51 protein-coding genes, 3 tRNA genes and 1 other RNA gene (2 of these 55 running past the window's edge) are annotated in these 57,671 nt (G+C 64.5%); 37 read left to right on the plus strand and 18 right to left on the minus strand.

Features of this window, described 5'->3' with window-relative positions; translation table 11 throughout:
* The 8 genes from B9Y86_RS10935 to B9Y86_RS10970 form a co-directional block, all read left to right on the plus strand.
* A protein-coding gene (locus B9Y86_RS10935; RefSeq protein ID WP_085485905.1) for an ABC transporter substrate-binding protein crosses the window boundary here: on the plus strand, window positions 1-441 show its final stretch. 1,200 nt of this gene lie to the left of the window's left edge; only the last 441 of its 1,641 coding nucleotides appear in the window; its start codon lies off the left edge, out of view; its stop codon occupies window positions 439-441.
* Between the two features lie 111 nt (window positions 442-552).
* Window positions 553-1,650 (plus strand): ABC transporter permease, encoded by a 1,098-nt coding sequence (locus B9Y86_RS10940; RefSeq protein ID WP_244894725.1) that lies wholly within the window; start codon window positions 553-555, stop codon window positions 1,648-1,650.
* Window positions 1,651-1,652: 2 nt separating this feature from the next.
* Window positions 1,653-2,696, plus strand: a complete 1,044-nt coding sequence (locus B9Y86_RS10945) for an ABC transporter permease (protein WP_244894726.1) — start codon at window positions 1,653-1,655, stop codon at window positions 2,694-2,696.
* A complete protein-coding gene (locus tag B9Y86_RS10950; protein ID WP_244894727.1) occupies window positions 2,693-4,426 on the plus strand; it encodes a dipeptide ABC transporter ATP-binding protein in 1,734 nt (577 codons plus the stop codon). Before B9Y86_RS10945 ends, B9Y86_RS10950 begins: the two co-directional genes overlap by 4 nt.
* An 11-nt stretch (window positions 4,427-4,437) precedes the next feature.
* Window positions 4,438-5,250, plus strand: coding sequence for an ATP-binding cassette domain-containing protein (locus tag B9Y86_RS10955; RefSeq protein WP_085485909.1), 813 nt, complete (start codon window positions 4,438-4,440; stop codon window positions 5,248-5,250).
* Entirely contained in the window at window positions 5,247-6,242 is a 996-nt protein-coding gene (locus tag B9Y86_RS10960; RefSeq protein WP_085485911.1) for a D-isomer specific 2-hydroxyacid dehydrogenase family protein, read from the plus strand. The genes B9Y86_RS10955 and B9Y86_RS10960 overlap by 4 nt, the downstream gene beginning before the upstream one ends.
* Before the next feature lie 68 nt (window positions 6,243-6,310).
* Window positions 6,311-6,383: transfer RNA gene (locus B9Y86_RS10965), tRNA-Asn, on the plus strand.
* A gap of 69 nt (window positions 6,384-6,452) precedes the next feature.
* Window positions 6,453-6,764 (plus strand): hypothetical protein, encoded by a 312-nt coding sequence (locus tag B9Y86_RS10970; RefSeq protein ID WP_085485913.1) that lies wholly within the window; start codon window positions 6,453-6,455, stop codon window positions 6,762-6,764.
* 18 nt (window positions 6,765-6,782) lie between these two features.
* Here B9Y86_RS10970 and def read toward each other — a convergent pair whose 3' ends face one another.
* Complete coding sequence (gene def, locus B9Y86_RS10975; protein ID WP_085485915.1) at window positions 6,783-7,349, minus strand: peptide deformylase; 567 nt, start codon at window positions 7,347-7,349, stop codon at window positions 6,783-6,785.
* 42 nt (window positions 7,350-7,391) lie between these two features.
* On the opposite strand from def, the gene B9Y86_RS10980 reads away from it, so the two are divergent.
* From B9Y86_RS10980 to B9Y86_RS11010, 7 genes are all read left to right on the plus strand, one after another.
* Window positions 7,392-8,309: a DMT family transporter gene (locus B9Y86_RS10980; RefSeq protein ID WP_085485917.1), complete on the plus strand. Its 918-nt coding sequence runs from the start codon at window positions 7,392-7,394 to the stop codon at window positions 8,307-8,309.
* Window positions 8,310-8,378: 69 nt separating this feature from the next.
* On the plus strand, window positions 8,379-9,638 hold the full coding sequence (locus B9Y86_RS10985; protein ID WP_425319472.1) for a glycosyltransferase: 1,260 nt from the start codon (window positions 8,379-8,381) through the stop codon (window positions 9,636-9,638).
* 55 nt (window positions 9,639-9,693) lie between these two features.
* Window positions 9,694-9,767 (plus strand) — tRNA-Ile (locus B9Y86_RS10990).
* A gap of 89 nt (window positions 9,768-9,856) precedes the next feature.
* Window positions 9,857-10,381: a hypothetical protein gene (locus tag B9Y86_RS10995; RefSeq protein WP_085485919.1), complete on the plus strand. Its 525-nt coding sequence runs from the start codon at window positions 9,857-9,859 to the stop codon at window positions 10,379-10,381.
* Between the two features lie 167 nt (window positions 10,382-10,548).
* Entirely contained in the window at window positions 10,549-11,481 is a 933-nt protein-coding gene (locus B9Y86_RS11000; RefSeq protein ID WP_085486357.1) for an AAA family ATPase, read from the plus strand.
* A 42-nt stretch (window positions 11,482-11,523) separates the two neighbouring features.
* The gene (locus tag B9Y86_RS11005; RefSeq protein WP_176223339.1) at window positions 11,524-12,813 is read left to right on the plus strand and encodes a DUF58 domain-containing protein; all 1,290 of its coding nucleotides are present in this window, start codon (window positions 11,524-11,526) and stop codon (window positions 12,811-12,813) included.
* Window positions 12,810-15,098, plus strand: a complete 2,289-nt coding sequence (locus B9Y86_RS11010) for a transglutaminase TgpA family protein (RefSeq protein ID WP_176223340.1) — start codon at window positions 12,810-12,812, stop codon at window positions 15,096-15,098. Before B9Y86_RS11005 ends, B9Y86_RS11010 begins: the two co-directional genes overlap by 4 nt.
* On the opposite strand, the gene B9Y86_RS11015 is transcribed toward B9Y86_RS11010, so the two are convergent.
* On the minus strand, window positions 15,095-15,646 hold the full coding sequence (locus tag B9Y86_RS11015) for a PadR family transcriptional regulator (protein ID WP_085485925.1): 552 nt from the start codon (window positions 15,644-15,646) through the stop codon (window positions 15,095-15,097). The genes B9Y86_RS11010 and B9Y86_RS11015 overlap by 4 nt on opposite strands.
* A gap of 206 nt (window positions 15,647-15,852) precedes the next feature.
* Between B9Y86_RS11015 and B9Y86_RS11020 the strand changes: the two genes are divergently transcribed.
* The gene (locus B9Y86_RS11020) at window positions 15,853-16,356 is read left to right on the plus strand and encodes a DUF3145 domain-containing protein (protein ID WP_085485927.1); all 504 of its coding nucleotides are present in this window, start codon (window positions 15,853-15,855) and stop codon (window positions 16,354-16,356) included.
* A gap of 72 nt (window positions 16,357-16,428) precedes the next feature.
* On the opposite strand, the gene B9Y86_RS11025 is transcribed toward B9Y86_RS11020, so the two are convergent.
* From B9Y86_RS11025 to aceE, 6 genes are all read right to left on the minus strand, one after another.
* Window positions 16,429-17,667 carry a beta-ketoacyl-[acyl-carrier-protein] synthase family protein gene (locus B9Y86_RS11025; RefSeq protein WP_085485929.1) on the minus strand — a complete coding sequence of 413 codons (1,239 nt, stop codon included), beginning with the start codon at window positions 17,665-17,667 and terminating at the stop codon, window positions 16,429-16,431.
* A gap of 105 nt (window positions 17,668-17,772) precedes the next feature.
* The gene (locus tag B9Y86_RS11030; RefSeq protein WP_044438497.1) at window positions 17,773-18,021 is read right to left on the minus strand and encodes an acyl carrier protein; all 249 of its coding nucleotides are present in this window, start codon (window positions 18,019-18,021) and stop codon (window positions 17,773-17,775) included.
* Between the two features lie 65 nt (window positions 18,022-18,086).
* A complete protein-coding gene (locus tag B9Y86_RS11035; protein ID WP_085485931.1) occupies window positions 18,087-19,094 on the minus strand; it encodes a beta-ketoacyl-ACP synthase III in 1,008 nt (335 codons plus the stop codon).
* 35 nt (window positions 19,095-19,129) lie between these two features.
* Window positions 19,130-20,050: an ACP S-malonyltransferase gene (locus B9Y86_RS11040; protein WP_085485934.1), complete on the minus strand. Its 921-nt coding sequence runs from the start codon at window positions 20,048-20,050 to the stop codon at window positions 19,130-19,132.
* 90 nt (window positions 20,051-20,140) lie between these two features.
* Complete coding sequence (locus B9Y86_RS11045) at window positions 20,141-21,370, minus strand: PucR family transcriptional regulator (protein ID WP_085485936.1); 1,230 nt, start codon at window positions 21,368-21,370, stop codon at window positions 20,141-20,143.
* 66 nt (window positions 21,371-21,436) lie between these two features.
* Window positions 21,437-24,163, minus strand: coding sequence for a pyruvate dehydrogenase (acetyl-transferring), homodimeric type (gene aceE / locus B9Y86_RS11050; protein ID WP_085485938.1), 2,727 nt, complete (start codon window positions 24,161-24,163; stop codon window positions 21,437-21,439).
* 241 nt (window positions 24,164-24,404) lie between these two features.
* On the opposite strand from aceE, the gene B9Y86_RS11055 reads away from it, so the two are divergent.
* The 3 genes from B9Y86_RS11055 (at window position 24,405) to B9Y86_RS11065 (ending at window position 26,288) form a co-directional block, all read left to right on the plus strand.
* The gene (locus B9Y86_RS11055) at window positions 24,405-24,878 is read left to right on the plus strand and encodes a peroxiredoxin (protein ID WP_085485940.1); all 474 of its coding nucleotides are present in this window, start codon (window positions 24,405-24,407) and stop codon (window positions 24,876-24,878) included.
* Window positions 24,879-24,886: 8 nt separating this feature from the next.
* Window positions 24,887-26,140, plus strand: coding sequence for an alpha-amylase family glycosyl hydrolase (locus B9Y86_RS11060; RefSeq protein ID WP_085485942.1), 1,254 nt, complete (start codon window positions 24,887-24,889; stop codon window positions 26,138-26,140).
* Between the two features lie 75 nt (window positions 26,141-26,215).
* A tRNA-Val gene (locus tag B9Y86_RS11065) sits at window positions 26,216-26,288 on the plus strand.
* Between the two features lie 60 nt (window positions 26,289-26,348).
* Here B9Y86_RS11065 and B9Y86_RS11070 read toward each other — a convergent pair.
* From B9Y86_RS11070 to B9Y86_RS11080, 3 genes are all read right to left on the minus strand, one after another.
* Window positions 26,349-26,918 (minus strand): GNAT family N-acetyltransferase, encoded by a 570-nt coding sequence (locus B9Y86_RS11070; RefSeq protein ID WP_085485944.1) that lies wholly within the window; start codon window positions 26,916-26,918, stop codon window positions 26,349-26,351.
* Between the two features lie 7 nt (window positions 26,919-26,925).
* Complete coding sequence (locus B9Y86_RS11075; protein WP_085485946.1) at window positions 26,926-27,456, minus strand: hypothetical protein; 531 nt, start codon at window positions 27,454-27,456, stop codon at window positions 26,926-26,928.
* Between the two features lie 75 nt (window positions 27,457-27,531).
* Window positions 27,532-28,173, minus strand: coding sequence for an SAM-dependent methyltransferase (locus B9Y86_RS11080; protein WP_085485948.1), 642 nt, complete (start codon window positions 28,171-28,173; stop codon window positions 27,532-27,534).
* Between the two features lie 126 nt (window positions 28,174-28,299).
* Between B9Y86_RS11080 and B9Y86_RS11085 the strand changes: the two genes are divergently transcribed.
* From B9Y86_RS11085 to rnpB, 3 genes are all read left to right on the plus strand, one after another.
* Window positions 28,300-29,118 carry a Nif3-like dinuclear metal center hexameric protein gene (locus B9Y86_RS11085; RefSeq protein ID WP_425319473.1) on the plus strand — a complete coding sequence of 273 codons (819 nt, stop codon included), beginning with the start codon at window positions 28,300-28,302 and terminating at the stop codon, window positions 29,116-29,118.
* A gap of 56 nt (window positions 29,119-29,174) precedes the next feature.
* Window positions 29,175-29,909: a zinc ribbon domain-containing protein gene (locus B9Y86_RS11090; protein WP_085485952.1), complete on the plus strand. Its 735-nt coding sequence runs from the start codon at window positions 29,175-29,177 to the stop codon at window positions 29,907-29,909.
* 36 nt (window positions 29,910-29,945) lie between these two features.
* Window positions 29,946-30,330, plus strand: an RNA gene (rnpB, locus tag B9Y86_RS11095) — RNase P RNA component class A.
* A gap of 37 nt (window positions 30,331-30,367) precedes the next feature.
* On the opposite strand, the gene ppgK is transcribed toward rnpB, so the two are convergent.
* Window positions 30,368-31,186 carry a polyphosphate--glucose phosphotransferase gene (ppgK, locus tag B9Y86_RS11100; protein WP_085485954.1) on the minus strand — a complete coding sequence of 273 codons (819 nt, stop codon included), beginning with the start codon at window positions 31,184-31,186 and terminating at the stop codon, window positions 30,368-30,370.
* A gap of 167 nt (window positions 31,187-31,353) precedes the next feature.
* Between ppgK and B9Y86_RS11105 the strand changes: the two genes are divergently transcribed.
* Complete coding sequence (locus tag B9Y86_RS11105) at window positions 31,354-31,542, plus strand: hypothetical protein (RefSeq protein WP_055781124.1); 189 nt, start codon at window positions 31,354-31,356, stop codon at window positions 31,540-31,542.
* Window positions 31,543-31,566: 24 nt separating this feature from the next.
* On the opposite strand, the gene panB is transcribed toward B9Y86_RS11105, so the two are convergent.
* Window positions 31,567-32,400: a 3-methyl-2-oxobutanoate hydroxymethyltransferase gene (panB, locus tag B9Y86_RS11110; protein WP_085485956.1), complete on the minus strand. Its 834-nt coding sequence runs from the start codon at window positions 32,398-32,400 to the stop codon at window positions 31,567-31,569.
* Window positions 32,401-32,529: 129 nt separating this feature from the next.
* On the opposite strand from panB, the gene B9Y86_RS11115 reads away from it, so the two are divergent.
* The 5 genes from B9Y86_RS11115 to B9Y86_RS11135 all read left to right on the plus strand — a co-directional run bounded on the left by B9Y86_RS11115 (window position 32,530) and on the right by B9Y86_RS11135 (window position 40,883).
* Window positions 32,530-34,443, plus strand: a complete 1,914-nt coding sequence (locus B9Y86_RS11115) for an alpha/beta hydrolase (protein ID WP_085485958.1) — start codon at window positions 32,530-32,532, stop codon at window positions 34,441-34,443.
* A 71-nt stretch (window positions 34,444-34,514) separates the two neighbouring features.
* Window positions 34,515-35,852 (plus strand): glutamine synthetase family protein, encoded by a 1,338-nt coding sequence (locus B9Y86_RS11120; protein ID WP_044438472.1) that lies wholly within the window; start codon window positions 34,515-34,517, stop codon window positions 35,850-35,852.
* A gap of 54 nt (window positions 35,853-35,906) precedes the next feature.
* Window positions 35,907-38,894 carry a bifunctional [glutamine synthetase] adenylyltransferase/[glutamine synthetase]-adenylyl-L-tyrosine phosphorylase gene (locus B9Y86_RS11125; protein ID WP_085485960.1) on the plus strand — a complete coding sequence of 996 codons (2,988 nt, stop codon included), beginning with the start codon at window positions 35,907-35,909 and terminating at the stop codon, window positions 38,892-38,894.
* Window positions 38,895-38,957: 63 nt separating this feature from the next.
* Entirely contained in the window at window positions 38,958-40,406 is a 1,449-nt protein-coding gene (locus B9Y86_RS11130) for a threonine/serine exporter family protein (protein ID WP_244894729.1), read from the plus strand.
* Window positions 40,407-40,424: 18 nt separating this feature from the next.
* Window positions 40,425-40,883 carry a luciferase domain-containing protein gene (locus tag B9Y86_RS11135; RefSeq protein ID WP_228515463.1) on the plus strand — a complete coding sequence of 153 codons (459 nt, stop codon included), beginning with the start codon at window positions 40,425-40,427 and terminating at the stop codon, window positions 40,881-40,883.
* Between the two features lie 139 nt (window positions 40,884-41,022).
* On the opposite strand, the gene glnA is transcribed toward B9Y86_RS11135, so the two are convergent.
* Entirely contained in the window at window positions 41,023-42,447 is a 1,425-nt protein-coding gene (gene glnA / locus B9Y86_RS11140; protein WP_055929015.1) for a type I glutamate--ammonia ligase, read from the minus strand.
* A gap of 155 nt (window positions 42,448-42,602) precedes the next feature.
* On the opposite strand from glnA, the gene B9Y86_RS11145 reads away from it, so the two are divergent.
* Window positions 42,603-43,031 (plus strand): RDD family protein, encoded by a 429-nt coding sequence (locus B9Y86_RS11145; RefSeq protein ID WP_244894730.1) that lies wholly within the window; start codon window positions 42,603-42,605, stop codon window positions 43,029-43,031.
* A 6-nt stretch (window positions 43,032-43,037) separates the two neighbouring features.
* On the opposite strand, the gene B9Y86_RS11150 is transcribed toward B9Y86_RS11145, so the two are convergent.
* Window positions 43,038-43,757: a DUF4191 domain-containing protein gene (locus tag B9Y86_RS11150; protein WP_085485964.1), complete on the minus strand. Its 720-nt coding sequence runs from the start codon at window positions 43,755-43,757 to the stop codon at window positions 43,038-43,040.
* A 149-nt stretch (window positions 43,758-43,906) separates the two neighbouring features.
* On the opposite strand from B9Y86_RS11150, the gene B9Y86_RS11155 reads away from it, so the two are divergent.
* The gene (locus B9Y86_RS11155; RefSeq protein ID WP_176223341.1) at window positions 43,907-45,535 is read left to right on the plus strand and encodes a protein kinase domain-containing protein; all 1,629 of its coding nucleotides are present in this window, start codon (window positions 43,907-43,909) and stop codon (window positions 45,533-45,535) included.
* Here the strand turns inward: B9Y86_RS11155 and sucB are convergent.
* The 3 genes from sucB to B9Y86_RS11170 form a co-directional block, all read right to left on the minus strand.
* Window positions 45,532-47,001 carry a 2-oxoglutarate dehydrogenase, E2 component, dihydrolipoamide succinyltransferase gene (gene sucB / locus B9Y86_RS11160; protein ID WP_085485968.1) on the minus strand — a complete coding sequence of 490 codons (1,470 nt, stop codon included), beginning with the start codon at window positions 46,999-47,001 and terminating at the stop codon, window positions 45,532-45,534. The two genes, B9Y86_RS11155 and sucB, sit on opposite strands and share 4 nt — an antisense overlap.
* Before the next feature lie 73 nt (window positions 47,002-47,074).
* Window positions 47,075-48,448 (minus strand): dihydrolipoyl dehydrogenase, encoded by a 1,374-nt coding sequence (gene lpdA / locus B9Y86_RS11165; RefSeq protein WP_085485970.1) that lies wholly within the window; start codon window positions 48,446-48,448, stop codon window positions 47,075-47,077.
* A 108-nt stretch (window positions 48,449-48,556) separates the two neighbouring features.
* Complete coding sequence (locus B9Y86_RS11170; RefSeq protein WP_085485972.1) at window positions 48,557-50,074, minus strand: leucyl aminopeptidase; 1,518 nt, start codon at window positions 50,072-50,074, stop codon at window positions 48,557-48,559.
* 84 nt (window positions 50,075-50,158) lie between these two features.
* Here B9Y86_RS11170 and B9Y86_RS11175 point away from each other — a divergent pair, with 84 nt between their 5' ends.
* From B9Y86_RS11175 to alr, 7 genes are all read left to right on the plus strand, one after another.
* Window positions 50,159-51,094, plus strand: a complete 936-nt coding sequence (locus B9Y86_RS11175) for a proteasome assembly chaperone family protein (RefSeq protein WP_085485974.1) — start codon at window positions 50,159-50,161, stop codon at window positions 51,092-51,094.
* A gap of 65 nt (window positions 51,095-51,159) precedes the next feature.
* Window positions 51,160-52,476, plus strand: a complete 1,317-nt coding sequence (locus B9Y86_RS11180) for an MFS transporter (protein ID WP_139824866.1) — start codon at window positions 51,160-51,162, stop codon at window positions 52,474-52,476.
* Between the two features lie 198 nt (window positions 52,477-52,674).
* The gene (locus B9Y86_RS11185; RefSeq protein ID WP_085485976.1) at window positions 52,675-54,015 is read left to right on the plus strand and encodes an RNA polymerase sigma factor; all 1,341 of its coding nucleotides are present in this window, start codon (window positions 52,675-52,677) and stop codon (window positions 54,013-54,015) included.
* Between the two features lie 7 nt (window positions 54,016-54,022).
* Entirely contained in the window at window positions 54,023-55,303 is a 1,281-nt protein-coding gene (locus B9Y86_RS11190; RefSeq protein ID WP_085485978.1) for a MurT ligase domain-containing protein, read from the plus strand.
* Window positions 55,300-56,049, plus strand: a complete 750-nt coding sequence (locus B9Y86_RS11195) for a hypothetical protein (protein ID WP_176223342.1) — start codon at window positions 55,300-55,302, stop codon at window positions 56,047-56,049. The genes B9Y86_RS11190 and B9Y86_RS11195 overlap by 4 nt, the downstream gene beginning before the upstream one ends.
* Before the next feature lie 2 nt (window positions 56,050-56,051).
* On the plus strand, window positions 56,052-56,798 hold the full coding sequence (locus B9Y86_RS11200) for an alanine racemase C-terminal domain-containing protein (RefSeq protein ID WP_085485982.1): 747 nt from the start codon (window positions 56,052-56,054) through the stop codon (window positions 56,796-56,798).
* Window positions 56,795-57,671 carry the 5' portion of an alanine racemase gene (gene alr / locus B9Y86_RS11205; RefSeq protein WP_085485984.1) on the plus strand. Its footprint extends 197 nt past the window's final position, so only the first 877 of its 1,074 coding nucleotides appear in the window; it begins with the start codon at window positions 56,795-56,797; its stop codon lies beyond the right edge, outside the window. The genes B9Y86_RS11200 and alr overlap by 4 nt, the downstream gene beginning before the upstream one ends.

Genomic DNA, 57,671 nt, shown 5'->3' on the forward strand with positions numbered 1-57,671 from the left:
TACGCGCTGATCAAAGACCAGCTCGACTCGAGCGGACTCTTCACGGTCGACCTCCAGTCGACGGAGTACGTGCAGTACTCGAAGGACCGCGTCGCCGACGCCTACCCGGCCTACCAGCTGGGATGGTTCCCCGACTACTCCGACGCAGACAACTACCTGACGCCGTTCTTCCTGAACCCGACGGGCAAGGAGAGCTTCCTGCAGAGCCACTACCAGAACCCGGCCGTCGACAGCCTCGTGCTGGAGCAGAGTGTGACAAGCGACCCGGCCGCGCGTACCGCGCTCATCGAGAAGATCCAGGACACCGTCGCTGGTGACCTGCCGACGATCCCGCTGCTTCAGGGCGCCCAGGTGGCCGTCACCGGCACCACGGTGACGGGCACCAGCGACACGCTGGATGCCTCGTTCAAGTTCCGCTACGGAGCACTGGCCAAAGGCTAGATCCATCGCAGGCTAGAGTTCCTCTAGCGCGATCTCAGGGGCGAGGCGTTACGCGCCTCGCCCCTGATGTGTTCGTCGGCCACCCACTCGTCTAACCAAGGACTTCTTCTTGTGACTGCAGAATTGGCAACTCCGGATCCCGCGTCCGCGGCACCGCCCGTGGCGGCTCGCCGCTCGGCATCCAGCGGCGGGGGATTGCTGCGCTACCTCATCGTGCGCTTTCTCCTGATCATCCCCACCATCTTCATCCTGGTGACCCTCGTGTTCGTGCTCATGCGTTCCACGGGTGATCCGATCACCGCGGCCCAGGGTGGCAAGCTGACCGCCGTCGAACTCGCCAAGCGCATTCACGACGCAGGATACGATCGCCCGATTCTCGTGCAGTACTTCGAGTACATCGGACAGGTCTTCACCGGAAATTTCGGCAACACGATCACCGACAACCGTCCTGTGACCGAGGTGCTCTTGACCTATGGCGGCGCCACGCTGGAGTTGGCGTTCTACGCCCTCATCGTCGCCTTCGTCGTCGGAATCCCGCTCGGTATGGTGGCCGCGTACTTCCGTGACAAGGCTCCGGATGCGTTCCTGCGCATCTTCGCCATCCTCTGTTATGCGACACCCGTGTTCTTCGCCGGGCTGCTGCTGAAACTGGTCTTCTCTGTCTGGCTGCACGTGCTGCCGGTCGCCGGCCGAGCCTCGACCGGAGCCGAACTACAGATGCAGGTGCTGCCGGGTAAGACAGGCATCTATCTGATCGACGCTTTTCAGACGGGCAATCCCGATGTGATCGGGGATGTCCTGTCGCACGCGGTGCTGCCCGGCATTGCCCTCGGCCTCCTCACTGCCGGAGTCTTTCTGAGGCTGGTACGCACGAACCTCATCGGCACGCTCGGAACCGACTATGTCGATGCCGCCCGCTCTCGCGGGGTGAGCGAGTTCCGCCTGGTGCGCAAGCACGCGTACCGTCCGGCGCTCATTCCCATCATCACGGTGATCGGTCTTCAGATCGCGCTGCTCCTCGGTGGCGCGGTGCTGACCGAGACCACCTTCGAGTGGAAGGGCCTCGGCTTCCAGCTCGCGCAGTATCTCGCTTCACGCGACTTCGTGGCCGTGCAGGGCATCGTGGCTCTGCTCGCCGTGATCGTCGCGGTGACCAACTTCATCGTCGATGTGATAGCCGCCCTCATCGACCCCCGAGTGAGGTACTGATCGTGACCCGTCTCTCAACGCCCTCCCGACCGCGCCGAAGCCTGGCCTCGCGCATCCCGCTCTTCGACCAGGTGCGTTCGAGCATCGGTTTGCAGCGAGGGATGCTCGTGGCCGGCGTGGTCATCACCCTCGCTTTCGTTCTGGTCGCGATCCTGGCCCCCGTGCTTGCCCCGTTCGGCTTCTCACAACTGCGCTCGAGCGGTGAGACGTTCGGAGCCCAGCAGCCGCCTTCGTCTTCGCACCTGCTCGGCACCACCGTCGGTGGCTATGACGTGCTTTCCCGTGTTCTCTGGGGGGCTCAGACCGCCTTGCTGACGATCATCGTGTCGGTGCTGCTGTCGATCTTCGTCGGCATCGCGCTCGGCTTGATCTCCGGATACCTCGGTGGTTGGCTCGACAGAGTGCTCGTGGTCGTCTGTGACGCCGTCTACGCGTTCCCGTCGCTGCTGCTCGCCATCGTGATGTCGATCGTCATCTCGGGAGGAAAATCGGATCTTGCTGGAGGAATTCTGGCGGCCTCGATCTCGATCACGGTCGTCTTCATTCCGCAGTACTTCCGGGTGATCCGGGCCGAGACGGTGCGCATCAAGAGTGAGGCGTACGTCGAGTCGGCCAAGGTCATCGGCACCCGAGCACCCCGCATCATCGTGCGGCACGTGTTGCGCAATGCGACGCGCTCGCTGCCGCTTCTGCTCACCCTCAACTCCTCCGAGGCGCTGCTGACTCTCGCCGGCCTGGGGTTCCTCGGCTTCGGCATCGAGCCGTCGGCCGCGGCAGAATGGGGCTACGACCTCAACAAGGCGCTGTCGGACGTGACCAGCGGCATTTGGTGGACCGCCCTGTTCCCGGGCCTGGCGATCGTGCTCGCCGTGCTGGGCATCACGCTGGTGGGCGAGAGTCTCAACGACCTGGCAGATCCGCGACTGCGCGGGCGTCGCGCGGCTGTCGACTCGGGCGCGCCGAGCGCCGACGATGACGCCGTTCCGCATGGAGCCGGCGCCTCGGGTGACCCCCTGATCGATTCGAACGAGGAGGCTCGACCGTGAGCATCGCAGACGGCACTGTCACCACAGGCGGCACGGGCGTCGACGACATCGTCGCCATCAAAGACCTGCGGGTGACGTTCGCCACCGATGGCGGCGCTGTTCGCGCGGTAGATGGCGTATCTATCGCCGTGCGGCCGCGCGAGATCGTCGCGATCGTTGGCGAGAGCGGCAGCGGCAAGAGCGTCACGGCCAAGTCGATTCTCGGCCTGGTCCCGGCGACGGCCACCTCGTCGGGCTCGATTCTGCTGCGAAGCCGTGACCGAACCCGTACGACCGATGTCGTAGCGGCCTCGGCCAACACGCTTCGAGAATTGCGCGGCGACGACGTCGCCATGGTCTTCCAGGAACCGTCGACCGCGTTGAACCCCGTCTACACCGTCGGATGGCAGATCGCCGAGGGCATCCGGGCGCATGGATCCGTGTCGCGCGCCGATGCGAAGAAGCAGGCCATCGACATCCTGCGCCGCGTCGGGATTCCCGATCCGGAGACGCGGGTCGACTACTACCCGCACCAGTTCTCGGGTGGCCAGAAGCAGCGTGTGGTGATCGCCATGGCGCTCGTACTCAACCCCGGCCTGATTGTCGCCGACGAACCGACGACCGCGCTCGACGTCACCGTGCAGGCAGAGATCCTCGACCTGCTCAGGCGCCTGCGCGACGAGTTCGACACCGCGATCGTGCTGATCACGCACAACATGGGGGTGGTCGCCGATCTCGCCGACCGCGTGGTTGTGATGTATCAGGGCAAGGTCGTCGAAGAGGCGGATAGCCGTACGCTGTTCGCGTCTCCTCAGGCCGACTATACGAAGCAGCTTCTTGCCGCGGTTCCCCATATCGGCCAGGGCGAAGCGCGGGCGGCCGTTCGCACGCAGGAGCGTCTCGAGCGCGCCTCTTCCAGCACGCCAGTGGTGGCTGCTCGCGATCTCGTGATCGAATATCCCGGGCGTCTCGGCCGCGGTGGGTTCCGCGCTGTCAACGGCGTCTCCTTCGAGATCAAAGAAGGAGAGGTTCTGGGACTGGTGGGGGAGTCGGGCTCGGGCAAGACCACCATCGGTCGTGCGATCGCCGGGCTCTCCAAGGTCACCGGCGGCTCGCTCAACGTGCTCGGACGCGAGATGCTCGGCATCAAGGAGCGGTCTTTCCGCAGTGCCCGAGTCGACATCGGGTTCGTGTTCCAAGATCCGGCGTCGAGTTTCAATCCTCTGCTCACCATCGCGGAATGCGTGGCGGAGCCGTTGGTCGTACACGGTCGGGCGACTGATGCCCGCGACGCTCGCACCCAGGTCGACGACCTGCTCGAGGCCGTTCAGCTGCCCAAGGCATTCGGTGATCGCTACCCGCACGAACTCAGCGGTGGCCAGAGGCAGCGCGCGAGCCTGGCCCGGTCGCTCGCCCTTCGTCCGAAGCTGCTCATCGCCGATGAGCCCACCAGTGCGCTCGACGTGTCTGTTCAGGCGCGCGTGCTCGAGCTCTTCACCGAGCTGCAGAGGGAATTCGGATTCGCGTCGCTGTTCATCAGTCATGATCTGGCCGTCGTCGACATGCTCGCCGACCGCATCGCGGTTCTCTACAAGGGCGAGCTCGTCGAAGAGGGAACGGGCGCGGAGGTTCTGGGCGCGCCGCGCCATCCCTACACGCAGAGACTTCTCGCATCGCTTCCCGTACCCGATCCGATCGAACAAGAGACGAGGCGCGAGGCGCTGCACCGACTTCAGGCGGTCGACAGCTAGGGTCGGTATCCATGAGCGAACGGATAATGACGGCGTCTGACGTCACGATCGAATATCCGGCACACAGCGTCAGTTCCGCGCATACCGCGGTCAAGGGATTCACGCTGAATGTCGAACCAGGCGAAATCATCGGTCTGGTGGGGTCGAGCGGGTCGGGCAAGTCGACGATCGCGTCGGTGATCTCCGGTGCCGCTGCCATGGCGCCGTCCCGTGACGGTGCACCGCGAATCGTCGGTGGGGCGCTCTCGGTGCTCGGCTACGATCTCAAACGCACTCGAGGCCGTAAACTCTCGAGGTTCACGTTCGGTATCGGCCATCTCGCACAAGATGCCGGATCGACATTGACCTCGAATATGACGGTCGCCGAGATCATCGCCGAGCCGCTCTTTCTGCGCGACAAGCACTACGACGCCAACGACGCCGGACTGCGAGCGGCGACCCTCCTCGACAGTCTCCTGCTGCCGGTCGGCATGCTCAATATGCTGCCGCACGAGCTTTCCAGCGGTCAGCGTCAGCGGGTAGCGGTTGCTCGAGCTCTGGTCATGGATCCCGTCTTCCTCGTCGCCGACGAGCCGACCGCCGGCATCGATGTCTCCGTTCGCGGTCAGGTGGTCGATGTCATCGCCTCTCTGCAGCGTGATAGAGGAGCCAGCGCCATCATCATCAGCCACGACCTCGACGTGCTTCGTCGGTCCGTCGACAGGATCGCGGTGCTGCACGAAGGCATGGTCGTGGGGCTGGGAACGATCGACGAGGTGCTGGACGACCCCCACCACCCCTATGTGCAGGGCCTCGCTCGCACCGTGTCGGGCGATCCTCGGTGAGTTCCGAGCAACACCGCGAGATCCTCGCAACGGCGGCATACGTCCCCGCTGACGACGCTCGTCCCGTTCCTGGACCCATCGCGGTTCTACCTGAGCCGGTGCAGCTGTTCGTCGATGCGGTCGAATCGGCGGGAGGCCAGGTCGCTGCGCTGTCGGCGCGGACCCGCGGGCTGATCTGGCTCGATCCGAAAGGATCAGAGCGATTCGGGGAGGTGCTCTCCGAGAATCCGCAACTCAGCTGGGTGCAGTTGCCCTACGCGGGAGTCGATGCTTTTGCCGAGACCCTGAAGAGCTCTGCGCGGCCGACGTTGACCGTCACCAGCGCCAAGGGAGCCTTCGCCCAACCTGTGGCAGAGCACGCTCTCATGCTCGTTCTGGCACTGCTGCGCCGTCTTCCTCTGCGTCTATCCGCGAGATCATGGGGCGACGGCACTGTGGGCACGTCGCTCTACGGTCTGCACGTCGTGATCGTGGGAGCCGGCGGAATCGCAATCGAGCTCATCCGCCTTCTCAGTGCGTTCGATGTCACCATCACTGTCGTTCGGCGAGGCAGCGAGCCGGTCGACGGCGCATCAGCAACCGTGTCGACGAACGATCTCGATGCCGTGCTGCCGACAGCCGACGTCGTCGTACTCGCTGCCGCTCTCACCGACGACACGCGCGGGCTCATCGGTGGCAGGCAGTTCGAGCAGATGAAGAATTCGGCCGTCGTGGTCAATATCGGCCGTGGCGGTCTCATCGTCACAGACGCCCTCGTCGACGCGCTTCAGACCGACAGCATCGCCGGCGCCGGCGTCGACGTGACCGACCCTGAACCGCTTCCTGATGGGCATCCGCTGTGGATCGCCCGGAACATCATCATCACGCCGCACAGTGCTGACACGCCCGCCATGACACGCCCTCTTCTCGCGCGGAGGGTGTCGAACAACACGCGCGCGTTCCTCGGTCACGGGGGTTTTGACGGAGTGGTCGATCCAGTTGTGGGATACTGATGGAGGTCGATGAGCGTGACAAAGGCATCGCCGAATAGGTGATAGTGTAACTACGCTGTTTCCAGCAATCCTCGATAGCTCAATTGGCAGAGCAGCCGGCTGTTAACCGGCAGGTTCTTGGTTCGAGTCCAAGTCGGGGAGCGAAAAGGCCACCACGGGCTCCACCCCTGGTGGCCTTTTTTCGTTCCCGATCGGTCATAAAATGGAACGATGAGTGATCCCTCCGCGCCGACCGTGTTCGAGAATCCGATCATGCTGCGGCGGCGAGCGCGAGGCTTCATGGCCGCCGCCATCATCGCCTGGGTCGTCGTCCTCCTCGTGCTTCTCGGATCGCTCGCCGGTTCGATGATCGCAACACGCTTCAGCGGCCAGGTCAATGGAGCCGAGATCCTCGGCCGGATCATCGCCCTCGTACTGATGCTCACGGTGCCGACCGTGCTCGGTGTTCTTTTCACCGTTCGAAGCTCGAGACTCTACAAGCGGGCGGCCGTCGTCGAGCTCCGCGAAGCATCGTCGTACTGAACCGACTCGTCGGCTCGGTTACGCGTCGAGGTCGTCGACCCCGGGCATCCAGCTGCTGCCGGGCTCGGTCCAGCCTCGCTTTCGGGCGATCTTGGCCGCGCGCCGACCATAGATGAACTCGAGACGGTCGACGTAGAGGATGCCGTTGAGGTGGTCGAATTCGTGTTGGAAGATGCGGGCGAGCCAACCCGAGGCCGCTATTTCGAATGGCTTCTGGTCGAGGTCGACGGCACGCAACAGCGCATCTGCCGACCGCACGAGAGGAAAGCGCTCACCGGGGAACGAGAGACAGCCCTCGGCGTCCGAGTCCTCGTCGCTCTCGACGACGGGCGGCGGGCTGATGAGCAGAACCGGGTTGATCGCGACACCTCGGTGTTCCACGTCGTAGTCATCGGTCCACCCGTAGGTGAAGAGCCGGAGTGGCACACCGACTTGCGGCCCTGCCAGACCGACGCCGGGCGCGGCATCCATCGTCTCGAACATATCGGCGACCAGTTGACGCAGGGTGTCATCGAAGACGGTGACATCAGATGCGGGGGAGTGGAGAACGGGATCTCCGGAGATACGAATCGGGAGAACAGCCATTCGCTAAGCCTATCGGCGCGATCGTCAGGGTAATCTCGGGGGGTGCCTCCCGAACTCACCGACATTCAGGACCAGTTCGCTCTCGATCCGGCTCAGTTCATCGGAATTCCTATTGCGATCGTCGGCGCGGTCTTCTTGAGCCTGGGCGCACAGTTCCAATCTCGCGGTGTCGCCAAGGTCGAGGCGAACACCAATCTCTCCGGTTCGAGCGGCCTGAATCTCGCGCAACTCTGGTCTCTACTCTCGCGTCCCTCGTGGGTCTTCGGCACTCTGATGCTCGGGCTCGCCGTCGTATTCCAGCTCACGAGCCTCGGCTTCTCACCGATCATCGTCGTGCAGCCTCTCGGAGTCGTCGCCCTCGTGATGACGGCTTTCCTCAACGCCAGACTCAGCAAGGTCAATCTCGACCGCAAGTCGATTCTGTCGATCGTGCTCTGCGTGGGAGGCGTCTTCCTCTTCGTCGTGCTTGCGGCGTTCACCGCTCGGGATCGCCCGATCACGGAGGTGCAACTCACCGTGATCCTCGTGATCCTGGCCGTCGTTCTGTTGGTCTTCGGCGCGGGTTTCATCGTGTTCCGTCGCAAGGTGCGCGCGATCGGTTACATCATCGGTGCGGGTGTGCTCTACGGCTTCGTCGCCACGCTCGCCAAAGTCGTGATCAAGCGCTTCCAGCAGGGCGACTTCGAATGGCTCACGCTGATCTGCGTGGCCGGGCTGGTCGCCGCGTTCGCACTCGGCGGGTATTTCGTGCAGACGGCCTATTCGTCTGGGCCACCCGACCTCGTGGTCGCCGGCCTCACCGTCGTCGATCCACTCATCGCCGTGGGAATCGGCATCATCGTGCTCGGTGAGGCCGCCCAGGCGCCGTGGTGGGCGATGATCGGTTACGTCATCACCGGCCTCATCGCCATCGTCGGAGTCTTCGGCCTGGCCCGATACCACCCGCAAATCGAACGCTAAGGTAGTTTGTCCTCTTAGCGCCTTTCGGTCGCCCGCTTTTTCCCTATCTCCCAACAGAAGGTTCATTTCGTGTCAGATTCCTCCGACCCACGTCCCGCCTCGGCGGAGGTGCCGTCGACGGCTTCCTCCGAGCATCGCCTGCGTATCGTGATCGGTGCCGACACTTTCTCTCCCGATGTGAACGGATCGGCCCGATTCTCCGAACGTCTGGCTTCGGGTATGGCCTCGCGAGGTCACGACGTGCACGTCGTCGCACCGGCAGCGTCGAAAAAGCATGGCACCTGGACCGAGACCTACGACGGTCACGACATCACGGTGCATCGACTGCGCAGCTGGCGTTGGTACCCGCATGACTGGCTGCGGTTCGCGCTGCCCTGGGTGATCAACCAGAACAGCGCGAAGATCCTCGACGCTGTCAAACCAGACGTGGTCCACTTCCAGTCGCACATCGTCGTAGGACGTGGGCTGTCGATCGAAGCCGAGAAACGCAACATCCGCATCGTCGGCACCAACCACTTCATGCCCGAGAACCTGCTGGAGTTCACGCTGCTGCCCAAGTCATGGCAGGACTGGGCCGTCGGGCTCGCATGGAAGGCGGCGAAGCGCACCTTCGGACGGGCCAGCGCGATCACGACCCCCACAAGACGAGCTGCGGAATTCCTGGAGAAGTCCACAGGGCTCAGCAACGTCTACGCGATCTCGTGTGGAATCAACGCCGACAACTACACGCCCGATTTCACCGTTCGCCCGAAGAACCGCATCCTGTTCGTCGGGCGCGTCACGGGCGAGAAGCAGATCGATGTCCTCCTGAAGGCGATGACCCTGCTTCCTTCCGACCTCGACGCACAGCTCGAGATCGTCGGTGGCGGCGATCTGAAGAAGACCCTCGAAGCGATGGCCGTCACGCTCGGCATCGCCGACAGGGTCACTTTCACCGGATACGTCACCGAGCAGGAACTGCGGGATGCCTACACGCGCGCCACCGTGTTCGCCATGCCCTCGATCGCCGAGTTGCAGAGCATCGCGACGATGGAAGCGATGGCGTCTGGCCTGCCGGTTGTCGCGGCCGACGCGATGGCCTTGCCGCATCTTGTTCACGACGGCGAGAACGGACACCTGTTCGCTCCCGGTGACGCCCAGCAGATGGCCGACCGCCTCGCCGATATCCTCACGCTGCCGCAAGACGAGCTCGACGCGTTCAAGAATGCTTCGCTTCGGCTCATCGCAGTCCACGACATCCAGCGCACACTCACCACATTCGAGAAGCTCTACCGAGGTGAGGTCGTCACAGACCCGCTCATCGTCTCGCCGAGTGCTTCGCACGAATAGCGGTAATGTGGTGAGTCGGCATCCGGCCTGAGATCATCAGAATCAGATGCCGCGAGGGGCGTTAGCTCAGCCGGTTAGAGCAGCGGACTCATAATCCGTCGGTCGTGGGTTCAAGTCCCACACGCCCTACCCCTTAAGTCACGGCGCGCCGCTCAGGTTTTCGCAAGTGCAGTGCAAGCGTTAGAGTCAAATTCAGCCACGCGCCGGGGAGGAGCCTCGTGTTCAGTTCGTTCGAGATTCGCATCCCCGCACCGATTCCCCGTGCTCTGCAATCACCGATGCCGGCATCCGTGACCTACATCAGCACCTACAGACTTCTCGACCCCGAGACGCCGAGTCTCACCATCGGCATCGGCATCGCCAATGCGAACTACTGGGTCATCGATGGCGAGCTGAAGTACCGCTACTTCTCAGACAGCGACAAGACCCTCCGCAATTGCCCGTGGGATGCCAAGACCGACTTCGATCTCGTGGCGTGGGCACAGGGTGTCTTCCGAGATGGAGAAGACTACGGCCCGTCGTTCGCGGTGCATCTGCAGGCAGCCCAGGCCGCCTACAGGCGAGGTGCGTCGAGTTACTTTCCGGTCGAAGAGGGACTTGTGACGACCGCGCTTATCGACCATCCCGATCTCGGTGAAGTGCAGATTCGAGACGACATGGTGATGTTGTTCACCGAATGGCTCACAGACCCGGACGAGGGCGCTAAGTACCTGAGCATCGGGCATCCGGCTCACCGCTCGTAACACGAGCGCTGATTCGCGGCAGTCAGGACGGATCACTCGATTTCGGCGGTTAGAATCGAGCGAAACGAGGGAGTTTCCTGTTGCCCGATTCGATCACCCAGTCCCGCTCACGTGCCGCCGCCCCCGATATCGATCTCGACGAGTTCGATCGGCTTTCTCGTGCGATCATGGGCAACCTCGAAGCGGTCATCAATGGTAAGACCGACGTCGCCACGTTGTCGCTGATCGTTCTTCTGGCTGAAGGGCACCTGCTCGTCGAAGATGTTCCCGGTGTCGGCAAGACCACCCTGGCGAAGGCTCTAGCCCGCTCGGTCAGCGCATCGGTCAGTCGTATCCAGTTCACTCCCGACCTGCTGCCCTCAGATGTGACGGGCGTCTCCATCTTCAATCAGCAGGCCAATCGGTTCGAGTTCAAGCCGGGCGCCGTATTCGCCAACATCGTCATCGCCGACGAGATCAACAGGGCTTCGCCGAAAACGCAGTCGGCCCTCCTCGAATGCATGGAGGAGAGACAGGTTTCTGTCGACGGCGTGACCCATCTTCTCGAGACGCCCTTCAGCGTCGTCGCGACACAGAACCCCATCGAGATGGAGGGGACCTTCGCTTTGCCCGAGGCCCAACGCGACCGATTCATGGCTCGGATCTCGATGGGCTACCCCGATGCCGAAGCTGAACTCGCCATGCTGCACAACCGTGAGCTGCAGAGCCCGCTCGACGACATCGAAGCCGTTGTCGACCGTGAGGAGCTTCAGGCGATGACTCGCTGCGCCCGCGAAGTGTTCGTCTCTCGGGCAGTCGAACAGTATGTCGTGAACATCGCGCAGGCGACTCGGCGTGATCCAGAAGTTCGCCTGGGAGTCAGCCCTCGTGCCACGCTGCATCTCGTTCGCGCGGCGAAGGTCGCCGCTGCGCTCGAAGGGCGCGATTTCGTTCTTCCCGACGATATCGACGCACTGGTGATCCCCGTGCTGGGGCACCGCATCGTTCCCACCCGCAAATCGGTGAGCGACCACCGCAGTGGGGTCGATGCGATCGAGGAGATCCTCACGAGGATCGTGCAGGCGACGCCGGTACCGCTCGTCGCGGCGCGGTCTCTCTGACCGATGTCAGCTCGCACGCACCTTCTTCACCGAGGCACGCGGTTGCCGACTCTCACTCTGCGGGGCTGGGGATTCCTGGCAGCGTCTGTCGTTCTCTTCGTTCTCGCGCCGATTCTGGGCCAACGAGAAATTGCATTCGCTGCCTCCGCCTCATTGACACTGCCCCTGCTGTCGTTCGCGCTCGTCGCCGCGCGCCGGCCTAAGCTCACCGTCGTGCGGCGGTTCTCGCCGGAGACAGCCAGCGCGGGCACCGATTGCGAGGTCATTCTCTCCATTCAGAACTGGGGCTTCGCACCGACCCCGGCGGCGCTCTGGTACGACGACGCGGTCGCACCTCTGAAGCGCAGCTCTGTCGCCACCCTCCCCGCGTTGCCCTCGTTCCGCGCACTCGAGACAGACAGACCACGAGTGACGACCGTGCGATACCTGATCGAGTCCCCGCGACGGGGTGTGCACTCTGTGGGTCCGTTCTGGGTCAGGTTCGGCGACCCTTTCGGTCTTGCCACGCGACGATTCTCGGTGGGCGCAACCGATAGCATCACGGTCACGCCCGAAGTAGAGACTCTCTCTCGGGGGTCGTTCCGGCTCCCGAGCGGCGACGGACAGGCGATGCAATCTCGACGCCCCTCCGCGAGCGGCGAACAAGACGTGATCGCGCGCAAGTATCAGACCGGTGACAGTATCCGACGAGTGCACTGGCCAGCGACGGCGCGGCACTCGGAACTCATGGTGAGACAGGACGACCAGCACAGCGATCACGAGGCGGTCGTCGTGCTCGACAATCGTCTCGACAGTTTCGTGCATATCCGGCGTGGGCGATCCGACAAGGCACAGTCGGACACGTTCGAGTGGGCGGTGTCAATGGCGGTCTCGATAGGCCTACATCTCCTTCATGAGGGCTACCGCACGGTGTTCGTCGAATCACACGATCCTGCACCACCGCATTCGAATGAGCGTGCATCCGACGGACCGGACGAGCTGCTTCTCCGGGGCGCTCACGCTCGACTCGGCCCCGAGCATCCGCCGCTTGCCGTTAGCGACATCGTCGCGGATGCCGGACGGGTGTCGGGTGAGCTTCCTCCTCTTTTCGCGGTGCTGGGAGATATCGATGATCAATCGCTCGACGCGCTGACACGGGCAGCATCGGCGAGTTCGTCGGCACTGGCATTCGTCGTTCACGATGCGCCGAAGGTCTCTGCCGAATCCGCACCTGAGTGGGCACAGCAACTGTGTGAACGTCTCACACAGTCCGGATGGACGACTCGACTTGTCTCGCCCATGGACACACCGTCATCAGTCTGGGAACCAGACACCGCGAGGATCGCCCGATGACCACCCGCACACGAACCGACCGTCGCCAACGGCAACGCGGCTCGTGGATGGTCTCGCTTGCCACCCTGATGACGATCGGGATACCGCTCGCGGGCTTGGCGCCGATCATCCAGGGCGCCGACTGGTGGTTTGCAGCGATGGCCATGTCCACCGCGTGCATCGCCGCATCCTGGGTCGTTCGGGCCAGCGGCTTGCGACCGGCGCTGGGAGTGGTTGCGGCCTTCATGGTGTGGGTCCTCGCCAGCCAATGGTTTTTCGCACCCGGCACGGCGATCGCCGGCATCATTCCCACACCGGCGACCATCGACACACTCGTGGCGGGCTTCATCGATGCTGGGGGCCAGATTCAAGTACAGACGATCCCGGCAGACCCTGTCGCGTCGCTCATCCAATTGATCTGCATGGCCTGCGGGCTTGTTGCCGTCGTTGCAGACGCGGCCATCATCGCTCGGTTTCCTGCCTTCGTCGGGCTTCTTGCGCTGGTGCTCTTCGCGATGCCCTCGGCTGTTCAGGCGCGTGATGTCGACGTCGTTCGGTTCATCGCGACGACGGCTTCGTTCCTCCTGTTGCTGTGGATTGCCGCGAGAGTCGACGGGAGTACGAGGTCGCAGCACCGTAGCGCGAGCCGCGCCGGACGTGCCCCTGCTACAGCGTTGGCCCTGGGAGCCGCGGCCGTCGCGTGTGCACTCATCATTCCGTCTGCTACACCTGGGCTGACCGCTCAAGCCTTCGCCGATTCACGAAATACCGGAAGCCTGCCGTCTGTCTATGGCGCTGGCATCGACCCCGTGATCCAGCTCGGACGCGATCTCCGACGAACGACTCCCATCGTTTCGCTCCGCTATTCGACAACGGCCGACAAGCCGCTTTATCTCAAGATGGTCGACCTGACAGACTTCTCGACCGGATCGTGGCAGCCGAGTGAGAACTCCGATGGGTTGTTCGAGCAGCTGTCCCGTCCTAGCGGCTTGGCCGACGATGTAGAGCGCTCGACGGTGAACACCGAGGTGTCGATCGAGGGGTTGAGGAGCGAATGGTTGCCCCTTCCGTACCCGGCGACCACGCTCAGCAACGCCGGTCAAGGCTGGACTGCTGACCCTGAGACGGGCGTTGTCACTCTTCCCGACAGCCGCAACGACAGCAGGGGAGATGACTACTCGGTAGAGAGTCTTGCACTCACTCCCTCGGCGGAGCAGTTGGCGTCGGCGGGAACGACAGTGCCGACCGAACTGAGCCCTCTGCTGCAGCTCCCTCCCGATCTGCCGGCGATCGTGTCCGACGTCGCCAACAACGTCACCGCCGGTGCCACGACGAACTACGACCGTGCGGTCGCTCTGCAGTCCTACTTCACGTCGGGCAAGTTCACCTACTCGGTCGATACGCCCGTGGAAGAATCATTCGACGGCAGCAATGCCGAAGCGCTGGCGGCCTTCCTCGAAGTGAAGAGCGGCTATTGCGTACATTTCGCCGCGTCGATGGCCACGATGGCGCGCGTACTCGGAATACCGTCGCGCATCGCAATTGGCTACTTTCCGAGTTCGGCCGCGTCTAGCTATGTCGACGGCGAACCGCAATACGAGGTACTGACGGATCAGCTGCACTCCTGGCCTGAGTTGTATTTCGAGGGCATCGGTTGGCTGCCGTTCGAGCCGACACCGGGCCTGGGTATCTCGGTTCCTGCTTATTCGCTGCCGGCGTTTGCCGAGAAGTCGGCGCAATCCGAGGCACCCACGCCCCAGACCTCAGAAGTGACTCCCACGACGCAAGCTAAAGAGAAAGCAGACCCTACAACGCAGTCGAACGCGGGGGAGACCCGATCTCTCGCTCAGGCGCGAGGGTGGTTGACCGCCTTGGCCGTTGCGGCGGGGGTGTGCCTCGCGGGTCTGATCCCGGCTTTCGTCAGAATGTGGCGACGGCGACGCTTGATGACATCGATCGAACGTTCGGGGAATCCTGCGACTCGGGCATGGTGGGAGCTTCAGGACTTCGCCCGCGATTTCGGAATCGAGGTGAGTGGGGGAGACACTCCCGCCATGTTCGCTCAACGACTGCTGTCGCTTCGGCGAATACCACATGCCGACGTGGAGTCGCTGCGCAGGGCTGTCGAGCAGGAACAGTTCGCCGAGAGTCGCGGGGCGCCTGCCGGAGCACTCGAGCGGGCAGCGATCAGAGCCGCGCTGGTCTCGATCGAGAAAGCCATAAGCGACGAGGCGGAACAGTCCGTGCGCCGACGGGCCCGGTTGCTTCCCGCCTCGCTCTTCGTGCGCTCCGAGAGGACTTCCTAGATATCTTCTCGTCGCGGCCGACGGCCTCGTCGGGGACGAAAGCTGCCAAGCGGACGCGCGCAGTCGACTCGCGCCAGCACATCCTGCACCTCATCGAGCCACGCGATGGCAGCGGTCGACAGGATCTCGCCGCTTCTGAGCCCCAGTTCATCGAGAGGTCCGTCAATGCTGTCGGCCGGAGGAGTGCGGCTCTCATGCAGCTGTCGATACGCGTCGATGAGCGCGCCGATGGGGGCGTCGGGAAGAGACGCGACGAGAAGCACATGGCCCACGAAATCAGTCCACCCTGCCCGGGTGTCGGGCTCGGTCAGCCAGGTGGCGACCTCAGCGCGACCCCGCTTGGTGAGCGTGTAGAGGGGCAACCCGTCACCGGTCATGCCGTCGTTGACCACAGACCCTTGCGACTGGAGTCTGTCGAGGGTCGAGTAGATCTGCCCGACGTTGATGGCACCGACCCTGTGCATTCGCGTTTCGACCTCGCCGTGCACCTGAGAGCCATAGGCCGGGCCAAGGCTCAACACCGCGAGGATTCCCGACCTCACCGACATAACGCACTCCAACGCAATAATTGTCTACTCAGTATGTCGGAGGCACGTAGGCACCGAGAGTCGGCTCGCCGCGCGCGAGTGCGGCAATTCATCTGGTACTACGCAGCGAGGTCGTGCATAATGCAAGAACAACTTCATAACAGTGCCGCCGCAGTTCCATTTCACAGGTCGTTGGGGAAGACGTACCTCACGAAATGGAGAAAACAATGGTGGCACCCGTCGCACACGGAATGATCTTCGTTCATTCCGCCCCTCGCGCGCTCTGCCCCCACGTCGAGTGGGCCGCAGGTCGCGCTATTGGTCGTGCCGTCAATTTCACCTGGCGTGAGCAGCCTGTTCTCCGCGGTTCCCAACGCACAGAGTTCTACTGGGAGGGACCAGCAGGAACGGGTGCGGCCATCGCCTCCGCACTTCGAGGCTGGGAGCACCTTCGTTTCGAGGTGACCGAGGATCCCGCCGCCGGCTCTGATGGCGGGCGTTGGATCCACACCCCCGACCTCGGCATCTTCTACGCGCAGACCGACAGCGCGGGCAACACCGTCATACCGGAGGACCGCATTCGTGCGGCCATGGAGAATGCCGGCACCGACGCGCTCGAGCTGCACCGTGAACTCCGCCTGGCCTTAGGACAGGCATGGGACGACGAGCTGGAACCCTTCCGCCACGAGAGCGACTTCTCGCCCGTGGTGTGGCTCCACTCCGTCGGTTAAATAGTTCGGTCCCCTTGCCTCGACCGACACAGTCGGATGAGGCAAAGGGACCGAACGACAACCGTTCGCGCGTCAGACCGTTTTGAAGGCCACGACCGCGTTGTGGCCACCGAAGCCGAATGAGTTGCTGATAGCCACGAGGTCGCCGTCCGGCAATGTGCGCGGGGCAGTGACCACGTCCATATCGATCTCAGGGTCTTGTTCGGTGAGGTTGATCGTGGGCGGTGCCGTGCGCTCGTGCAGCGCCAGAATTGTGAAGATCGCCTCGATTCCGCCGGCGCCACCGAGAAGGTGGCCGGTGGATGCCTTGGTCGCCGAGACAGGGATGCCCGCAAGCGAGTCACCGAACACGTGACGGAGCGCCTTGAATTCGGCGATATCGCCGACGGGGGTCGACGTCGCGTGGGCATTGATGTGCGCGACGTCGGACAGCGAGTACCCGAATCCCTCGACCGCTGCGATCATCGCGCGGGCCGCGGCCGATCCTTCGGGATCAGGAGCGGTGATGTGATACGCGTCGCTGGTGACGGCGCCGCCGACGACCTCGGCGTAGATGCGTGCGCCGCGGGCCAGAGCGTGTTCTTCGGTCTCGAGAACGATGGCCGCTCCGCCTTCACCCAGCACGAAGCCGTCTCGGGTGACGTCGTAGGGACGTGAGGCCGTGGCCGGGTCATCGTTGCGCTTGGAGAGGGCCTGCATCGCCGCAAACGATGCGATGGGAAGAGGGTGGATCGCCGCCTCCGAACCGCCCGCGATGATGATGTCTGCATAACCGGCTTGCAGGTGGTCGTAAGCGTTCGCGATCGACTCGGTGCTGGATGCGCAGGCAGAGACGACCGTGCGGGCGCCGGCACGCGCGCCCAGACTCATCTCGATGGCAGCTGCGGGCCCGTTGGGCATCAGCATAGGAACAGTCATGGGCAGGACTCGGCGGGGACCACGCTCGCGCAGAGTGTCCCAGGCGTCGAGCAGCGTCCAGACGCCGCCGATTCCCGTCGCCCAGTCGACGCCGAAACGCTCGGGCACGACCTCGGGCGAGCCCGCGTCAGCCCAGGCCTCCCGTGCCGCGGTGAGCGCGAACTGGCTCGACGGGTCGAGGCGCTTGGTCTCGATACGCTCGAGCACCTCGCTCGAGGGGACTTTCGCCTGCGCGGCGAACGTGATGGGGATCTCCCACTTGGCGACCCACTCCTGCTCGAGGGTGGTGGCACCTGATGCTCCTGAGAGCAGCGCTGCCCACGTGTCGCGGGCGTTGCCGCCGAGGGGGGAGGTCGCACCGATTCCGGTGACGACGATTCGTTTGGAACTCATGGAAAAACTCTCTAGCACGTGGTCAATCGTGGGCAGTATTCGGTGCGTGGACGACGGGCCCGGGCGTGATGCCCGGGCCTGTCGTCTGCGCTGCGGCGGGGAGTGTTAGTCCTGTGCCGCGACGATGAACGTGACGGCGTCTCCGACGGTCTTGAGGTTCTTGACCTCTTCGTCGGGGATCTTCACGTCGAACTTCTCTTCAGCGTTGACGACGATCGTCATCATGGAGATCGAATCGATGTCCAGGTCGTCGGTGAACGACTTGTCCATCTCGACCGTGTCGGTGGCGATACCGGTCTCGTCGTTGATGAGTTCGGCCAGGCCGGCCAGCACTTCTTCGGTGGACAATGCCATTGTGTTTCTCCTTGAGGGTTGAATTGACCGTCACTTAGTTTAGGTCAGGCGGTACGACTTGATGACTAAGGCAGCACGACGACTTGCGCGCCGAACACCAGACCGGCGCCGAAACCGATCTGCAGTGCGAGTCCGCCGGAGAGCTCGGGGTTCTCCTCCAGCAGTCGGTGGGTTGCGAGAGGGATGGACGCTGCCGAGGTGTTTCCCGTGGTCGCGATGTCGCGAGCGATGGCCACCGACTCCGGGAGCTTCAGCTGCTTCGCGAACTCGTCGACGATCCGCATGTTCGCCTGATGGGGGATGAAGGCTGCAAGATCCGCGCTCGTGATGCCCGCGGCATCCAATGCACGCTGAGCGACCTTCGCCATTTCCCAGACGGCCCAGCGGAACACGGTGGCGCCTTCTTGGCGCATGGTCGGCCACACGTCTATCTCGCCGTCGCGGTACTGCGCGTGGGTTCCGGTCATGTAGATCGTGTCCCACTTCGAGCCGTCGGAACCCCAGATGCTGGGGGAGATGCCGGCGAAGTCGCTGGGGCCCACGATGGCGGCACCCGCGCCGTCACCGAGAAGGAAGGAGATGGACCGGTCTGCCGGGTCGATGAACTCGGAGAGCTTCTCAGCGCCGACGACGAGCACGTACTCGGCGAGGCCGGAACGGATCAGCGAGTCGGCCTGGGCGATGCCGTAGGTGTACCCGGCGCACGCGGCCTCGATGTCGTACGCGGCGGCGGGGTTCGCTCCGACGCGCTCGGCCAGCAGCGACGAGATCGACGGCGTGACGACGGGGTTGCTGATAGTCGCGACGATCACTGCGCCGATCTGCTGCGGATCGATGCCCGCCCGCTGGATGGCCTCGAGGGAGGCCGTCGTCGCGAGGTCGACAGCGAGCACGTCCTTGCCGGCGCGTCGACGCTCGATGATGCCCGTGCGCTGCCTGATCCATTCGTCGGAGGAGTCGATCGGGCCGACGAGGTCGTCGTTCGGAACGACGTTCTCGCCGCGCGCGGCGCCGACACTGTGGATGCGCGTGAACTCGCTTCCGCGATTCTGCTTGAGCGGGGCATGCTTCATAGGAGTCTCCGGATGGGTCGAATCGGGTGTCGGGTTCACGCGTCGCCGTCGAACAGCGCGAAGGCCGCCTCGAGGTCGTCGGGGGTCTTGACCGCGACTGCGGGCACACCGCGCAGGCCGCGCTTGGCGAGGCCGGTCAAGGCGCCGGCGGGCGCGACCTCGATGATTCCGGTCACCCCGGCGTTCGCGAAGGCCTCCATGTCGAGATCCCACCGAACGGGTGACGAGACCTGACCGACAAGCAGATCGACGAACTCGCGGCCGCTGGTCACGACGCTGCCGTCCCTATTCGTCCAGAGAGTGGTCGTGGGGTCGTGCGCGTCGAGTCGCGAGGCGACCTCGGTGAGAGTCGCTACGGCGGGCGTCATGTAGCGCGTGTGGAACGCGCCGGCTACCTGCAGAGGAATGACCCGAGCCTTCGCCGGGGGTTCCGCGGCGAGGGCAGCGAGAGCATCCGGCGCACCGGCCACGACGATCTGGCCACCGCCGTTGAAGTTGGCTGGCTGCAGTCCGAGCGAATCGAGTCGGGCGAGGAGCTCCTGCTCGTCGGCGCCCACGACCGCGCTCATGCCGGTCGACGTCTCTGCGGCGGCCGCGGCCATCGCGAGCCCGCGCTGACGAACGAAAGCCATCGCATCCGTCTCTGTAAGCACACCGGCGCCTGCCGCAGCCGTTATCTCGCCGACCGAGTGCCCAGCGATACCGCCGATGCGATCGACGCGGCCGTCGGCCAGCAAGGCGCGAAGGGTCAGGATGCCGGCAGCGACGATCAGAGGCTGCGCGACGGCGGTGTCGCGAATCGTGTCGGCGTCGCTCGTCGTGCCGTGAGCAACGAGGTCGAGGCCTGCGGCAGCTCCCAACTCGTCGAGGTGCTCGCGATAGCCCGGCACATCGAGCCAGGGAGACAGGAAGCCGGGGGTTTGAGAACCCTGGCCGGGACAGACTATGACGATCACTAGATCATCCTCCCAAGAGTTGAGATCAAAGGTGTGTACATTTCCCACCAACAATGGCGAGAACTGCTGTCGAAAGGGTACAGGGGGTCATCAGCGTCGTGTGCCGGCGCCGTCGTGGTCGTTCATCGTGCCGAGGATGAGCGCCGACTGCAGGATGAGAGCCTCTCGTGCACCCGTGGCGTCCCATCCGATGACCTGAGACACGCGCTTGAGGCGATATCGCACCGTGTTGGGGTGCACATAGAGCTCTCGAGCCGTCGCCTCGAGCGAGCGGCCGTTGTCGAGGTAGCACCACAGCGTGGCCATGAGCTCCGGTGACTGATCCTGCAGTGGACGGTACACGCGGTTGACGAGAGTCGAGCGCGCCAACGGGTCGCCGGCGAGCGCACGCTCGGGCAGCAGATCGTCGGCGAGTGTGGGCCGGGGGGCGTTGCGCCAGGCGCGAGCCACAGCGAATCCAGCCAGTGCCGCCTTCGCGCTCCTGGATGCGTCGACCAGGCTCGGCACCTCGTGTCCGAGAACGAGATGGCCGGGGCCGAATCCCGGCTCCAGCGCTCGGGCGATATCCATGAAGCTCAGAGTGGGCTCGGCGTTCGCCTCGTCGGTCTCCGCAGCCGATGCCGCCTCGCTTGCCGGAGTAGCGCTGCCGGGGGCGGGAATCGACCGACCGATCACCAGCACGAGTCGATTGCCCTGCACCCCGATCAGAACGTCTGCCTGAAGGTGTCGGGCAGTGCGGCGCAGCTGGTCGACGTCGAGAACCCGAGGGGTCGTTCCGACGAGGACACTCACCTCGCCATGGCCGTGCCAGCCCAAGGCGGCGATGCGGGAGGGAAGCTCGTCGTCGTATTCTCCGCTCAGAATCGAATCGACCACGAGAGCCTCGAGGCGCGCGTCCCAGAGGCCTCGGGCCTCGGCAGCACGGGCGTAGACATCGGCCGATGCGAAGGCGATCTCTCGTGAGTACAGCAGGATGGCCTCGCGTAGCGAGGCATCCGCGCCCTTGACCCGATCCTCGACGACTTCGACGACCACGCGGATCAGTTGCAGCGTCTGCTGCAGGGTCACCGAGCGAAGGAGTTCGCGCGGCGCGGATCCGAACACATCCGACGCGATCCACGTGGTTGTCGAGGGGTCCTCGTACCACTGGATGAACGACTTGATGCCGGCCTGCGCCACGAGGCCGACGGCGCTACGCCGCCCTGGTGGCATGTCGCCATACCAGGGCAGCGTCGCGTCGAGGCGCTTGATCGTAGCGGTCGCGAGCTCACCCGAGATGGTTCGGAGCCACGCGAGCGTCTCCGCCTTACTCTTTGCCATGCTCGGTCGTCTCGTCGATCGGCGCGCGTGATCTGCTCATCGAACGCTTCGGCCGTCGCGCGGTCGTCAGCTCTCTCCGCCGGCGGAACCCGAGGTTCCGGCCGTCACGTCGTACAGACGGTACTTCTCGATTGCCCATGCCGGCGCCGAGGCATCGACCTCGCCCTTGGCGGCGAGCTGCTCGAGCGTGCGTACGACCACAGACGGGCCGTCGATCTTGAAGAATCGACGAGCCGCGGGCCGAGTGTCCGAGAATCCGAAGTCGTCGGCACCGAGGGTCGCGTAGTCACCGGGCACGAACTGCCTGATCTGGTCGGGCACGGCGTGCATGTAGTCGCTCACCGCGACGAACGGGCCAGCTGCGTCTGCCAGCTTCGAGGTGACGTACGCCGTCTGCTTGGGGGCATTCGGGTTGAGGAAGTTGTGCTCCTCGGCCTTCAGCCCATCGCGACGAAGTTCGGTCCACGAGGTGACGCTCCACACATCTGCGGATACGCCCCAGTCGTCAGCCAGAAGCTGCTGTGCCTCGAGGGCCCAGGGCACCGCGACGCCGGAGGCGAGGATATTCGCCTTCGGGCCCTCGACGGAGCCGTTCTTCAACTTGTAGATGCCGCGAAGGACGCCGTCGACGTCGAGACCCTCGGGCTCGGCCGGCTGCACGTGCGGCTCGTTGTAGACCGTCAGGTAGTACATGACGTTCGGGTCGCTGTGTGTGCCGCCGTACATGCGCTCGAGACCGTCACGCACGATGTGGTTGATCTCGTAACCGTAGGCGGCGTCATACGAGACGACCGCCGGGTTCGTGGATGCGAGCAGGAGCGAGTGTCCGTCGGCGTGCTGCAGGCCCTCACCCGTGAGCGTCGTGCGTCCGGCGGTCGCACCGATGACGAATCCACGAGCCATCTGGTCGCCTGCGGCCCACAGAGCGTCGCCCGTGCGCTGGAATCCGAACATCGAGTAGAAGACGTAGACCGGGATGAGCGGCTCGCCGTGCGTGGAGTAAGACGTTCCCACGGCGGTGAAGGCAGCCAGCGCGCCGGCCTCGTTGATACCCACGTGAATGATCGTTCCTTGCGGGCTCTCCTTGTAGGCGAGCAGCAGGTCGCGGTCGACCGAGGTGTAGTTCTGACCGTTCGGGTTGTAGATCTTCGACGTCGGGAAGAACGCGTCGAGACCGAAGGTGCGCGCCTCGTCGGGAATGATCGGCACGATGCGGTGGCCGAAGCCCTTGGCGCGCGTCAGATCCTTGAGCAGACGGACGAACGCCATGGTGGTCGCGATCTCCTGCGTTCCCGAACCCTTCTTGAGGGTCTGGTATGCGGAGTCGTCGGGCAGAGCGACCTGCTCGTACTTCGAGCGGCGCTCGGGCAGATAGCCGCCCAGCTCGCGTCGACGCTCGTGCAGATACTCGATGGCCTCGTCGCCCTCGGCCGGCTTGTAGTACGGCGGAAGGTAGGGGTTCTCCTCGAGCTGAGCGTCGGTGATGGGAATCCGAAGCTCGTCGCGGAACGCCTTGAGGTTGTCGAGCGTCATCTTCTTCATCTGGTGGGTCGCGTTGCGGCCCTCGAAGCTCTTGCCCAGGCCGTAGCCCTTGATCGTGTGGGCGAGGATGACGGTGGGCTGGCCCTTGTGTTCGGCCGCAGCCTTGAACGCCGCGTACACCTTGCGGTAGTCGTGTCCACCGCGCTTGAGGTTCCACACGTCGTCGTCGGTGTAGTTCTCAATGAGCTTGAGCGCGCGGGGGTCGCGACCGAAGAAGTTCTCGCGCACGTAGGCGCCGTCTTCGGTCTTGTACGTCTGGAAGTCGCCATCCGGCGTGGTGTTCATGAGGTTGAGCAGCGCACCGTCGGTGTCGTTGGCGAGCAGCGAGTCCCACTCGCGACCCCAGATGACCTTGATGACGTTCCAGCCGGCGCCGCGGAAGAAGCTCTCGAGCTCCTGGATGATCTTGCCGTTGCCGCGCACAGGGCCGTCGAGGCGCTGCAGGTTGCAGTTGATCACGAAGTTGAGGTTGTCGAGGCCCTCGTTGGCTGCGACCTGCAGCTGTCCGCGGCTCTCGACCTCGTCCATCTCGCCATCGCCGAGGAACGCCCAGACCTGCTGGTCAGACGCGTCCTTGATGCCACGGTTCGTGACGTACTTGGCCAACTGGGCCTGGTAGATCGCGTTGATCGGGCCGATACCCATCGAGACCGTGGGGAACTGCCAGAAGTCGGGCATCAGACGCGGGTGCGGATACGACGACAGTCCGCCGCCCACATGCGACTTCTCCTGGCGGAAGCCGTCGAGCTGGTTCTCGCCCAGGCGACCCTCGAGGAAGGCGCGAGCGTAGGTTCCGGGGGAGGCGTGGCCCTGAACGAAGATCTGGTCTCCGCCGGACGCATGGTCTTGGCCACGGAAGAAGTGGTTGAAGCCGACCTCATAGAGGGCGGCGCTCGACGCGTAGGTCGAGATGTGTCCGCCGACGGCGATGCCGGGTCGCTGTGCGCGGTGCACGAGCACGGCGGCGTTCCAGCGGATCCACGCGCGGTAACGGCGCTCGATCTCTTCGTTGCCCGGGAACTCGGGCTCGTTCTCTGAAGCGATCGTGTTGATGTAGTCGGTGGTCGGAACCATCGGCACACCGAGATGCAGCTCCTTGCTTCGCTTCAGCAGGCTCAGCATGATCTCGCGAGCACGCCCGTGGCCGTGAGCCGCAACCAGCTGGTCGAGTGACTCGTTCCACTCCGCGGTTTCTTCGGGATCGGAATCGGTCGAGCTAACCGAGTACGGGTCCTGGTCGTTGACAGTCAACGTCGACCTCTTTCTGTGGGTGACAGATTTTCTAGTGCTGGTGCGTGCCGTGCCCGGATTCGTGTCCGGGCGTCGGGATGCGCGCCATCCTCCAGCCTAGTGAATGTTGACGGCACTCTGGCCGCGTTCCGGTTGGTACTGGCTGGGATCAGGCGTAGGATCGGCGACGTTCAGCGAACGGGCACCCAGGTCGGGGCCCACAAGGCGTCCATCCCCGCTCGCGAAAGGAATCAGTACAACCATGGCTTTGGAGAACGACACCCGCGCTCCCGATTTCGACCTCGCCAACCAGTTCGGCGAGAGAATCCGGTTGAGCCAGTTCCGCGGCAAGAAGGCCGTCGCTCTCGTCTTCTTCCCGCTGGCGTTCTCCGGCACGTGCACGAGCGAGCTATGCGCTCTCGAGGAGAACCTCAACCTCTTCAAAGACAACGACGTCGAGCTCCTCGGTATCTCGGTCGACTCCAAGAGCGCACTGCGCTCGTGGGCCGAGGTGCAGGGCTACGACTTCACCCTGCTGGCCGACTTCTGGCCGCACGGCGCTGTCGCCAAGGAGTATGGAGTCTTTCTCGAGGGCAAGGGCTTCGCCAATCGCGCCACCTTCCTCATCGACATCGACGGCATCATCCGCGAGAGCTTCATCACCGCTCCGGGTGAGGCCCGCTCGATCGAGGCGTACAGGGCGGCGCTCGACGAGATGCGGTCGGTCTCGGTCTGAGTCACCCGATGCCCGCATGGACCGAGCACGTCATCTGGTGGCAGGTCTACCCTCTGGGATTCGTCGGAGCCGACACGACGAGCAACCCGCATGCGCCCGTCGAGCATCGGCTGGGCGACATCGTGCCATGGCTCGATGATGTCGTCGATCTCGGGTCGAACGGTCTCGCGCTCGGACCGATCTTCGACTCCGAGAGCCACGGCTACGACACGATCGATCATCTGAGCATCGATCCGAGGCTCGGCGACGACTCCGACTTCGATGCGCTCGTCGTCGCCTGTCGCGAGCGAGGCATCCGAATTCTTCTCGACGGCGTGTTCAACCACGTTGCTCGCAGCAACCCGCTGTGGCAGGCCGCGATAGAAGCTGGTCCCGGTTCGGCCGAGGCGGCGTGGTTCCGGCTCGACGCCGAGCAGCCCACAAGCGGCGAACTCAAGCCGGCCGTCTTCGAGGGCCATGGCCATCTCGTCGAACTCGACCTCTCGCATCCGCCCGCCGCCGACTATGTGACGCGCGTCATGCGGCACTGGCTCGACCGCGGTGCCAACGGCTGGCGACTAGACGCGGCGTACGCCGTGGCTCCGGATGCCTGGCGGCCGATCCTCGACGCGGTCCGCTCGACGCATCCCGACGTGTGGATCGTGGGCGAGGTGATCCACGGAGACTACGCCTCGATCGTCGACGAGTCCGGCATGGATTCCGTGACCCAGTACGAGCTGTGGAAGGCGATCTGGAACTCGCTGAACGAGAAGAACTTCTTCGAACTGGCGTGGTCGCTCGAGCGGCATCAGGAGTTCGTCGAGCGATTCTCTCCGCTCACCTTCGTCGGAAACCACGACGTCACTCGCATCGCCTCGCTCGTTGGCGATAGTCGCCATGCACAGCTGGCGCACGCGCTGCTCTTCTTCCTGCCCGGCGTTCCGAGCGTCTACTACGGAGACGAGCGCGGTCTGACCGGAGTGAAAGAAGACAGGGCAGGGGGAGACGACGCGGTGAGGCCGCGGGCCGATCGCGACGCGCCGGAGTGGCAGCGAAACGAGGTCTTCGAGTTGCACCAGCGCCTGATCGCCTTCCGTCGGCAGCACGCGTGGTTGCATGACGCGCGCGTCGAGGTGCTGGAGCTGGCGAACGAGACACTCCTGCTCGAGGCGACGGCCCGTTCGGGCGACGGCCGCGCGACGCTGGCACTCAATCTGACGGATGACGAGGTCGCCCTGCGGGGAACCACGGTGCCTGCCCACGGATACGTCCTCGCGGACTGACGGTCGGATTCCGGCTTTGCGCCGCGAGCGTGTAATCTGTTCACCGCACGAGACATGAGTTTTCTCGTGATGCAGGGGCCTTTAGCTCAGTTGGTAGAGCGCCACGTTTACACCGTGGATGTCATCGGTTCGAGCCCGGTAGGGCCCACCCCTGTTGTCTCTGGCGTGTTTCTCGGTGACGAACTCCCTCCGTTCGTACCTTTTGCCGCTATGGCGATGCCTCGTCGGTGCGTGCGCGATCGGTGAGCCGAGCGTACATGTACATGTCCCGGGGGCGACCGTCGATTCGTTCCCACGCACGCAACAGCCCCTCACGCTCGTAACCGGCTTTCTCCGCCGCTCTCCACGAGCCGACGTTCCACGGCTCCACGTACAACTCGAGCCGATCAAGATCGTGAAGCTTCAGCGACCAAGACGTCAGCGTGGCGAGCGCGTCCGCGGCGTATCCGCGTCTGCGCTCAGAAGGACCGATCCAGTATCCGATACTGGCGCGCGCGCCCGCGCCGTTCGCGAAGAAGAGGCCAATGTGGCCGACGGCTCGATCGTCTTCGTTTGCGATCGCGAAGACATATCCTGCGCCTGATGCGACCCGGTGGTTCTGGCGCTCGATGAACGCCAGCGCCTCAGGCTCGCCCGCCGTGTCGGGCACGGTCGTGAGAAGCGGGATCAGCGGATCGTGGGATGCATCGCGCACGATCGCGCTATCGGACTGCCGCCACTCTCGAAGGCGTACGTGCTCTCCACGCAGCGTGGGGAGATGCAATGGCACGGCGTTCATACGTTCGTCACGCCCTCAGCAACTCCGGAAGCGATGCCAGCGTCTGCAGCATGCGGTTCTCGGCGTCGATATCGCCCGCGGCAGCGTAAAGCGCTGCTGCCTCTTCGAGCCTCAGCTGCGCCTGCAGCCCGTAGCCGTCTTTGATGGCGTGGCCTGCGAGGAGGGTTGCCGCCCGGGCGCACCAGAGGCCGTCGCGCTCTTCGTCTGACGAGGTGCGCAGCACCTGCGCGATGGCCTGACCGCCCGATCGATCGGCTTCGTCGAACTCGTCTGTGGCCGTGCTGTAGAGCCGGTCGCGCAGCGATTCAAGCACGGCGTCGAACGGCGTCTCGATGTCGCCCAGCGACGACGTTCGGATGCCTCGGCCCGACACCGTCTCGAGCTGCCACGTGCCTGCCGCGGCCGCGAGCCGCACGGAGTAGGGTGCTGCGACGTCGAACTCGATCGACTCATCACCGACTCGCTGCCAGGCAAGGGGGGCCGCGTTCTCAGCCGCCCAGCGCATCAATTCGGCTACCGCGTGCGCGTCGTTCATCATGGTGTTCTCCCGTTGTCCGCCCCCAGCAATCGACGATAGCGAGAGCCCCCGACAGCGGGACGTCACGACACCACCTCACACTGAGACAGCGCGTCTCAACGTGAGCACTGCGTCGGTCATAACGACCGGTTCGCCCGACGGAGACACGGCGTCGCGGTCGACCATGGCGCTCGTCAGCACGGTCCACTCAGCCACCGGCAGGGCAAGACTCGTCAACACCGCGTCAGGCCCGGGCAGCGGAGGGCCTTCGTGTCGATGCGTCGACCACGGGGGAAAGGCACCGTGTCCGACGATGAGGAGCACTCCGGAGGGAGCCACGGCCGACGCCGCACGCCGCAGAATCGCCTCTCGCGGAAGCTCTACGGGGGAGTGCAAGAAGTGCGCCGACACGAGATCGAACTCTCCGTCAGGAATCCATGTTGCGAGGTCCGCCTCGACCCACGAGATCCGCTCGCCCAACCCCGCGTAATCGGCCGCAGCGCGCCCTCGTTCCAACGCCGTAGGCGAGATGTCCACCGCGGTCACCCTCCACCCGCGGGACGCCAGCCACAACGCGTCACCGCCCTCGCCGCTGCCGAGGTCGAGTGCCCTGCCAGGAGCCAGGTCGACGGCTTCCCGCTCGAGCGCCGCGTTCGCGCGTCCGCTCCAGGCCCTGTCGGCCTCCCGGTAACGCGATTCCCAGAAAGACGCCGGCGACTGCTGCTCGTGATCGGTCATGACTCAACGATGGGTCGAGCGCGTCGCCGGTGCAACTCCCCGTGCTGCTTCGGCAAGACGGATGCCGTGGGTCGCGCCAGGTGCGGGTGCCGGAGTCACACAGGCCCCCGCCGGTAGGCTGGGCGGGTGATGCACACGCTCCAGGATTTCGAAGCCGCCGTCGAACGACTCTGGCCTTCGCGCTTCGCCGAAGACTGGGATCGTCCGGGCGTCAGCACCGGAGATGCGACGCAGTCGGCAATGCGCGTTCACCTCGCCGTCGATGCCGTCGCCGAGACCGTCGATGAGGCGATCGAACTCGGGGCTGACGTGCTGTTCGTTCATCACCCCCTTCTGCTCCGCGGAATCACCTCCGTCGCCTCCGACCGCTACAAGGGCGCCCTGCTCACGCGGCTCATTCGCTCGGGCTGTGCCCTGGTCGCAGCCCACACCAACGCCGACATCGTCGACGATGGAACCTCGTCGGTTCTCGCGAAGCGTCTCGGGCTGATTCAGTCCGAACCGATCGTGGTCGGCGAGCGTTCTGGTACCGGTATCGGTCGGGTCGGAGACCTTGCCGAGCCGACGACTCTCGGCCGACTGGCACTCGCCCTCGGCGAGATCCTCCCGGCGACGGCCACGGGCATCCGGGTGTCAGGCGATTACGACCAGCAGATCGCTCGTGTGGCCCTCTGCGCGGGTGCCGGCGACTCTCTCTTGGCCGACCCCGCGGTCACCTCGGCCGATGTGTACATCACGAGCGATCTGCGTCACCATCCCGCATCGGAGTCCAGGCAGCAGTCGATGCTGTCGGCCGGTCCCGCTCTCATCGACGTATCGCACTGGGCCAGCGAGTGGCTCTGGCTCGACTCCGCCGCCGAAGCGCTCGCCGCCGAATTGCCGGGCGCCGCATTCACGGTGAGCGAGTTGCGAACCGACCCGTGGGACTTCGTCGTCACCCAATAATCTCGTCCGACTCGCCGTCATACGGCATCCACAACGCTCAGCCAAGGAAGGCACCCATGAAGGCACCGATCACCGAGCAGCGAGCACTTCTCGATCTGCAGGCTGCAGACACGCGACTCGACCAGCTAGCGCACACCGCCAAGACGCTTCCGCAGTCACTCGCACTCGCAGAGCTCGCCAAAGATGTCGCCCGTTCGCGGGCTCTCTCCGCGTCCATTCGCGGCGAGCTCGAAGACACCAAGGTCGAGATCGGCCGAGTCGAATCCGATATCGAGGTCGTGGCAGCACGTATCGCACGAGACAGGGAGCGGCTCGCGATCAGCTCGTCGCCGAAAGACATCCAGGGGCTCGAACACGAGTTGGCGTCGCTGCTGAATCGCCAGTCCGACCTCGAAGACATCGAACTCACCGTCATGGAGCGCCAAGAGGAGATCGACGCGCGTTTTCAGGCCGCGTCCGCACGGCTCGACGAGCTCGTGGTCACAGAGAAAGAGCTGACCGCCGACCGTGACGACAAGCTCGAACAGATCAACGCCGAAATCGCGCAGGTGACCGAGCGACGAGCCCGCATCGCCTCGGCGATCAGCGCCGAGCTCGTCGCGCTGTACGACAAGCAGCGTTCACGATACGGAATCGGTGCGGCCCTGCTGACCCGCGGAGTCTCCGGGGGAAGCCACGTCAAGCTCCACGAGTCCGATCTCGCTGTCATCCGAGCCGCAGCTCCAGACGATGTCGTTCTCGACCCCGACAGCAACTGCATCCTCGTACGCACGGAGGAGTCCGGCCTGTGATCCGCCGCGGCGTTCTGCCGTAGACTTCCACACGAATGGGTCGGTGAGACGGTCGCGTCAGTCATGCATCTTCGGATGCTCGGCTGCCGAGGAACGTCCGGGCTCCACAGAGCAGGGCGGTGGGTAACACCCACCCGGGGCAACCCGCGAGACAGTGCCACAGAAAACAGACCGCCGCAGGCGTAAGCCTTGCGGTAAGGGTGAAACGGTGGTGTAAGAGACCACCAGAGGCCAGGGTGACCTGGTTTGCTTGGTAAACCTCGCCCGGAGCAAGGTCAGACAGGGAACGATCGAGACGGCTCGTCGAGTTCCCGGGTAGACCGCTAGAGGGCTGCGGCAACGTAGTCCCGAGATAGATGGCCGTCACGGGTCCGCGGCAACGCGGATCCGGACAGAACCCGGCGTACGGCCGGCCCATTCACCCTCTCCGCCCAGCGGGCGCAGAACGCCGGGTCGCGCTAGAGCGCGGCGGCCGGATGCTCCTGGGGCGACTCCTCGGTGCCCGCGACCACGCGGGGCTGGGATGCGAGGGCTGCTGCCCCGAGGATGCCCGCGTTGTTACGCAACACGGCCGGCACGATCTCGGTCGTCAGGTTGAGTAGCGGCAGGAACTCCTGATAGTTCTTCGAGACGCCGCCGCCCACGATGAAGAGGTCGGGGGAGAGCAGCTTCTCGAGCTCGGAATAGTACTTCTGCAGACGTTCGGTCCACTTGGACCAGGACAGGTCCTCACGCTCCTTGGCCGAGTACGCCGCCTTCAGTTCGTAGTCGCCGCCGTCGATCTGCAGGTGCCCGAGCTCGGCGTTCGGCACGAGCACTCCGTTGTAGATGATCGCCGTGCCGATTCCGGTGCCCAGGGTGGTCATCATGACCAGACCCGACCGGTCTCGAGCCGCTCCGAATCGCACCTCGGCATAGCCCGCGGCATCCGCGTCGTTGACGAAGAAGATGTCTCGCCCCAGAGCGTCTTCGAAGAGCTTCTCGGCCTCGAGGCCGATCCATTTCTTCGAGACGTTGGCGGCCGACATCGTGCGTCCGTTCCGCACGACGGCGGGAAAACAGATTCCGATGGGCGCGTCGTCGGGAGCATCTGTGAGCTTCTCGAGGATCTTCGTGACGGTGCCGACGATGTCTTTCGGCTTGCCGCCCTCGGGTGTCGAGAGCTTCACCCGGTCGCTCAGCAACTCACCGGAGTCGAGATCGACGATCGCCCCTTTGATGCCGGTGCCACCGATATCGATGCCGATGGCCACGTTGGATGCGGTTGGGGTGCTCATGGTCGGTCTCCTCGAACTATCGCCGTCGACGCGTCGGGCGCGCCTGTGCGTTCGGTATCGAGCCTAAGGCAGACGAGGCATCTGCGGCGTTCGCGAGACTGGGCCTAGGATTTGACGTAGCCGAAGCCTGGACCATCGGAGGTCTGCGCGAGATCCCGGGAGTTGACATGTCGGAAGACGCCTCGAAGCAGTACTGGTACAACATGAAGACCGGCAAGGTGGAGCACGGCTACGAATCCTCGGTCGTCGATCGAGTGGGGCCCTTCGCCACAGAGGCGGAAGCATCGCACGCGCTCGAGAAACTCCGCGCCAACAGCGCGAAGTGGGCCGAAGAAGAGGCCGACGAGCAGCGCTGAATCAGCGCCGGCTATGGCACCAGATCAGTCGTAGGAATTCTCTGGGCCGGGGTAGCTGTGGTCCGCGACGTCTGAGCGGAACCGGGTCACGGCATCCGTCAGCACCCCGCGGAGATCGGCGTACTGCTTCACGAATTTCGGAATGCGTCCGGTCGAGAATCCCGCGAAATCGGTCCATACGAGGAGTTGGCCGTCGACGTGCGGGCCTGCGCCCACTCCGATCGTGGGGATGCGCAGCTTCTCGGTGACGAGTCGTGCCGCCTCGCTCGGAACCATCTCGAGAACCACAGCGAACGCACCAGCCTCCTCCACGGCGAGAGCGTCGGCCATCAGCTGCTCCAGACCGTCGCCTCGCCCCTGGATGATGTGGCCGCCAAGTCCGTGCTCGCTCTGCGGCGTGAATCCGATGTGCGCCATCACCGGGATGCCTGCGCCGACGATGCGCCGAATCTGTTCGACGCTGCGTACTCCGCCCTCGAGCTTGACGGCGTGAGCATGCGTCTCTTTCATAAAGCGCACCGCGGTGTGCAGGGCCTCGAGCGGGCCGCTCTCATAAGAGCCGAAGGGCATGTCTGCGACGACGAAGGCCCTCTGCGCTGCCAGGGCAACGGCGCGGGTCAGCGGAATCAACTCGTCGATCGTGACCGGGAGAGTGGTGTCGTAGCCGAAAACCGTGTTGCCCGCGGAGTCGCCGACGAGAAGAAAATCGATGCCGGCCTCGTCGAAGATTCGGGCAGACAGCTGGTCGTAGCTCGTCAGCCCGGTGATCGGTGTTCCGGCAGCCTTCGCGTTCTGGAAATGGCGTGTGCGGACGCGCTTCGGAGTGGAAGGGGGTACTGACGGCGGCGTCTCTGACATCGTGCCAGTCTATCGACGGAGACGGAAACACCCTGCGGGGCGCAGCCTGTCGAAGCGATCGATCACGGTATCGTTTGGCTGACTCGATAGTGACGGTGATGTGTAGTGATAAAGACAAGTCGGCTGCGAATGCCGTTCATCGCCCTTGTGGCCGGCCTGGTGCTGGCCCTCAGTGCGCCCAGTGCCGCGACGGCTGCAGGCAGCGACGGATGCCCGAACCCGTCGAGCGGAGATGCCACGTGCGGCGTTCTCACGGTTCCCGAGAACCGACTGAACCCCGCCAGCCGTACCATCGACATCCCTTATGCGGTAATACCTGCGAGTGTGCAGCCGGCCACGGGCACTCCCATGGTCGTTATGGCCCCCGGTCTCGGACAGTCTGCCGCCGCTGTCGGCCAGCACCTGTCTCGTGACCTCGGTTTCGGCACCCACAGAGATGTCGTCGTGCTCGAGCAGCGCGGCGGGACGGCCTCAACTCCGAATCTGAACTGTCCCGGAGCCACGAACGCATGGATCGATTCCTTCACGTCGACCGATGACACCGTCGAGGCCGAGGGAACCGCTGTCGGAATCGCGCTCTCAGACTGCCTGGCGGATTTCATCGAGGCCGGCGGAGACCCGAATGGTTACACGATCGCCCAGACCGCGGCCGACGTGGTCGACCTGCGGAACAAGCTTCAGATTCCGACCTGGACCCTCTTCGGGTCTGACTGGTCCTCGAAGGTGATGACTGCTGTCGCCGGGCTCGACGCCGCCGGAAGCGACGCCGTACTCCTCGATTCGTACAGCCCGGCTGCCGCCGATATCAAGGGCGAGGCGTATGCCGGGCTCAAGACGTCGCTCGCCGAACTCTCCGCCCGATCCGGCGTCGAAGGAACCGACTACGCAGCAACGGTCGCCCAACTCGCATCCAACCTCGATGACGATCCCTTCAAAGGCCCCGTCACCAACCCTTTCACCGGCAATCAACGTTTTGTCGAGCTCGAGGGCAACGACTTCGTGAGCCTCGTTCAGCAACTGCTGACCGATCCTGCTGTCGCCAGCACGCTTCCGCTGCTGTTCGATCGCCTCGAAGCCGGAGACACCGGGGCGTTGGCCCCCTTTGTGGCGCTCGGCGCCGATGCGGTGGGGACAACGAACTGGGGGCAGTACCTCACTTCGACCTGCCTCGATCAGAAGGCCAACTGGTCGGCCGATCCTGCGGCGCCCGCGGCAGCGACGCCCGCCGAGGGTGAAGAACCGGTCGTGCCCGTCGAGCCACCCCTGCTCGTCACCTATTCGCTCACCGATGCCGTGTGCGCGCAGGCTGGTATCACCGCGGCCAGCACCGAACTGAGGGTGCCTCCGACGTTCACTCAGCCCACCTTGATCCTTGCCGGATCGAACGACCCGATCTCGCCCGCGGCGACAGCACAGGCTGCCGCGGGATCGATTGCGGGAAGTCAGTTCGTCACGTTCACCGGTGCGGGCCACGAGGTGCTCGGCACGAGCGCCTGCGCAGCACAGACGGCTGTCGCCTGGCTCGACAAGCCCGGCGAAGATGTCTCGTCTGTCTGCGACCACGATGACGCGACGACTCCGTTCGTCACGGCGTCGTCTATTCATGAGACGTCCCGAGCCGCGTCGGTCGTTCGCGCCGTAGACGAGGTGAACTGGTTCGAACTGTTGATCCCGATCATCTTCTTCGGATTCTGCGCTCTCTGGTTCGTCGGCTGGGTCATCACCCTCATCGTGCGCGGCATCCAGCGTGAGCGGCTCGGTCTGCTCATCGCATCCGGAATCTCGCCCGTCTCGGGCCTCGTCTTCGGTGCGATTCTGGCGCTCGGCATGGCCTCGGCGACGGCTGAGCAACCCGCGCTCGCCCTAGTAGGAGTTCCCTCGTACTTCCCCTACCTCGGGATTCTGCTCGCCGTCGGACTCTTCGCACTGATCGTCGTCTGGAAGCTCGGCAGCAGAGGTGCGGCCCTCCTCGCCTCGACCGGTGTCATCGTCTGGCTCGGCATGCTGGCCTGGTTCGCGTGGATCGTCCTCGTTCCCAGCTGACCCGTCAGATCGAGGGCGTGCACTAACCTGTAACTGGTTGAAAGACCCCGTTCGAAAGAGAGTCCCCATAGATGGATAAGCAGCGTGACTTCGTTCTTCGCACCATTGAGGAACGCGGCATCAAATTCATCAGGCTCTGGTTCACCGACGTGGTCGGAACCCTGAAATCAGTAGCCATCGCCCCAGCCGAGGTCGAAGGGGCCTTCACTGAGGGTCTCGGATTCGACGGTTCGGCGATCGAGGGGCTCACGAGGTCGTACGAGGCCGATGTGCTCGCTCATCCCGATCCCACGACGTTCCAGATCCTTCCGTGGCGAGGCGAGATCGACCCGACCGCTCGCATGTTCTGCGACATCACCACACCGGATGGCCTGCCGGCTGTAGCCGATCCTCGCAACGTGTTGAAGCGCACCCTGGCGAAGGCCGCCGACCGGGGCTTCACGTTCTACACGCATCCGGAGATCGAGTTCTATCTGCTGAAGTCGTCTCAGTACGGCGCTGCCGGTCCTGAGCCCGTGGACTCCGCCGGCTACTTCGACAACGTGCCCGGAGGCACCGCGCACGACTTCCGCCGCCGATCCGTTCGTATGCTCGAAGACCTCGGCATCTCGGTCGAATTCAGCCATCACGAAGCCGGTCCCGGCCAGAACGAGATCGACCTGCGGTACGCCGACGCGCTGACCACGGCAGACAACATCATGACGTTCCGCACCGTGATCAAAGAGGTCGCCATCGAGCAGGGCGTCTACGCCACGTTTATGCCGAAGCCTCTCGCGGGCCACCCCGGGTCGGGAATGCACACCCACCTCTCGCTCTTCGAGGGCGACGGTAATGCATTCTACGAAGCCGGGGCCGAGTACCAGCTCTCGAAGATCGGACGCCAGTTCATCGCCGGGCTGCTGCACCACGCTCCGGAGATCACGGCCGTCACGAACCAGTTCGTCAACTCGTACAAGCGCCTGTGGGGTGGCGACGAGGCACCGAGCTTCGTGTGCTGGGGCCACAACAACCGTTCTGCGCTCGTGCGCGTGCCGCTCTATAAGCCCAACAAGGGTCAGAGTTCGCGCATCGAGTATCGGGCGATCGACTCGGCCGCCAACCCGTACCTCGCGTACTCGCTGCTTCTCGCCGCGGGCATGAAGGGCATCGAGGAGGGCTACGAACTGCCGCCGGAGGCCGAAGACAACGTGTGGAGCCTCAGCGAGGCCGAGCGCCGTGCCTTGGGCTACAACCCGCTTCCCGCCAGCCTCGATCGAGCCATCACATTGATGGAAGGATCCGAGTTGGTCGCGGAGACGCTCGGCGAGCACGTGTTCGACTACGTGCTGCGCAACAAGCGTCAGGAATGGCAGGCCTACCGTGCCCAGGTGACGCCGTTCGAGCTCAAGAGCAATCTGGAGATGCTCTAACACCAGGCTGAAGAGGGATGCGACGGGGTCGTCGCATCCCTTTCCCGGAGGATCATGCGCGAATCGAGATCACTCAGCTATCTGGCCAGGATGGGCTTCGCAGACCTTGAGTGGGCAGACGAACAGCTCCGTGTCGTCGCCTCTCTGGCGAGCCTCGACGTCGACGATCTGATCGCGGCGATTCCCTCCGCGGCCGATCCCGATCAAGCGCTGTCGCTTCTGGCGATCCTTCTGCGCCGGTCTCCGGAGGACGTCTCCGCGATTCTGGCCGAGGAGCGTTATCGTATCCGTCTCGTGCGCGTGCTCGGCGCATCCAAAGGGCTCGGGGACTTCTTCTCTCGCCATCCGGCAGAGCTGGCGGTTCTCGCCGATCCGCGACTCGTGCTGCCCACCGCGGAGGAGGCACGGACGGCTCTACTCGACGCGGTTGGAGGTCATGCCGGCTTCGCGTCGTTCTCGGGCGAAGAGGCGTGGACGGCGCTTCGAGTGCGTTACCGGCGCCTGCTTGCCAGAGTCGCCGCCTACGACCTCGAGCAGGCGGATCCTGTGGCTGGGCTCGACCGCATTGCCGCGGTGCTCGCCGACCTGGCTGCGGCCGCCCTCGAAGCGTCGCTCAGCGTTGCCCGCACGACGCTGTCGACCAAGGGACTCGGCCTCTGGTTCTTCGATCGCGAGAGCGTCGCCGCGACCCGACTGGCCATCATCGGAATGGGCAAGGCGGGAGCGCGAGAGCTCAACTATGTGAGTGACGTCGACGTGATCTTCGTGGGAGAGGCGCAGCCCGACAGCGAACTGACGCCCGAGCGCGCGATCGAGATCGCAACGCGGCTGGCCATGCTCACGATGCGTGGCATCAACGAGTCAGGCCTCGAGCCGGGCCTCTGGGAGGTCGATCCGAACCTCCGCCCTGAGGGCAAGGACGGCGCGCTGGTACGCTCCCTCGACTCGCACATCGCTTACTACGATCGCTGGGCCAAGAGCTGGGAGTTCCAGGCCCTTCTCAAGGCCAGGCCGCTCGCCGGCGACGTGGAGCTCGGCTTGGAATACGTCGCGGCCACGGCGCCGCGCGTCTGGTCCAGCGCCTCGCGCGAAGGATTCGTCGAGTCAGCACAGAAGATGCGCGAGCGCGTCACCCAGCACATTCCCGCAGACGACGTTCACTATCAGATCAAGCTCGGCCCTGGCGGTCTTCGCGACATCGAGTTCACGGTTCAGCTTCTACAGCTGGTTCACGGGCAGACAGACGACGAGATCCACCAGACCGGCACGATCGCCGCGTTGACGGCCCTCGCCGACCGAGGCTACATCGGTCGGGCCGAGCAGATCGAGTTCGCGGAGGATTACCGCATCCTTCGCCTTCTCGAGCACCGTCTGCAGTTGCGCTTTCTCAAACGCACCCACCTGATGCCCCGCGACGAACTCGGTCAGCGAGTACTCGCCCGCGCCACCGACCTCGAGCCGTCTGCGGCGCAGCTCATCGAGCGGTGGAACGGTATCAAACACCGGGTACGCAACCTTCACGTCAGACTCTTCTACCGCCCTTTGCTCGCAGCGGTGGCCGGCCTTTCGGCCGACGAGGTGGCACTCACCAGCCTTCAGGCGGAGGCGCGGCTCGCAGCCATCGGGTTCATCGACCCGCGGGGAGCGCTGAAGCATATCGAGGCCATGACATCGGGGGTGTCTCGAAAAGCGAACATTCAGAGGCACCTCCTGCCCGTGATGCTGCAGTGGTTCGCCGACGGCGCCGATCCCGACTACGGCCTGCTCGCGTTCCGGCGTCTCAGCGACTCTCTCGGCGACACCTACTGGTTCTTGCGGATGCTGCGCGATTCATCCGGAGCGGCTTCGAGGCTCACTCACGTGCTGTCGGCGTCTCGCTACGTCGGGCAATTGCTCCAGAACATACCCGAGGCCGCGGCATGGCTCGAGAACGAAGACGAGTTGCGACCGCGTCCTCGCGCTGTACTCGATGAGGAGATGCGCGCCATCATCGCGCGCCACGATGCGAAGGATGCCGCGGCGAGTGCGCTGCGTGCGGCCCGACGACGAGAGGTGCTGCGGCTCGCGATCTCGTCGATTCTCGGCATCATCACCGTCGACGAACTCGCCCGCGGGCTGACCGACGTCACGACCGTTCTGCTGACGGGCATCACGACCATCGTGCGGAAGCCGATGTCGAGTGGGGCCGACGGGATCGACTTCGCGATCATCGGAATGGGCAGGCTCGGTGGCCGCGAGGTCGGATTCGGATCCGACACAGACGTGATGTACGTCTACCGTGCACGTTCGGCCGACAATCAGACGGCCGCGTCGGATGCTCTCGCCATCGCCACCGAGATCAAGCGCCTCACCGAAGACAATCGACTTCCGCTCGACATCGACATCGATCTGCGGCCCGAAGGCAAGAACGGCGCCGTGGTGCGCTCGCTCGATTCGTATCGGGCGTATTACGCGAGATGGTCGCTCACATGGGAGGCGCAGGCGCTTCTTCGAGCCCGAGGCCTGGTGGGCGACGAGTCGCTCATAGACGACTTCGAGCAGCTCGCCGACACTGTTCGCTTCCCCACCGAGATTGCTGAGAAGGAGGTTCGCGAGGTCAAGAGGATCAAGGCCCGGGTTGAAAACGAGCGCTTGCCACAGGGCACCGACCCGCTTCGACACCTCAAGTTGGGCCGGGGCAGTCTCAGCGACGTCGAGTGGCTCGTGCAGCTGACTCAGCTGCAATGGGGCAGCCGCATTCCGTCTCTGCGCACCACGTCGACGCTCGAGGCTCTGGATGCCGCTGTCGCGGCCGACCTCGTCACAGCGGCCGACGCATCCACTCTTCGAGCCGCCTGGGTCTTCGCGTCACGCGCACGATCTGCGGTGACCCTGTGGGCCAATAAGAACTCGGATGTGCTGCCCAGCGACCGCAAGGCTCTCGACGGCATCGCGCGTCTGCTCGAATACCCTCCGGGTTCGGCCACGACCTTGGAAGAGGACTACCTCGGGGTCACTCGGCGCGCCAGGGCCGTGTTCGAGCGGTTGTTCTACGGCTCCTAGATTTTCTGCGAACGGCCACGCGGGCGCGGACGATTGGCACCGGGTTGCCCGTACCCTTGACCAGTGAGTGATGGCATCAACGACCGGCAGAGCGTGCACCGACGACGGGTGAGACAGTCGCTCATCGAGCTGGCGGGTGGTGCCATCCGAGGAGCTGGCACTCCCACGCAGATCATCTCGGTTGTCGGGGGAGACGACGCACTGTCGCAGCGTCACGCCCGCCTGGTCATCGACCTCTGTCTGAGGGCGGGCGAGTCGATGCTCGCCACCGGAGCATCGGCGTCCGATGTGGTCGCGACAGTACTGCGAATCAGCGACGCTTATGGAATCAGCGCGATGCACGTCGACATCACTTTCACCTCGATAACGGTGTCTATCCATCGCGGAATGAACGAGGACCCGCTCTCGGTCATGCGCATCGTGAGAGTGCGCACCACCGACTACACGCGCCTGCAGGCGGTCTATCTGCTCATCGATGAGATCGCGGGGCAGGAGGAGCCGCTGGACGTCGAGACGGCCAGGGATCGTCTGACGGCGATTCTGGCGAGTCCGCATCCCTACCGGCACTGGGTCGTGGCCGCGGGCCAAGCCGTACTGGCCAGCGGCGTCGTCGTGATGTTCGATGTAAGTATCGTGCTGGTGCTCGCTACGGCGATCACCGCGGCCTCCTCTCATCTCATCGTGCGCCGGCTCAGCAAGTGGTCGGTTCCCGGATTCTTCGCCCAGATGGCAGCGGCCATCGCCACGACGACCATCGCCGTCTTCATCTTCTGGTTGCGTTCGGTAGGAATCGATCTGCCTGGCTCGAACAGCCCTACGGTGATCGTCATCGCCGGGATCATCACCCTTCTCTCCGGTGTCGGACTGACCGCATCGGCCAGGGACGCCATCGACGGGTACTACGTGACCGCGACGGCGCGAGGGATGGAAGTCCTCATGCTCACACTCGGCCTCGCAGTCGGCATCTCCCTCGTTCTCGGGTTTGCCCTGAGAATCGGAATTCCCGTGACCATCGCCACGTCGCTGGGGGATCGAATCGGCCTCGTTTCGGGGACCGTAGGTGCGATGCTCATCGGCGTCGGCTTCGCGCTCACCTCGTATGTGCGCCTTCGACTCGTGTTGCTGATGGCCGTGGCCGCGGGCGGGATCTTCGCCGTCTACTCGGCGGTGCTTCCGTTTGCCACGCAGCCCGGGCTGGCTCCCGGCATCGCAGGAACGGTGGCGGGAGTCGTCGGGTACCTCGCCTACCGCTGGGTCAAGGTTCCGGAAGGGGCCGTGACTATGGCGGGAATCATCTCCCTCATCCCCGGCCTCGCCGTGTATCGCGCACTGTACGGATTCATGGATGCCGAGTTCGCCGCGGCGGACACTCTGCCCCCGGTGGTGATGGCCTTGGCCACGGGAATCGGCCTCGCGGCGGGCACGACCATCGGAGGATTCGGCGCCCGTCGTCTCTTCGGCTTCGACCGACAGGCCAAGCTGGCGAGTCAGCGCTCACGCGCGCCGCGCTAGCGGACATACGCTTGAGCGATGCACCACACACGATCACGAGAAGGCGCGAAACCCCTTGTCTCGACCGAGGGACCGCAACGTCAGCTCAGCCAGCGATCGACACCCGAGATCTGGGGACGCCTCGTCGCAGAGATCTTCGCCCTACCCGGCGTCCTCGAAGGCCATAGTGCCGTGTCGCCGCCGAGCTCTCGTGCCGTGCACCTCGAAGAGCAGTCGGTCGAGCTCCGCCCAGAGACATCGCTGGCACCCGGCCATCGACTCGAACCGGTGCACGTTCACGGGGTGTCAGACACCAGCATCCACGCCTGTCTGCCCGCGCACCGCGGCGCCGAGCTGACCGAGCTCGGCTGGGCCGAACCGCATCAATATGAGGACTTCGGAACGGAGTTCCTGCTTTACGCACCGCGAACGATCGACGAAGTGGGGATCGTGGTCTCGTTCGTCGAGGAGAGTATCCGTTTCGCCCGTGGTGACTGAGCCGGATTCGGGTCCGCATGCCCCCGGGCAAAGCAAACGAGTCCGCAGGAGTGGCCCTTTCGGTCACGGATGACCGGGTCACTCCTGCGGACTCGTTGCAGATCGGATGGGGTCAGAAGCCCACGATCATGGTGTCTCGTTACACGCCGTAGTACAGCTCGAACTCGAACGGGTGCGGACGCTGCTGGAGCGGCTTGATCTCGTTCTCGCGCTTGTAGCTGATCCAGTTCTCGATCAGGTCGATCGTGAACACGTTGCCCTGCAGCAGGAACTCGTGGTCTGCCTCGAGCGCGTCGAGAGCCTCGCCGAGGGATGCCGGACCCTGGGGGATGAGCTTCGCCTCTTCGGGCGGAAGCTCGTAGAGGTCCTTGTCGACCGGTTCGTGCGGCTCGATGCGGTTCACGATTCCGTCGAGGCCAGCCATGAGCTGAGCCGCGAATGCCAGGTACGGGTTACCCGAGGCATCCGGCGTGCGGAACTCGATGCGCTTGGCCTTCGGGTTCGTGCCCGTGATCGGGATGCGGATCGACGCCGAGCGGTTACCGGCCGAGTAGACAAGGTTGACCGGGGCTTCGAAGCCGGGGACCAGGCGGTGATAGCTGTTGACCGACGGGTTCGTGAAGGCGTAGACGGCGGGGGCGTGAGCGAGGATTCCACCGATGTACCAGCGCGCGATGTCGCTGAGTCCGCCGTAGCCGGCCTCGTCGTAGAACAACGGCGCACCGTCGTTCCAGAGCGACTGGTGGGTGTGCATACCCGAGCCGTTGTCGCCGAAGAGCGGCTTGGGCATGAACGTGGCCGTCTTGCCCCAGCGCTCGGCGACGTTCTTGACGATGTACTTGAACTTCAGGATGTCGTCGGCCGCGTGCACCATTGTGTCGAACTTGTAGTTGATCTCACCCTGGCCAGCAGTGCCGACCTCGTGGTGGCCACGCTCGACCTCGAGCCCGGCAGCCATCAACTCGAGCACGATGTCGTCGCGCAGGTCGGCGTGCTTGTCGACCGGGCTGACGGGGAAGTAACCGCCCTTGTAAGGCGTCTTGTTGGCGAGGTTTCCGCCCTCTTCGGTGCGGCCGGAGTTCCAGGCTGCCTCGTCGGAGTCGACGGAATAGGAGCTCGAGTGCTGGTTCACTTCGTACTTCACATCGTCGAAGATGTAGAACTCGGCCTCGGGGGCGAAGAACGCGGTGTCGGCGATGCCGGTCGAGGCGAGGTACTTCTCGGCCTTCTTGGCCACCTGGCGCGGGTCACGGTGGTAGATCTCGCCGTTGCGCGGGTTGTAGATGTCGAAGATCATGATCAGCGTGCGGTTGACGCGGAACGGATCGATGTAGGCCGTCGACACGTCAGGGATGATCTGCATGTCCGACTCGTGGATCGACGCGAAACCGCGAATCGACGATCCGTCGAACATCTGCCCGACGGTGAAGAACGACTCGTCGACCGTCGATGCGGGGATGGTGATGTGCTGCTGGACACCGGGAAGATCGGTGAACCGAATATCAAGGAACTTTACGTCCGTGTCCTTGATGAACTTGAGCACCTCGGAAGAATCACTGAACATGTGAGAGACTCCAAATGGCTTGGTACAGAGGAACAGCTGCGAACGCAGCCGTCACGAGCCTACGGGGAAGCGGTTACCCAGCAGTGACGCATTTGTTTCGGGCATGTTACGGCTTGCCTCAAATGCCCTCATCGCAGCGGTCGTAAACTCGTCTGGTGCCAACTTCGCCCGCGTCCTCATCGTCCCAAGGGGCTCCGCCCAGCAACTGGCCGGGGGAGCGGATGGGCTTTCCTCGAACCGGCGTCGGATCCGTTGCCCGCAGCGGTCGTCGACTTGCTGCGATCTTCATCGACTTCGCCGCGTGCTACGTCGTCTATTTCGCGTTCTTCTTCGGCAGCGACTGGGCCAGCCTGGTCATCTTCGCCGTCGAGCAGGTCGTCTTGCTTTCGACTCTGGGGAGTGGTCTCGGCCACTTCATTCTCGGAATCCGCATCGTCAAGGTCGACGGCAGCTATGCGGGTGTCTGGCGTCCTGCACTTCGCACCGGCCTCTTGCTGCTTCTCATCCCCGCGTTGATCTGGGATTCGGATCAGCGCGGCCTGCACGACGTGTTCGCCGGCACGGTACTCGTTATGCGCCGCTGACGCGGGTCAACGGCCGCGCTGGGGACGAACCTTGAAGGGGTCGACGCCCTTCGGAATCGGCATCCCTGTGGAACCGAGGGACGTGAGTCGATTGCTCACGGCCATGACCTCGGCTTTGTTCAGAGCGGGCTTGACCTTGGCCATACGGCTGGCGACCTTGTGCAGGGGAACCGCCTCAGGGTCATGGGAATCGACGTACAGGAAAGTGACCGGCACGTTGGGGAGAACACGCAGCACCTTGCGACGCTCTTCTTCGAGCATCCGCGTCGTGCGCGTCTTCGAGCCTTCGCTGATCAGCACGACGCCACCGCGACCGACGGCGCGGTAGACCGCATCCTGAGTCTTGCCGTTCACAGCGACCGGCATCTCGCTGCCTCGCCAACTGCGCTTGAGGCTCGACCGGAGAACAGCGCCTACTGCGCCGGGCTGGCCGGCGATCTGGCCGTAGGCCGCACGCTCCGCACGGCGACCGAGAATGATCAGCGCAACCAGGAAGCCCGCGAGAACCCCTGCGATGATCCACATGGCCATTGCGAAGCCGTTGCCATCAGACAGCAGGAGGGCGACAACGAGGCCGGCTGCGATGGGAAGGAGGAACCCGAGAGCCATGATCCAGACGACGTTCTTGTCGTAGCGGCGGGTCATGTTGAAGACCTGCCACATCTGCTTGATGCGACCCGGTTCTTTGGGGGCCTTCGGGGTGGATTTCTCAGACTTGCGTGCCATGCGTCAAGGATACCGAGTCGAATTCGTTCATGCCGACCAGTTCGCTCACGGCAGCCTCACCGCTCCTGCACAAATGCATCGGGCTCCGAGAACTGCACAGATGGCGCTGTTCGTTCATGGCGCCCTACTCGTCGACTCACAATCGGTGTATGACCCGCCGCCACCGAACGACTCACCATGGACCGCAGGCCGCACCTGCAGAAAGTGCTCTGGACGCGTCGAGGCTCGACGATGTCGCGGGCCACAAGATCGTGCGACGCCTTGCTGTGGGAACCAGGGCGACGCTCCTGCTGGCTCATGCGTCAGCTAATGGAGAGAGCCATGGCCCCAGTTCTCGAGTATTGAAAGTCTTCCGCGCCGATACATCCGCTGCCTCCATCGACGTGGAACTCGCAGCCCTGACTGCTGTCGCGGCACCTCATGTCGTTCGCCTTCTCGACGTGGCCAGCATCAACGAGGGGGCAGCCCCGTGCTTCGTCTTGGAGAGACTTCCTGGCCCGTCCCTCTCCTCATACCTGGGGCGGACGAGTTCGCTGAGTGCAGGCCAAGCGGTCACTGTGCTCGCGCCTCTGTGCTCGGCGCTCCAGGCTCTTCACAACGCAGGCGTCACCCACGGCGCGCTCCATCTGCGCCGGATAGTCTTCGACCATCGCGGATCGCCGACTCTCACAGGCTTCGGCCGCGGAGCGCTCCGTCAGTCGCCGAAAGCCCTCCACTCGGCAGCGTGGCCTGGCGCCCAGGGGCGAAACAGCGATCCGACTCAATCGAGAGAGACGCTGTGGCGAGACGCCGTCGTCGCGGATCATCACGGTCTGCTCGAGGTCGTCGATGAGGTCCTGAGCCGCATCGACGGCGAACGGATGCCGACAGGCTTCGACCTGGCGCGATTGTCGCGGGCGATCACCGAAGCACCGAGTAGAGAGTTCTTGCCCCAGCTTGAACGGGCCCTCTTCGCCATCGCCCCGGCGCAGGTCGTGTCCCTCGCTGCAGCGGGCTCGGAGCCCGAATCGAAGACTCAAATGCGCCTCGACGTGGCGACGTATGAGCCCGCTGCTGCCCGAGCAGCGAGCACCGAATACGACTGGTCACCATCGACGCCCGACCCCGCACCGGCCCAGAGCGAGAACCGTCTGGTCGCGGCATTGCGCGTTCTCGGAGTGTCGTCGACAGGCCTCGAGTTCGCCGCGTCGGTGATCGATATCGCAGCCCGCCTCTCGAAAAGACACCGCCCGCGGCCCGAGACCCCGATGGCAGAAGAAGACGCTGGAGCCGGCGGTGGTGGACGGAAACCCTGGCAACGTAAGCCACTGCTCGTCGCGGCCTCGTGCGCCGCGATCGCCACGACTGCGCTTCTGATGGTTCTTCCGTCACCGACCGACGGCGCTCAGGCTGGCGGGGAGAAGACCTCGACGACGCGTACTCCGGCGTCTGCCGCTCCGTCTGGCGACGCCGCCCCGCCTGCGCAGCCCGAAGCCGAGTCCGCAGCGGCACATGACGATCCCGTCGTAGCGCTCCAGGTCTTGTCGCGGGTCACCGACGCGTGTGCTGCTGCCGCCGAGCCCGAGGGCTGTCTGACAACGGTGTTTCAGGAGGACTACTTGGAGTCGCAGCCGGTCGACGATCCATTGCCTGTGATCGAGGCCGACGATGCCGTCATGACCGGCTCATGGGGCGGGTCAGCTCTCGTCGCAGCACGGTTAAACGGCCAACCGGCCTCATTCCTTCTGCTGAAGGGCGAGGCCGGCTGGCGAGTTCGAGATGTCTTTACGAGCGATTAGTAGCCCAGGTTGCCCTCGAACGCGCCCTCTTCGAGGCGGTTCTTCACGGCTACGAGGAATCGGGCCGCGTCGGCCCCATCGACGATGCGGTGGTCGTAGCTCAGAGCCAGGTAGACCGTCGAACGGATGGCGATGGCTTCGCCCTCGCTCGTCTTGACCACAAGAGGCTTGCGCGACACGATACCGGTGCCGAGAATCGCGACCTGCGGAAGGAAGACCACGGGAGTGTCGAAGAGCGCACCGCGCGAACCCGTGTTCGTGAGTGTGAACGTGCCGCCGGCCAGCTCATCGGGCTTGAGCTTGTTGTCGCGCGTACGCGTCGCCAGGTCGGCGATCTCGCGCGCGAACCCCGCGAGGTCGAGTTCGCCGGCGTTCTTGACGACGGGCGTCAGCAAGCCGCGCTCGGTGTCGACCGCGATGCTTACGTTCTCGTGATCGGGGTAGACGATGCTGTCGCCGTCGACCGTCGCGTTGATGATCGGGTACGCCTTGAGGGCCTCCGTCGCAGCGAGCGCGAAGAAGGGAAGGAAGCTCAGCTTGTTGCCGGTCTTCTCCTGGAACGTGGCCTTCACCTTGTCGCGCAGGGCGGCGACGCGGGTCACGTCGACCTCGACCACGCTGGTCAGCTGAGCCGTCGACTGCATCGACTCGACCGCGCGCTGCGCGACGACCTTGCGCAGACGCGACATCGGCTGAGTGGTGCCTCGAAGGTCGGAGACGGGGAGCGTCGTGGCCACGGCCGCCGGGGTTCCGGCGGATGCCTGCGCAGCCGGTGCTTTGGCTGCTTCTGCAGCGGCAACGACGTCTTCCTTGCGGATTCGTCCGCCCACGCCACTGCCCGTGATGGTCGAGAGGTCGATGCCGTTGTCGCCCGCGAGCTTGCGGACCAGGGGAGTGACATAGCCGGCGTTCGCTGCACGGAACGAGTCGTCAGATGCAGGCGTGGCGGCCGGAGTCGCCGCGGGAGCGGGCGAAGCGGCCGGGGCAGGCGCCGCAGCGGCAGGAGCCGGAGCGGGAGCCGTTGCGGCGGCCGGTGCTGGCGTAGCAGGTGCGGGCGTGGCTGCGGGCGCCGGCTCGGCGGCAGGAGCCGCCGGAGCTGCAGGCGCTTCCTCGGGCTCGGGAGCGGGTGCAGGAGCTTCAGCCTCGGTCTCGGCCTCGACGGACGGCTCCTCGGCGGGAATCTCTTCTGCCGCGGGCTCTGCAGGTGCCTCGGACGACGCAGCGGAACTGCCGTCTCCGATGCGCACGAGCGCCGTTCCGACCTCGACGGTCTCGTCCTCCTGAACCAGAATCTCCTCGATCACACCGGCAACGGGTGACGGGATCTCTGTGTCTACCTTGTCCGTTGACACTTCGAGCAGGGGTTCGTCGACCTCGACGCGGTCTCCCACACTCTTGAGCCAGCGGGTTACCGTTCCCTCTGTGACACTCTCACCGAGTGCTGGAAGGTTGACGGATTCGCTCATTAGCTTGTCTCCTTTAGAAACCGATCGTGGTTTTTAGCTTACTTGTATTGGGTATGTGGGTGACGCGGTCTGGCTAGAGCGCGTGCAGGGGCTTGCCTGCCAGAGCAAGGTGTGCCTCGCCCAGGGCTTCGTTCTGCGTGGGATGCGCGTGCACCAACTGCGCGACATCCTCCGGGTACGCTTCCCAGTTCACGATGAGCTGAGCCTCGCCGATGAGTTCACCGACGCGAGCACCGATCATGTGGATTCCGACGACAGGCCCGTCGGCGACGCGCACGACCTTGACCGAGCCGGTCGTGCCGATGATGTGGCTCTTGCCGTTGCCGCCAAGGCTGTAGTCATAGGACGTGACGCGATCCTGGCCATACTCGGCGATGGCTCGCGCCTCGGTCAGACCGACGGAGGCCACCTCCGGGTCTGAATAGGTGACCTTGGGGATGTTCACGTCGTCGACGATCTGCGGCGCCAGGCCTGCGATCTCCTCGGCGACGAAGATGCCGTGTTGGAATCCGCGATGTGCGAGCTGGAGTCCTGGAACGATGTCGCCCACCGCGTACAGACCGGGGATGTTGGTTTCGAGTCGCTCGTTCGTGATGACGAAGCCGCGATCGATCTCCACTCCGACCTCTTCGAACCCGAGGCCCTGGGTCGACGGACCGCGCCCAACGGCGACCAGGAGGAGTTCCGCCTCGATCTTCCGACCGTCTTCGAGCGTCACCACGATTCCGTCGTCGTTCTGGTCGACGGACTGGAATCGCGTGCCGAGCGAGAATTCGATCCCGCGCTTGCGGAACGCGCGCTCGAACTGCTTGCTGATCGACTCTTCTTCGTTGGGCACGAGATGGGGGAGAGCCTCGATGATCGTGACCTCCGACCCGAACGACCTCCACACGCTGGCGAATTCGACGCCGATCACACCGCCGCCGAGGATGGCGACCTTCTTGGGCACGAAGTCGAGCTCCAGCGCCTGCTCGCTCGTGATGACGCGCCCGCCGATCTCGAGGCCGGGCAGAGACCGTGCGTAGGACCCCGTCGCAAGGACGACGTTCTTGCCCTCGATGACGTCGTCGCCCACCTGCACCCGAGTGGGAGAGACCAGACGGCCCTCGCCCCGGATCACCGTGATCTTGCGAGCCTTGATGAGTCCCTCGAGGCCCTTGAACTTGCTCGAGACGATACCTTCGCGATAGGCGGTCACTCCGGCGATGTCTACACCGTCGAAGGTAGTCGAGATGCCGTACTTCGACGCTCCACGAGCGGCATCGGCGACCTCTGCAGAATGCAGAAGGGCCTTGGTGGGAATGCAGCCGCGGTGCAGGCAGGTGCCGCCGAGCTTGTCTTTTTCGATCAGTGCCACGGTGAGCCCCAGAAGGCTGGCTCGAAGGGCTGCCGCGTAGCCACCGCTTCCGCCGCCGAGAACGACCAGGTCGAAATTCTGTTCAGACACCCGCGGTGACTCCCTCGTGAGAATTCGTGCTCGCCCGCGCTCCACGGATGAGTGGAACGGGCTGTGCTGGCGTGTTTTTGCGCCCTGTCGAGCCTACTACGGCCGACTTCACTCGGTCCGCGCGGGTGCCGATGAGGCCGCCAGGGCGAGCAGTGTGCGCACAGTGACGCCAGTCGGTCCTTTTCCTGTGTACCCGTACAGCGAGTCCTTGTTCGTGCCCGCACCGGCGATATCGAGGTGCACCCACGGAATGCGCGCAGATCCGTCGGCCGAGGTGCCGATGAACTCGCTGAGGAAGACGGCGGCGATGAGCATGCCTCCCGCTGTGTTGCCGGGCTTGATATTCGCGATATCCGCGATGTCCGACGCCAGCATGGGCCGGAACTCCTCGCCCAGCGGCATATGCCAGAGCAGCTCGCCAGCCGATTCGGCCGTGCCGAGAACCTCTGCGACGAGCGGGGAGCTTCCCAGCGTGCCCACGTAGCGGTTGCCGAGCGCGACGCTCGCAGCGCCGGTCAGAGTCGCCACGTCGATGATCGCGTCGGGAAACTCCTCACTCGCCGCGACCAGACCGTCCGCCAGCACGAGACGGCCCTCGGCGTCGGTGTTCAACACCTCGACCGTCTTGCCACCCCGGATTCGAAGCACATCGCCCGGTCGGATCGCTGTGGCCGACGGCATGTTCTCCGCCAAGCAGAGCCAGGCGGTGACCCGTGTGGGCAGGGCGAGCCGCGCCGCGGCGAGAACGACCGACAGCACCGTGGCGGCACCGGCCATGTCGTACTTCATGCCGATCATCGAGGCGGCGGGCTTCAGAGAGAGACCGCCGGAATCGAAGGTGATGCCTTTTCCGACAAGGGCGATGTGCCGCGCGTCGGCCGCGTTCTCGGGGGAGTAGCTGACCTTCACCAGCCGAGGCGGCCGCGACGAGCCCTGCCCGACACCCAGAATTCCCCCGAAACCCTCGTCAGCCAGTCGCGACTCGTCCCAGACGGTTACCTCGACGCCGGGAATGCTGCCCAGTTCGGCTGCACGCTCGGCGAACGTCTGCGGGTAGAGATCGAGCGGCGACTCGTTCACGAGGTCGCGAACGAGGTGGATGGCGCGTCCCACCTCGGTCGCGTATGCGACGGTCTCGGGAGACACGGAGATCGGGGTGACGAGCGTGAACGACTCGGCAGGACGCGACTTCGCGGATCCGCCATCAGCACGATATTCGGTGTACTCATAGGCGCCGAGCAGGCATCCCTCGAGCACAGCCCGCGCTTGAGACTCGTCGTCGACGGGCAGCGACATGGCGATCGAGGAGACCCCGAGCATCCGTCGTGCGGCCGACCCCGCGGCGTATCGGAGGTCGTCGGCGCTCGGCGTGGCCGAGGCCAGTCCGACGAGGGCTATGGCTCGAGCGGCGATCCCTGCGGGAGCAGGCACGCGCACGAGGTCGTCTTTCGAGCCTGTTACGCCGAGCACCGAGAGATCGGCGAACGCCGGGTCGGTGCCGAGCAAGGATGCCGCCGAGCCGACGAGAACGGGCCCGTCGTCGGTGCGGGTCACGCCCAGTACGAGAACGTCGGCGGCGACATCGCCGGCGTCGGATGAGGAGATGGCAAGAGAGGCGAGAGTCATGGTTCAACCCTATGGCGCGGATGTTCGCTCTCGGCATGCCGCGCCAGCCCGGTCGCACCAGTCGCCGCGATTAGAGTTGAATTCATGACGGATTCGAGCGAGCTGTACGAGATCACCGGCGAGCTCGGCAATATTCCCGAAGGACTCGACCTGGTCGTGGCTCTTACCGGCTTCACCGATGCGGGCGGAGCGGTCGCGCAGGTCGGCGACTACATTCTCGAGAACCTCAGCAACCGCGTCATCGCCGAGTTCGACACCGATGCCCTCCTCGACTACCGCGCCCGTCGGCCCGTGATCTACTTCGACCAGGATCACCTGAGCGACTACCAGCCGCCCGTCCTGCGCCTCTATCTGATGCAAGACGAACTGAACCAGCCGTTCCTCTTTCTCAACGGATTCGAGCCCGATTTCCGGTGGGAGGGGTTCACGAAGTCCGTCATCGATCTCATCGGGATCCTGAAGATCAAGACCACGACATCGGTCCACGCGATTCCTATGCCCGTTCCGCACACTCGGCCCCTCCGGGTGACGGTGAGCGGCAATCGCCTCGAACTCATCGACGCCCTCTCGGTGTGGAAGCCGCACACCCAGGTGCCCGCCAACGCGATGCATCTGGTGGAGTTCCGTCTTCAGGAGCTGACCCACCCCGTCGCGGGTTTCGCACTCCTGATTCCGCACTATCTCGCCGACACCGAGTTCCCGCTCGCAGCGCTTGCCGGTCTCGAGAGCATCAGCGCAGCCACCGGACTGATCTTTCCCACCGACAAGCTCCGTGAAGAGGGGCGTGTCTTCCTCTCGAAGATCGACGAGCAGGTCGGCACCAACGGCGACCTCGAGAAGCTCGTCGGAACGCTCGAGGAGCGTCACGACGCTTACATGCAGGGCACACCTCTCAAGTCACCACTCACCGACGAAGACGGCGAGCTGCCGTCAGCAGACGAGATCGCGGAAGAGCTCGAGAAGTTCCTCGCCATCCGTCGCGCGGGCGACGATGATTCGGGTCCGTCGCTCGGCCTCTGATCTAGAGGCGGGGATCTCGCTCCGGGCGTCACATTCCGCCCGGATGGGGTCGTAACATGAAGCACGTGAATTCCCGACGCGCTTGGCTCGTTTTCGGCGTCGGCGTCTTCGCCTATATGACGGCGGTGATGCAGCGGACGACACTCGGCGTTGCCGGAGTCGATGCCGCGGCACGGTTCGACTCGTCGGCCGCCCTTCTGTCGACGCTGGCGGTCGTGCAGCTCATCGTCTACGCGGGGCTCCAGATCCCCGTCGGAATCCTGATCGACAGGGTGGGGCCGAAGTGGCTGATCTCGATCGGGTGCACGCTGATGGTCGCGGGTCAGCTCGTCCTGTCTTTCGCACCGGATATCCCGACAGCCGTCCTCGGTCGTGTGTTCGTCGGAGCGGGCGACGCGGCCGTCTTCATCTCGGTCATCCGGCTCGTCAATTCCTGGTTCGCCGGACCGATCGTGCCGCAACTCAGCCAGTGGGTCGGCAACATCGGGCAGCTCGGGCAGGTGCTCTCTGCTTTGCCCTTCGCTTGGGTTCTGCACACGTTCGGGTGGTCGCCCGCGTTCTCGGTCGCCGCTGCCGTGTCGTTCAGCGCTCTTGTGCTCTCGATCGTCTTTCTGAGCAATCGGCCCCCCGAAGCCCATGGCGACGCGCGCGTCGCCAGCATGCGCGAGGCGATCCGGATGCTGGGACCCACCTTGCGCAGGCCGGGAACCCAGTTGGGCTTCTGGTCGCATTTCGTGAGTCAGTCATCGGGAACGGTCTTCACGATTTTCTGGGGGTTCCCGTTCCTCGTCTCCGCTGTGGGACTCGACCGCGGTGCAGCCGCAGCCTTCCTCGTCGTCATCGTGATCTCCGGCATGGTGGCCGGACCGATCCTCGGAATCCTGAGCGCTCGGTTCCCGCTGCGACGGTCGAATCTCGTGCTGGGGATCACCGCAGCTCTGGGGTTCGTGTGGGCCGGCGTTCTCCTCTGGCCGGGCGTTCCTCCGATCTGGCTCATCGCGATTCTCACCGTGACCCTCGGTATCGGCGGCCCGGGCTCCCTGATCGGATTCGACTTTGCCCGGTCGTTCAACCCCGCCCGGTCTCTCGGCTCCGCCAACGGTGTCGTGAACGTAGGCGGATTCATGGCCAGCTTCGTCATGCTGTTCTTGATCGGGGTTATCCTCGATGTCCAGTACGACGCCGGCCTGAGCACGGCCCTCTACTCGATGGACGCCTTCAGACTGGCGTTCTCGATTCAATATGTAGTGATCGGCGGAGGTGTCCTTTTTCTTCTGCGCGCCCGCCGCCGCACGCGACGACGGCTTCAGGAGGACGAGGGAATATCTGTGGCCCCCTTATGGGTTGCACTGGTAGGAAGGTGGAAGCGCCGACGCCCATAGGCGGAAGGTCAGCTCTGCAATCCGTGCAATAATTGAGAATCGAGACCCGTTCTTGTGCAGGGTGTCTGGTGATCCAGACACGAAAATCCAGCACTTGACATGGGTCTTAGTAATGTCAGAAAACAACTCCAGCCTCCAATTGGCATCGGCTCGTGAGAGTCGAATCCACCCGGTGAGACCGGCGTGAAAGGTGATCGTATGGCCACCCGCAAATCAACCACAACACTCGAACCCGTCGCTGACGAGCCTGCTGCAGCAGCAGCAAAGCCGGTGACGAAGGCCGCCGCCGCAAAGGCCGCTGCCGCCAAGACCACCGCGACGAAGGCTCCCGCAGCCAAAGCGGCGAAGGCTCCGACGAAGGCAGCCGCAGCGAAGACTGCTGCCGCTGCGAAGAAGGCCAAGTCCGCGGCAGAAGCCGACGGTCCCGGCGCCGACGATGACGACGCCGAAGCAGGCGCTGTAGTCGAGGTCGTCGTCGACGAAGACGAGACCACGACCGACGACGAGTCCGACGACGGATCGCCCAAGCCCGCGGCGGAGATCGTTCTGCCCGCCGGAGCGTTGGTCATCTCCGATGCCGACGACGACAGCGATGTTCCGGTCTACTCGACCGCGATCACCGGCGCAACCGCCGACCCGGTCAAGGACTACCTGAAGCAGATCGGCAAGGTCGCGCTTCTGAACGCGGCCGAAGAAGTCGAACTCGCCATGCGCATCGAGGCGGGACTCTTCGCCGAAGACACCATGTCGACGATGAGCGAAGCCGAGAAGAAGTCGGCCTACGGTCGTGAACTGCAGTGGGTCGCCCGCGACGGTGCTCGCGCCAAGAGCCACCTGCTCGGCGCCAACCTGCGTCTCGTCGTCAGCCTGGCAAAGCGCTACACGGGTCGCGGAATGCAGTTCCTCGACCTCATCCAGGAGGGAAACCTGGGCCTCATCCGTGCAGTCGAGAAGTTCGACTACACGAAGGGCTTCAAGTTCTCGACCTACGCGACCTGGTGGATCAGACAGGCGATCACCCGGGCCATGGCCGACCAGGCTCGCACGATCCGCATCCCCGTGCACATGGTCGAGGTCATCAACAAGCTCGCCCGCGTGCAGCGCCAGATGCTCCAGGATCTGGGACGCGAGCCTACGCCCGAAGAACTGTCGCGTGAACTCGACATGACCCCTGAGAAGGTCGTCGAGGTGCAGAAATACGGCCGCGAGCCCATCTCGCTGCACACTCCTCTGGGTGAAGACGGCGACAGCGAGTTCGGCGATCTGATCGAAGACACCGAGGCGGTCGTTCCGGCCGACGCGGTGGGCTTCACGATGCTGCAGAAGCAGCTCGAGTCGCTGCTCGATTCTCTCTCCGAGCGCGAAGCGGGCGTCATCCGCATGCGGTTCGGCCTCGGCGACGGAATGCCGAAGACGCTCGACCAGATCGGTGACACCTTCGGCGTCACCCGTGAGCGCATCCGGCAAATCGAGTCGAAGACGATGGCGAAACTCCGTCACCCGTCGCGTTCGCAGTCTCTGCGCGACTACCTCGAGTAGGCCGCTGATGCGTTATATCGCGCCCGTTATCGTCGGTCGCGCGGTCCGGGCTGTCACCCGGGCCCGCGGCGGCGGATCGGCGCTGCCCGGCTACATCGTCAACAAGATGGCGCCGGGGTTCATCAAGAATGTGGTCGCCCAGTTCGAGTACGGCATCGTCTTTGTTCTCGGATCCAATGGCAAGTCGACGACCACCCACATGCTCACCGAGGTTCTCCGTGGGCACGGCCTGACGGTGTTCACGAACCCGTCCGGGGCGAACCTGCCACAGGGCATCTCGTCGGCGCTGTTGTCTGAAGTGGGCGTCACCGGAAAGTTGAAAGCAGACATCGGCATCCTCGAAGTCGATGAGGCATTCGCGCTCGAGTTATCGAAGACCCTGTTGCCATCGACCATTCTGATGCTCAATGTGCAGGTCGACCAGCTCTATCGGTTCTTCGAGACAGAGGTCGTCGCCGACATGATGCTCGACACGGCAGCGGTGGCGACACAGCACGTCATCAGCAATCGTGACGACGCCTATCTGTCGAAGATCGGCGAGATCCTGTCGAAGAAGGGTGCGGTCGTTCCTGACGTCACGTACTTCGGGGCGGCTCCGAAGCTCGTCGCCGACTCGGCGCACGGCCTCTTCAACGCGGCCAATCACCGCGAAGAAGCCTCGACTGCACCCATCGATGCACTCGCCGAACTCGAGTCGTGGGACAGCACCGGGGCCCGCATCCGAGTCGGGGGAGCGTTGGCCGACATCGCACTTCCTGCAAAGGGACTGCACTACGGCATCGATGCTGCAGCGGCGCTCGCTACCGCCGCACAGGTGCTCGGCACCGAATTCGACCTCGCGAAAGCATCGGCAGCGTTCTCGTCGATGACACCGGCCTATGGGCGCGGCGAGCTGCTCGACTTCGGAAACGAGAAGGTGGAGTTCGTGATGTTCAAAAACGCCGCGAGCCTCCAACTCAACCTCGACGCGCTTCCCGCAGCGCCCGAGCAGGTCATGGTCGCCATCGACGAGGGAACTCCCGACGTCTCCTGGCTCTACGACATCGATTTTGCGCAGCTCGACCACGTCGACGTGCTCACGGGTGCGAAAGCCTGGCAGTTCGCACTCCGACTCGAGCACGAGGGGATTCCGGTCGGAACGATCGAACCCGACCTCAAGAAGGCCATCGAACTGATGCGTGCCCTCCCTGCACCCGCGACGGGTCACAAGACGTGGGTCGTCAACTACGAGCAGATGATGCTCGCGAGAAAGATCATCGGTTACGGCGACATGGAGGTCTCGTTTTGAGTTCGTCATCCGCACACTCGGTCTCGATTCTGGAGCTGTACCCCGAACACCTCGAGGCAAGCGGTGAGCGTGGCAATGTCACAGCGCTGCGGGCGCGTCTCGAACGCGCGGGCCACCGGGTCGACGTCGTGCAGCACACCATCGGTCGACGCCTTCCGAAAGACTCCGACATCGTCGTGATCGGAAACGGTCCTGTCTCGGCTGTTCGTTCCGTCTACGCCGATCTCATGGAGAATGCAGCCGCTCTGCGTTCACTGGCAGACGACGGGGTTCCGTTCTTCGCTGTCGGCGCCGGGGCCGAACTTCTCGGCGGCGGCATCACACTTACCGATGGCACCGCCCTCACCGGGGTTGGGATCTTCCCGTTCTCGGCTCGACGCGGGGTGCCACGACAGGTCGGATACATCGTCGTCGAATCCGCGCACGGAACCGTCGTGGGCTTCGAAGACAACGCCTCGGAGTGGAACCTCGATTCGGGTGCCGTGCCCCTCGGTGTCGTCACCTCCGGTGGCGGCAATGGCAACGGTCGCGAGGGCGTCATCGCGGGCTCGTCCATCGCGACCCAGACGAAGGGGCCGGTTCTGCCGTTGAACCCTTCGCTCAGCGACGCCGTCATCCGGGCCGCGTTGGAACGCCGCGATGTCGCGTATGCGCCGTCGACAGCACACGCCGAGCTCGATCGTCTGGCCGCCAAGTCACGAGAAGTGATCGTTGCGAACGTCAAGAGCGTCTTCACCACGATCTAGTGATGTCGCCAGCACTCACGAGTCCTCCGCCGCGCCGCGCCATGATCGATCTCGAGATCGTGCGCAGCAACGCCCGCATCCTGATCGCTGACGCCTCACCCAACAGAATCGTCGTCGATCTTCGCGGCGACGCCTACGGCCACGGGGCAGCGGCTGTCGCGGCGTCCCTCGGCGCAGAGGCGGTCGATGCTTTTCTGGTGTCTCACGACGAGGCCGCACACGCCATTCGTGCGTCAGGCGTCTCGATTCCCGCCATCCAGAGCTTTCAGGCAGACCTCGCCGACGCAAGCCTCATCGGGCCAGAGATCTTCGGACTCGACACAGCGTCGGTTCCGGATCCCCGCGGTCTCGGTCTGCTGCCCGCTATGACTCTCTCCGCCCGCGTGCTCTCGACCAAGAAGGTCGGCGCCGACGAGGGCGTCTCCTACGGCTACGTGTACCGCACACAAACTGCGACCAGGCTCGCCATGGTGTGCCTCGGCTACAGCGACGGCATCGACCGACACGCCTGCAATGGAGCCCGAGCGTGGTTCGCCGGCTCCACCCACCCTGTCGCCGGACGGGTTGCCATGGACGTCTTCATGCTCGACGTCGGTGACGATCCGGTCTCGCCGGGCGACGAGGTCGTGCTCTTCGGAGACGAAGCGAAGGGGTATCCGTCTCCGGTCGCGTGGGCCGCGAGCGTGGGAAAGTCCGCGGCGGAGGTCACGGCGTCGCTGGGCGACAGAATCGTTCGGAGTTACGTATGACGATCTCACGAGGCGAGCTTCTCATCGATCTCGAGGCGCTGCGCCACAACCTCGATGTGCTGACAGCGCAGGTGGCGCCGTCTCAGGTGATGGTCGTGGTGAAGAACGACGCCTATGGGCACGGACTGGTCGATGTGACGAAAGCTGCCGTCGAATCGGGAATCTGCTGGATCGGTGCTCTCGACGTGCCCACTTCGCTGTCACTGCGCGAGGCCGGCATCTCGTCGCCCACGCGGATCTTCGCATGGCTGCTCGACCCCGCCGAAGACCTCGAGCCCGCGATCTCGGCATCGATCGACCTGGGTATTTCGACCGTCGAGCAGCTGAACACCATCGCTGCTTCGTCGGCTGCGACCCCCGCTCGAGTTCACCTCAAGATCGACACAGGGCTGCACCGCAACGGCGCGACACCGGAAGACTGGCCTGAACTCGTGGCCCGTGCGCGGGCCTTGGAGGATCAGGGCACCCTCGAGATCGTCGCTGTGTGGACCCACATCGCGGAGGCCGACGACCACGAGGACTCGCTCTCGATCGCCCGCTTCGAAGAGGCCGTGGCCGTGGCTCATGATCTGGGCGTGCCGTCGCCTCTGCGACACCTGGCGGCCAGCGCTGCCGGCTTCGCCCGATCCGACGCACGGTTCGACCTTGTACGCTTCGGCGCGTTCGTCTACGGACTGCCGCCCGGCGACGGGCCCAGCGCCGAGAGCATGGGTCTGCGTCAGGTGATGACGCTCAGCGCGCCCGTCTCGGTCGTCGAGACGCTTCCGGATGGCCGCCGCCGGGCATCCATCGACCTCGGCTTCGCCGATGGTCTCTCGACCCTGGCGCCCGGGCGCATCGGCGTCGCCGTTCACGGCCGACGGCATCCGCTCA

The sequence above is a fragment of the Agreia pratensis genome, from assembly GCF_900177685.1.
GTDB lineage: Bacteria > Actinomycetota > Actinomycetes > Actinomycetales > Microbacteriaceae > Agreia > Agreia pratensis.

Coding starts and splice junctions, on each gene's coding strand:
- B9Y86_RS10955 (WP_085485909.1), top strand. CDS start 4,438: ATGAGCGAACGGATAATGACGGCGTCTGACGTCACGATCGAATATCCG.
- B9Y86_RS10970 (WP_085485913.1), top strand. CDS start 6,453: ATGAGTGATCCCTCCGCGCCGACCGTGTTCGAGAATCCGATCATGCTG.
- def (WP_085485915.1), bottom strand. CDS start 7,349: ATGGCTGTTCTCCCGATTCGTATCTCCGGAGATCCCGTTCTCCACTCC.
- B9Y86_RS11000 (WP_085486357.1), top strand. CDS start 10,549: ATGGGCAACCTCGAAGCGGTCATCAATGGTAAGACCGACGTCGCCACG.
- B9Y86_RS11010 (WP_176223340.1), top strand. CDS start 12,810: ATGACCACCCGCACACGAACCGACCGTCGCCAACGGCAACGCGGCTCG.
- B9Y86_RS11015 (WP_085485925.1), bottom strand. CDS start 15,646: ATGTCGGTGAGGTCGGGAATCCTCGCGGTGTTGAGCCTTGGCCCGGCC.
- B9Y86_RS11020 (WP_085485927.1), top strand. CDS start 15,853: ATGGTGGCACCCGTCGCACACGGAATGATCTTCGTTCATTCCGCCCCT.
- B9Y86_RS11025 (WP_085485929.1), bottom strand. CDS start 17,667: ATGAGTTCCAAACGAATCGTCGTCACCGGAATCGGTGCGACCTCCCCC.
- B9Y86_RS11030 (WP_044438497.1), bottom strand. CDS start 18,021: ATGGCATTGTCCACCGAAGAAGTGCTGGCCGGCCTGGCCGAACTCATC.
- B9Y86_RS11035 (WP_085485931.1), bottom strand. CDS start 19,094: ATGAAGCATGCCCCGCTCAAGCAGAATCGCGGAAGCGAGTTCACGCGC.
- B9Y86_RS11045 (WP_085485936.1), bottom strand. CDS start 21,370: ATGGCAAAGAGTAAGGCGGAGACGCTCGCGTGGCTCCGAACCATCTCG.
- B9Y86_RS11055 (WP_085485940.1), top strand. CDS start 24,405: ATGGCTTTGGAGAACGACACCCGCGCTCCCGATTTCGACCTCGCCAAC.
- B9Y86_RS11060 (WP_085485942.1), top strand. CDS start 24,887: ATGCCCGCATGGACCGAGCACGTCATCTGGTGGCAGGTCTACCCTCTG.
- B9Y86_RS11070 (WP_085485944.1), bottom strand. CDS start 26,918: ATGAACGCCGTGCCATTGCATCTCCCCACGCTGCGTGGAGAGCACGTA.
- B9Y86_RS11075 (WP_085485946.1), bottom strand. CDS start 27,456: ATGATGAACGACGCGCACGCGGTAGCCGAATTGATGCGCTGGGCGGCT.
- B9Y86_RS11080 (WP_085485948.1), bottom strand. CDS start 28,173: ATGACCGATCACGAGCAGCAGTCGCCGGCGTCTTTCTGGGAATCGCGT.
- B9Y86_RS11090 (WP_085485952.1), top strand. CDS start 29,175: ATGAAGGCACCGATCACCGAGCAGCGAGCACTTCTCGATCTGCAGGCT.
- ppgK (WP_085485954.1), bottom strand. CDS start 31,186: ATGAGCACCCCAACCGCATCCAACGTGGCCATCGGCATCGATATCGGT.
- B9Y86_RS11105 (WP_055781124.1), top strand. CDS start 31,354: ATGTCGGAAGACGCCTCGAAGCAGTACTGGTACAACATGAAGACCGGC.
- panB (WP_085485956.1), bottom strand. CDS start 32,400: ATGTCAGAGACGCCGCCGTCAGTACCCCCTTCCACTCCGAAGCGCGTC.
- B9Y86_RS11115 (WP_085485958.1), top strand. CDS start 32,530: ATGCCGTTCATCGCCCTTGTGGCCGGCCTGGTGCTGGCCCTCAGTGCG.
- B9Y86_RS11120 (WP_044438472.1), top strand. CDS start 34,515: ATGGATAAGCAGCGTGACTTCGTTCTTCGCACCATTGAGGAACGCGGC.
- B9Y86_RS11125 (WP_085485960.1), top strand. CDS start 35,907: ATGCGCGAATCGAGATCACTCAGCTATCTGGCCAGGATGGGCTTCGCA.
- B9Y86_RS11135 (WP_228515463.1), top strand. CDS start 40,425: ATGCACCACACACGATCACGAGAAGGCGCGAAACCCCTTGTCTCGACC.
- glnA (WP_055929015.1), bottom strand. CDS start 42,447: ATGTTCAGTGATTCTTCCGAGGTGCTCAAGTTCATCAAGGACACGGAC.
- B9Y86_RS11150 (WP_085485964.1), bottom strand. CDS start 43,757: ATGGCACGCAAGTCTGAGAAATCCACCCCGAAGGCCCCCAAAGAACCG.
- B9Y86_RS11155 (WP_176223341.1), top strand. CDS start 43,907: ATGACCCGCCGCCACCGAACGACTCACCATGGACCGCAGGCCGCACCT.
- sucB (WP_085485968.1), bottom strand. CDS start 47,001: ATGAGCGAATCCGTCAACCTTCCAGCACTCGGTGAGAGTGTCACAGAG.
- B9Y86_RS11170 (WP_085485972.1), bottom strand. CDS start 50,074: ATGACTCTCGCCTCTCTTGCCATCTCCTCATCCGACGCCGGCGATGTC.
- B9Y86_RS11175 (WP_085485974.1), top strand. CDS start 50,159: ATGACGGATTCGAGCGAGCTGTACGAGATCACCGGCGAGCTCGGCAAT.
- B9Y86_RS11185 (WP_085485976.1), top strand. CDS start 52,675: ATGGCCACCCGCAAATCAACCACAACACTCGAACCCGTCGCTGACGAG.
- B9Y86_RS11190 (WP_085485978.1), top strand. CDS start 54,023: ATGCGTTATATCGCGCCCGTTATCGTCGGTCGCGCGGTCCGGGCTGTC.
- B9Y86_RS11200 (WP_085485982.1), top strand. CDS start 56,052: ATGTCGCCAGCACTCACGAGTCCTCCGCCGCGCCGCGCCATGATCGAT.